The organism is Bradyrhizobium sp. MOS003, from assembly GCF_003020125.1.
GTDB lineage: Bacteria > Pseudomonadota > Alphaproteobacteria > Rhizobiales > Xanthobacteraceae > Bradyrhizobium.
On sequence record NZ_PYFW01000002.1, the window covers coordinates 882757 to 940427 of the forward strand.

The 57671-nt window shown below is 56.1% G+C and carries 43 protein-coding genes and 3 pseudogenes (1 of these 46 running past the window's edge); 19 read left to right on the plus strand and 27 right to left on the minus strand.

All coding sequences use genetic code 11. From position 1 onward, the window contains the following. The 3 genes in view from hxsB to hxsA2 are tightly spaced (at most 17 nt apart) and all read right to left on the minus strand, a layout consistent with a single transcriptional unit that may run on beyond the window. Nucleotides 1-440, minus strand: the beginning of a protein-coding gene (hxsB, locus tag C7G42_RS14650) for a His-Xaa-Ser system radical SAM maturase HxsB (RefSeq protein ID WP_106949620.1). Its footprint begins 1009 nt before the window's first position; the window shows 440 of its 1449 coding nt (coding positions 1-440); its start codon is at nucleotides 438-440; its stop codon lies off the left edge, out of view. 17 nt (nucleotides 441-457) lie between these two features. Next, a complete protein-coding gene (locus C7G42_RS34790; RefSeq protein ID WP_158537593.1) occupies nucleotides 458-817 on the minus strand; it encodes an HxsD-related protein in 360 nt (119 codons plus the stop codon). After that, on the minus strand, nucleotides 792-1073 hold the full coding sequence (gene hxsA2, locus C7G42_RS14655; RefSeq protein WP_106949621.1) for a His-Xaa-Ser repeat protein HxsA2: 282 nt from the start codon (nucleotides 1071-1073) through the stop codon (nucleotides 792-794). Before hxsA2 ends, C7G42_RS34790 begins: the two co-directional genes overlap by 26 nt. A 489-nt stretch (nucleotides 1074-1562) precedes the next feature. On the opposite strand from hxsA2, the gene C7G42_RS14660 reads away from it, so the two are divergent. Beyond that, nucleotides 1563-2759 carry an HNH endonuclease gene (locus C7G42_RS14660; protein WP_106949622.1) on the plus strand — a complete coding sequence of 399 codons (1197 nt, stop codon included), beginning with the start codon at nucleotides 1563-1565 and terminating at the stop codon, nucleotides 2757-2759. A 1546-nt stretch (nucleotides 2760-4305) separates the two neighbouring features. On the opposite strand, the gene C7G42_RS14665 is transcribed toward C7G42_RS14660, so the two are convergent. The 3 genes from C7G42_RS14665 to C7G42_RS14675 all read right to left on the minus strand — a co-directional run bounded on the left by C7G42_RS14665 (nucleotide 4306) and on the right by C7G42_RS14675 (nucleotide 6427). Next, nucleotides 4306-4968, minus strand: coding sequence for a hypothetical protein (locus C7G42_RS14665; protein ID WP_106949623.1), 663 nt, complete (start codon nucleotides 4966-4968; stop codon nucleotides 4306-4308). Between the two features lie 380 nt (nucleotides 4969-5348). Further along, nucleotides 5349-5564: a helix-turn-helix transcriptional regulator gene (locus C7G42_RS14670; protein WP_106949749.1), complete on the minus strand. Its 216-nt coding sequence runs from the start codon at nucleotides 5562-5564 to the stop codon at nucleotides 5349-5351. A 98-nt stretch (nucleotides 5565-5662) separates the two neighbouring features. After that, nucleotides 5663-6427: a hypothetical protein gene (locus tag C7G42_RS14675; protein ID WP_106949624.1), complete on the minus strand. Its 765-nt coding sequence runs from the start codon at nucleotides 6425-6427 to the stop codon at nucleotides 5663-5665. Between the two features lie 363 nt (nucleotides 6428-6790). Between C7G42_RS14675 and C7G42_RS14680 the strand changes: the two genes are divergently transcribed. From C7G42_RS14680 to C7G42_RS14690, 3 genes are read left to right on the plus strand one after another with little or no spacing between them, the layout of a single operon-like run. Next, nucleotides 6791-7234: a DUF2924 domain-containing protein gene (locus C7G42_RS14680; protein ID WP_106949625.1), complete on the plus strand. Its 444-nt coding sequence runs from the start codon at nucleotides 6791-6793 to the stop codon at nucleotides 7232-7234. After that, nucleotides 7231-8613 (plus strand): recombinase family protein, encoded by a 1383-nt coding sequence (locus C7G42_RS14685; RefSeq protein WP_245427711.1) that lies wholly within the window; start codon nucleotides 7231-7233, stop codon nucleotides 8611-8613. Before C7G42_RS14680 ends, C7G42_RS14685 begins: the two co-directional genes overlap by 4 nt. Then, the gene (locus C7G42_RS14690; protein ID WP_106949626.1) at nucleotides 8610-9062 is read left to right on the plus strand and encodes a hypothetical protein; all 453 of its coding nucleotides are present in this window, start codon (nucleotides 8610-8612) and stop codon (nucleotides 9060-9062) included. The genes C7G42_RS14685 and C7G42_RS14690 overlap by 4 nt, the downstream gene beginning before the upstream one ends. 242 nt (nucleotides 9063-9304) lie before the next feature. Here the strand turns inward: C7G42_RS14690 and C7G42_RS14695 are convergent, their stop codons facing one another. From C7G42_RS14695 to C7G42_RS34805, 6 genes are all read right to left on the minus strand, one after another. Then, on the minus strand, nucleotides 9305-9925 hold the full coding sequence (locus C7G42_RS14695; protein WP_106949627.1) for a hypothetical protein: 621 nt from the start codon (nucleotides 9923-9925) through the stop codon (nucleotides 9305-9307). Nucleotides 9926-10221: 296 nt separating this feature from the next. Next, nucleotides 10222-11688, minus strand: a complete 1467-nt coding sequence (locus C7G42_RS34795; RefSeq protein WP_147250253.1) for a DUF5677 domain-containing protein — start codon at nucleotides 11686-11688, stop codon at nucleotides 10222-10224. A gap of 132 nt (nucleotides 11689-11820) precedes the next feature. Beyond that, nucleotides 11821-13596, minus strand: coding sequence for a hypothetical protein (locus tag C7G42_RS14710; RefSeq protein WP_147250254.1), 1776 nt, complete (start codon nucleotides 13594-13596; stop codon nucleotides 11821-11823). Between the two features lie 924 nt (nucleotides 13597-14520). Beyond that, on the minus strand, nucleotides 14521-14958 hold the full coding sequence (locus tag C7G42_RS34800; protein ID WP_147250255.1) for a hypothetical protein: 438 nt from the start codon (nucleotides 14956-14958) through the stop codon (nucleotides 14521-14523). Further along, nucleotides 14948-16225 carry an AAA family ATPase gene (locus C7G42_RS14720; protein ID WP_106949632.1) on the minus strand — a complete coding sequence of 426 codons (1278 nt, stop codon included), beginning with the start codon at nucleotides 16223-16225 and terminating at the stop codon, nucleotides 14948-14950. The genes C7G42_RS34800 and C7G42_RS14720 overlap by 11 nt, the downstream gene beginning before the upstream one ends. Before the next feature lie 986 nt (nucleotides 16226-17211). Then, nucleotides 17212-17526 (minus strand): type 2 periplasmic-binding domain-containing protein, encoded by a 315-nt coding sequence (locus C7G42_RS34805; protein WP_147250256.1) that lies wholly within the window; start codon nucleotides 17524-17526, stop codon nucleotides 17212-17214. Between the two features lie 164 nt (nucleotides 17527-17690). Here C7G42_RS34805 and C7G42_RS14730 point away from each other — a divergent pair, with 164 nt between their 5' ends. Together C7G42_RS14730 and C7G42_RS14735 are read left to right on the plus strand one after the other, a co-directional pair. Beyond that, nucleotides 17691-18194, plus strand: a complete 504-nt coding sequence (locus C7G42_RS14730) for an FAD-dependent monooxygenase (protein ID WP_245427729.1) — start codon at nucleotides 17691-17693, stop codon at nucleotides 18192-18194. 159 nt (nucleotides 18195-18353) lie between these two features. Next, nucleotides 18354-19817 (plus strand): DNA sulfur modification protein DndB, encoded by a 1464-nt coding sequence (locus C7G42_RS14735; protein ID WP_106949634.1) that lies wholly within the window; start codon nucleotides 18354-18356, stop codon nucleotides 19815-19817. A gap of 108 nt (nucleotides 19818-19925) precedes the next feature. Here C7G42_RS14735 and tnpC read toward each other — a convergent pair. Beyond that, nucleotides 19926-21446: pseudogene (gene tnpC / locus C7G42_RS14740) on the minus strand (IS66 family transposase). A 762-nt stretch (nucleotides 21447-22208) separates the two neighbouring features. On the opposite strand from tnpC, the gene C7G42_RS14745 reads away from it, so the two are divergent. The 5 genes from C7G42_RS14745 to C7G42_RS14765 all read left to right on the plus strand — a co-directional run bounded on the left by C7G42_RS14745 (nucleotide 22209) and on the right by C7G42_RS14765 (nucleotide 30942). After that, nucleotides 22209-23396: a hypothetical protein gene (locus C7G42_RS14745; protein WP_106949635.1), complete on the plus strand. Its 1188-nt coding sequence runs from the start codon at nucleotides 22209-22211 to the stop codon at nucleotides 23394-23396. Nucleotides 23397-23744: 348 nt separating this feature from the next. Next, a complete protein-coding gene (locus C7G42_RS14750) occupies nucleotides 23745-26090 on the plus strand; it encodes a DEAD/DEAH box helicase (RefSeq protein ID WP_106949636.1) in 2346 nt (781 codons plus the stop codon). Then, a complete protein-coding gene (locus C7G42_RS34810; RefSeq protein WP_143842371.1) occupies nucleotides 26091-26981 on the plus strand; it encodes a hypothetical protein in 891 nt (296 codons plus the stop codon). Continuing rightward, complete coding sequence (locus C7G42_RS14760) at nucleotides 26978-30241, plus strand: hypothetical protein (protein ID WP_143842372.1); 3264 nt, start codon at nucleotides 26978-26980, stop codon at nucleotides 30239-30241. The genes C7G42_RS34810 and C7G42_RS14760 overlap by 4 nt, the downstream gene beginning before the upstream one ends. A 2-nt stretch (nucleotides 30242-30243) precedes the next feature. After that, on the plus strand, nucleotides 30244-30942 hold the full coding sequence (locus C7G42_RS14765) for a hypothetical protein (RefSeq protein ID WP_106949639.1): 699 nt from the start codon (nucleotides 30244-30246) through the stop codon (nucleotides 30940-30942). Here the strand turns inward: C7G42_RS14765 and C7G42_RS14770 are convergent. The 8 genes from C7G42_RS14770 to dbpB (C7G42_RS14805) form a co-directional block, all read right to left on the minus strand. After that, the gene (locus C7G42_RS14770) at nucleotides 30929-37273 is read right to left on the minus strand and encodes an AAA domain-containing protein (RefSeq protein ID WP_106949640.1); all 6345 of its coding nucleotides are present in this window, start codon (nucleotides 37271-37273) and stop codon (nucleotides 30929-30931) included. The genes C7G42_RS14765 and C7G42_RS14770 overlap by 14 nt on opposite strands. Continuing rightward, entirely contained in the window at nucleotides 37270-39468 is a 2199-nt protein-coding gene (locus C7G42_RS14775; protein ID WP_143842373.1) for a PD-(D/E)XK nuclease family protein, read from the minus strand. The genes C7G42_RS14770 and C7G42_RS14775 overlap by 4 nt, the downstream gene beginning before the upstream one ends. A 301-nt stretch (nucleotides 39469-39769) precedes the next feature. Continuing rightward, the gene (gene queD / locus C7G42_RS14780; protein ID WP_186355507.1) at nucleotides 39770-40201 is read right to left on the minus strand and encodes a 6-carboxytetrahydropterin synthase QueD; all 432 of its coding nucleotides are present in this window, start codon (nucleotides 40199-40201) and stop codon (nucleotides 39770-39772) included. Further along, nucleotides 40198-40848 carry a 7-carboxy-7-deazaguanine synthase gene (gene queE, locus C7G42_RS14785; protein ID WP_106949642.1) on the minus strand — a complete coding sequence of 217 codons (651 nt, stop codon included), beginning with the start codon at nucleotides 40846-40848 and terminating at the stop codon, nucleotides 40198-40200. Before queE ends, queD begins: the two co-directional genes overlap by 4 nt. After that, complete coding sequence (queC, locus tag C7G42_RS14790) at nucleotides 40848-41576, minus strand: 7-cyano-7-deazaguanine synthase QueC (protein WP_106949752.1); 729 nt, start codon at nucleotides 41574-41576, stop codon at nucleotides 40848-40850. Before queC ends, queE begins: the two co-directional genes overlap by 1 nt. A gap of 8 nt (nucleotides 41577-41584) precedes the next feature. Further along, nucleotides 41585-42703: a DGQHR domain-containing protein DpdB gene (dbpB, locus tag C7G42_RS14795; protein ID WP_106949643.1), complete on the minus strand. Its 1119-nt coding sequence runs from the start codon at nucleotides 42701-42703 to the stop codon at nucleotides 41585-41587. After that, nucleotides 42672-43976: a tRNA-guanine transglycosylase DpdA gene (gene dpdA / locus C7G42_RS14800; RefSeq protein ID WP_106949644.1), complete on the minus strand. Its 1305-nt coding sequence runs from the start codon at nucleotides 43974-43976 to the stop codon at nucleotides 42672-42674. The genes dbpB (C7G42_RS14795) and dpdA overlap by 32 nt, the downstream gene beginning before the upstream one ends. Beyond that, nucleotides 43973-45109 carry a DGQHR domain-containing protein DpdB gene (dbpB, locus tag C7G42_RS14805; protein WP_106949645.1) on the minus strand — a complete coding sequence of 379 codons (1137 nt, stop codon included), beginning with the start codon at nucleotides 45107-45109 and terminating at the stop codon, nucleotides 43973-43975. The genes dpdA and dbpB (C7G42_RS14805) overlap by 4 nt, the downstream gene beginning before the upstream one ends. Here dbpB (C7G42_RS14805) and C7G42_RS34815 point away from each other — a divergent pair. Next, the gene (locus C7G42_RS34815) at nucleotides 45109-45312 is read left to right on the plus strand and encodes a hypothetical protein (RefSeq protein ID WP_143842374.1); all 204 of its coding nucleotides are present in this window, start codon (nucleotides 45109-45111) and stop codon (nucleotides 45310-45312) included. The genes dbpB (C7G42_RS14805) and C7G42_RS34815 overlap by 1 nt on opposite strands. A 435-nt stretch (nucleotides 45313-45747) precedes the next feature. Here C7G42_RS34815 and C7G42_RS36330 read toward each other — a convergent pair. The 5 genes and pseudogenes from C7G42_RS36330 to C7G42_RS36335 form a co-directional block, all read right to left on the minus strand. Beyond that, a pseudogene (locus C7G42_RS36330) lies at nucleotides 45748-46029 on the minus strand (hypothetical protein); the annotation flags it as partial. A 335-nt stretch (nucleotides 46030-46364) separates the two neighbouring features. Continuing rightward, on the minus strand, nucleotides 46365-46751 hold the full coding sequence (locus tag C7G42_RS14815) for a phage terminase small subunit P27 family (protein ID WP_244623777.1): 387 nt from the start codon (nucleotides 46749-46751) through the stop codon (nucleotides 46365-46367). Nucleotides 46752-46849: 98 nt separating this feature from the next. Next, nucleotides 46850-48121 carry a site-specific DNA-methyltransferase gene (locus C7G42_RS14820; protein WP_168213385.1) on the minus strand — a complete coding sequence of 424 codons (1272 nt, stop codon included), beginning with the start codon at nucleotides 48119-48121 and terminating at the stop codon, nucleotides 46850-46852. Between the two features lie 408 nt (nucleotides 48122-48529). Beyond that, complete coding sequence (locus tag C7G42_RS35800) at nucleotides 48530-48817, minus strand: hypothetical protein (RefSeq protein WP_244623778.1); 288 nt, start codon at nucleotides 48815-48817, stop codon at nucleotides 48530-48532. Between the two features lie 300 nt (nucleotides 48818-49117). After that, a pseudogene (locus tag C7G42_RS36335) lies at nucleotides 49118-49321 on the minus strand (helix-turn-helix domain-containing protein); the annotation flags it as partial. 404 nt (nucleotides 49322-49725) lie between these two features. On the opposite strand from C7G42_RS36335, the gene C7G42_RS14830 reads away from it, so the two are divergent. The 6 genes from C7G42_RS14830 to C7G42_RS14860 all read left to right on the plus strand — a co-directional run bounded on the left by C7G42_RS14830 (nucleotide 49726) and on the right by C7G42_RS14860 (nucleotide 54861). Then, on the plus strand, nucleotides 49726-50103 hold the full coding sequence (locus tag C7G42_RS14830; protein WP_106949650.1) for a hypothetical protein: 378 nt from the start codon (nucleotides 49726-49728) through the stop codon (nucleotides 50101-50103). Between the two features lie 52 nt (nucleotides 50104-50155). After that, nucleotides 50156-50368, plus strand: a complete 213-nt coding sequence (locus tag C7G42_RS36340; protein ID WP_106949651.1) for a helix-turn-helix transcriptional regulator — start codon at nucleotides 50156-50158, stop codon at nucleotides 50366-50368. A gap of 202 nt (nucleotides 50369-50570) precedes the next feature. Continuing rightward, nucleotides 50571-51014 carry a DUF2924 domain-containing protein gene (locus C7G42_RS14840; RefSeq protein WP_106949652.1) on the plus strand — a complete coding sequence of 148 codons (444 nt, stop codon included), beginning with the start codon at nucleotides 50571-50573 and terminating at the stop codon, nucleotides 51012-51014. Continuing rightward, entirely contained in the window at nucleotides 51011-52390 is a 1380-nt protein-coding gene (locus C7G42_RS14845; RefSeq protein ID WP_106949653.1) for a recombinase family protein, read from the plus strand. Before C7G42_RS14840 ends, C7G42_RS14845 begins: the two co-directional genes overlap by 4 nt. A gap of 65 nt (nucleotides 52391-52455) precedes the next feature. After that, a complete protein-coding gene (locus C7G42_RS14850; protein ID WP_244623780.1) occupies nucleotides 52456-52848 on the plus strand; it encodes a hypothetical protein in 393 nt (130 codons plus the stop codon). Between the two features lie 1827 nt (nucleotides 52849-54675). Further along, a complete protein-coding gene (locus C7G42_RS14860) occupies nucleotides 54676-54861 on the plus strand; it encodes a hypothetical protein (protein ID WP_106949656.1) in 186 nt (61 codons plus the stop codon). A gap of 107 nt (nucleotides 54862-54968) precedes the next feature. Here the strand turns inward: C7G42_RS14860 and C7G42_RS14865 are convergent, their stop codons facing one another. After that, nucleotides 54969-56663: an alpha/beta fold hydrolase gene (locus C7G42_RS14865; protein WP_106949657.1), complete on the minus strand. Its 1695-nt coding sequence runs from the start codon at nucleotides 56661-56663 to the stop codon at nucleotides 54969-54971. A 173-nt stretch (nucleotides 56664-56836) separates the two neighbouring features. Between C7G42_RS14865 and C7G42_RS14870 the strand changes: the two genes are divergently transcribed. Continuing rightward, nucleotides 56837-57520: an HNH endonuclease gene (locus C7G42_RS14870; RefSeq protein ID WP_199580903.1), complete on the plus strand. Its 684-nt coding sequence runs from the start codon at nucleotides 56837-56839 to the stop codon at nucleotides 57518-57520. Nucleotides 57521-57671: the final 151 nt, after the last annotated feature.

The window sequence follows — 57671 nt, forward strand, 5'->3', positions numbered from 1 at the left end:
CTGGCGAACGCGATGTCGAGCGCGCGCATCGCGGTCTCTTCGCTCATGTCGAAGCGTGATCGGTCGGTGCTTTGACGCGAGACTTGGCAATATGGGCAGGAGTGTTCGCACCGCAGCGTCACGACGAAAATATGAAGCGGGGTCGACTGCTGCAGGAACGACATCCGGCTTCTCAGCCGGGCCGCCAAAAGCTGCCGTTGCGCCTTCTGGTTCGCTCCGCTGACCAGATGAGCGGCATAGGCCTTTTCGTAGAGACCGTCGCCGGGGCGGACACGAAGGTCGACCAGCCTGCTCAATTCATCCTCCGTCAGTCGGATGAAATCGCCGACCATGTTGGCGACAAGATATTGATTGGCGCCGGTGCGCTCAAAATTGAACGGCAACAACGATAGATCTTCGGTTGCCGTTCTGAAGGTCTCAGGAGATAAAAACCGCGCCATGGTCCTCCGGTAGGACTCTATCCGGCATTATTTTGGTTGGTGGCCAGGGCCCCGAAGGCGAGTGCGAGGATGACGTTCCGAACGCCGTCGGTTTTTTCAGCAACGCGAATCCGCAAGTTTTCGTCGGCAACAAGGTACAGAAACCGCTCCCTCAGTTCGTCTGAACTGAGCGCGGCTCCTTTTTGCGGATAGCCAGAAGAAATTAAGTGGCAAATATAGCGGTCTCCTGCCCGTTCAACCTGGCAGGTCGCCGACCCGATCAGACGATAGGCTGCCGCATCCAAAGCACTCAGGCTTTGGGTGCTTGAATCGAAATCGACAGCTACCTCGACCTGAGACGCCGCAGGAAGCTTAGCGGCTGGAGGCATGAGAGGCATGTGAAGCATGCGACGCGTGGGAGCTATGTCCCGCGACGATGGTGCCGTCGGCCTGCTTCGTCATGACGAACCCGAGAAGGTCTTCCCCCGCCTGATAGTAGGCATTTGCCTGAGGCTTAGTGCCGGTGTTTTCAGCCGCGACTGCGGTTTTATCGTTGGCAACTGCGGTCTTTGCCTCAGCGCTCTGAACCGACATTCCGGTTAGCGAAGCGAGCGCCGCGCCAAGCGAAAGCACAACTTTTGATTTCTCTGTCATATCCGCCAGCCCCCCGTCTGATTAGTCTCAGCTTGCGTTACTACAACTTCCGAGGGCACTCAGTCTACAGTTCCATTGTCTATGGCCACCCGATTTTAGTCTACCCCAGGTCTAGATCAGCCCGGGCCAGGGGTCCGGGGGAGGCGCGCAGTGGGCGCTTTCCATAGGTAGCGCGCAAGCCAGCATTGGCCATGCGAAGCGGGAGTTGGGCCAAGACAATCTCCTGGCCATCGCTTATGAGTTGCTATGGAAGAAGTTGGCCAGCGGGCCACTGCGAACCGATCCGGCACCCCACTTGCCGAGAAGTTCGGGGCGACTCTAGCCACGATCCACACTAGAACTTGCACGAGGCCGCCGATCAGCTTCCCGCACGTTACGCCAGTTGGAGTTCGGGCCGACCGAACGATAGGTCAAGCGCAACTACGGCTTAGCGGCTCCGCGCCCCCTCAATAGAAATTGGCCTATGAGAGCCATTACGGGGTGTAATTGATGGAATTCGAAGTGGGAGCGCAATACACGCGTGCGCAAATTCAGCAGCTAGTGAATGTACCTGAGGATCGCCGCGGCGGTGACTGGGCGACTGGCTACACTCGATTCGGCGATGAACTTTTTGTTTTCTGTAACGTCGGGTCAGCTGGACGAACTGGCCACGACTATCCGAACCGTTGGGACGGCGATGAGCTCATTTGGTCGGCGAAAAACCGCTCAAACACATCTCAGCCCATCATGCGTGCCTTGGCGAACGGTTCGCTGCCCGCGCATATCTTTCACCGATCTGCAGATCGGATGCCGTTTACATATGCAGGTCGAGCAAAGGCGGTGGAAGTTCAAGACACCACACCGGTCGTCCTCCGATGGTCCTTCGACCACGCTGCCGCGAAAGGTGCGGTCAACGATCTTAGCAGGGAGGACCTATGCCAAGAACTTGAACGCCTAGGCTTTAGTATCGCTCCCACGGGCGTAAAGACCCGCAGCGCCACACGCGGCCCGCTTACGCTGTACATCAAGTTCGACAGCAATCGGTCGATACTGGTAGTTGACCCGTCATACGAAGAAGGTGTCACGGCCCTTCTGCAAATCCCTGGCGTGAAACGGGGAAATCAAGGATTTTTCTATCACAATTCGACGATGAGAGTCTTCCCAAAGCGGATATGGTCTGGCCGAGATCCAATTCCCTATGGCGTTGATTTTGGCTTCACTTCAAGGCAATCGCTGCGAACATTTATAGACACCCTTGAAGATGTTCCCGCCGTAAAATTCTCCGGCGCCGCGGATCAAATGAATGTTGATCCCCGTACGGAAACCGAAGCCATGCGCGCGGTGCGACTGGGCCAACAAAATTTTCGTCGAGATCTATTGGAATTCTGGAGCGCGCGATGCGCGCTAACGGGACTTGCTATCCCCGCACTACTACGAGCCTCTCATATTAAGCCTTGGCGGGCTTCTAATTCGATGGAACGGCTCGATCCGAATAATGGGCTGTTGCTAGCCGTCCATATTGACGGTCTGTTTGATCGCGGCTTTATTTCGTTCGACAACAATGGCTCGATCTTGATTTCCGACAGATTGGACAAGGAAAGCTTGAGGTGTTTCGGCATTACGCCCGAGCAAACGGTCCAGAATCTAAATTCGAAGCACTATGAGTATCTGTCGCATCACCGTCAGCTTTACGGATTTATCGCCTAGGCGGCTTCGCGACCGGTCGGGGATCCCATTTCTTGTAAGCTAGAAGCTGAGGGTGAAGCGATCGGCCGGTCCGCCACCGATAGTCAAAGTGGGTCTCTTGTATTTGTTTCCGAACTTTTACGTGCGAAGCATGGAGACCGGTCCTGTAATCTCCCCTCTAGACTTTTGACCACCCCTCCCCCCTGTCAACTTGACTGTCAACCACGTCAACCTTGTCAACCTAACTTTCCAGCATCTTCAGCTACCGCTCAGGCGCGGTGCGAATTACCCGCGGCGGTCAGCCATGCCGGAGGGACCCAACGTCCGAAGCGTGACGGTGAGCGGGTGACCTCAAGCAGGTGAGCCACAGGTGGGTGCCTTCATTGTCCGTCGGTTCTGCATGCACTGCGTTACTCCCCGTGGGGAGCAACGGCCTCCACCACGCCAGCGAGCGCCGCCGCAGCCGCAGCCCAAGTCCATGCATAGGGCATGGCTTCCCCAATCCGTCCGAGACGGAAGCGTTGGCCACTGCAATCCCAGACCTATTCCGAACAATGAGGCGCCCACCAGTGGGCATCTCCATGCGGTTCTGCGTTTGCAGTATTGCTCTCCGGAGAAACTCTCCCGATGAGGAAGAGTTTAGAGGCGCCCCTTCGATACCAAGTGGTTTGAGTCGTTAGGCCTGAGAGTGAACGCCCTCTAATTGTTCCGATTGAGTTCATTAAGATTTGGCCGCCGGCAGGGCTTCCTAATGCGCATGTTCATCGTAGGAGGCGGATATGGACGCGGCTCGAGACCCTCGAGAAACTTCTCGACGCCGGGTTCGTGTGAACACGCGGCGGGGCTTCTTGCGACCGCACCCCTTAAAACGTGACGGCAAACGGCCGGCATCGATATGACGCTTGATGGTCTTACGATCCATGGGAATAGCGCGGCGAGCTGCGGCACGTCGATCATGACAAACGTGGCGAAGGGAGCTTCTAAGACTGATGGTAGCGTCCCCATTGGCGTCCTCCGCGCTGGCTTTCTGGCTGTACCTGCTGTGCACGGCCAGAACGATACCTCATCCGTTGCCAAGAACGAGATCACTCGCTTTTCGAATGTTCGGTGGTGAAGGTTTGTTGCGGAGGACATAGGCGAGCTATCCCGATGCTTTCGCAATCGGGACGCTTCCCATGTCCTCGGCGATCATGCTCGGCGGAGCCAGGCCCGTCGCTATCGGACCCCGCACTGCCGATGGCAGGCGTACGGGTTGCGTCTACTTACGACGATGTCCACTCGCCGGCAGCCACCCTCACGCGCTAGGCCGGGTGTACCCTTTGGCTGCTATCCCACGGTAGAGCGTTGTCGCAGGCGCCGCCGCCGTTAACCGACCGGCGCCTACGTACTCACACAAAAACGCCTCGTCCTGGGGCCGACGGCTCCGCCGCCGATCGCAAAAAACCTATTCCTTGTCGGAATGGGTTTTCTAAGACGTACGCATGCGCGATAAATGCTGATCAACCACGCAAACGAACCCCGGGGAAAATCCCGCAGATTGCGGCATTTCCCCTCAATCTTGATTGACCTAACCGAGCTTTCTCAGCTCCGCCGCAAGCTCAGAGAATCTGCGCTGCATGGTTGCGCGGTGCGCTTCGTCGAACTCAATGAGCGGCTCAGCTGCGAGCAGCCGCTCAATCGGCTGTAACCAGGGCTCGCGCAGCCTCCATGACGCCTCCATTGCAACAGCCCGCAGCACCGCCGAATCCGGGCGCCATTGGTATTCATACCGGCCGCCGTTTGAGGACGTTCCGCACCGCCCCCCGCACCACCGAAATGCCGCTGCCTTGACCGCCCACCAAGGCACGTCGGCCAGCGCAACCAAGTAGGCCTCGCCGGTGGCTTCTACGCCCAGCTCGTTTTGATGCTGAGAGGCTCGATTCAGCATGAGCCAGGTGACGACCGACAGCGTTTCGTCGCGCCACTGAGCCGCCCTGTTAGGCGTTTGAGCGAATAAAGTCCCCACGGCGAGAGTATATCTTTCACACTCAGCGCGCTCTGGGGGGCTCAAGAGCAAGTTGTGGGGAAGTGTCTGGATATTCCCGTATCGGCCGTGCTTCACTGACTTCTGATCGACTACTTTGATCGAGGCGAGCCGCGAGCTTACCCATGCCGGCCAAGATGGCATCCGATCCAGATCGTGAAGATCCGGTAGCTGAACTGGATCTATACGAGAGGCGTGCACGACCATTCCCGCTTTCCGCTGCTGCGATAATCCAATTTCGCCAAGTGGCCGGCCAATCGAGCTTGACAGCGGCCTGACCACTTTTAGCAAGCCAGTAGTTCTTAAATTTCTCTGCCTCAGCGGCTATCCGCGCTTCAGTTAGTCCCCGGGAGACCGCGAACTGGACATCTCTTTGCGATGGCTTCCAATCCACCGGCAGTCGTGAACCTCGACCGGAAGATGATGCATGCTTTTGCCGAGGATATGCACTGTTCAAAGCGCGCTCAATGCTCGCAGCAAGTACCACGGCCTCTTCTGGTGACCCTCCGCGCTCGAAAAATGCTTTCAATTCACGCGCGATGGGTGTCGCCTCGTCAAGGTCATCATACGGTACGTGTCGAGCTGATCTATCCATCACATTTTGGCTCAAGAGCACATCGCTTCGATTCGAGCCATTCAACAATATCGACTTTTCGATATCGAACAGAGCGACCGATTTTAATAAAAGGTGGGCCCGATTGGGACGTTCTCCAAGCTTGGAGTGTTCGGTGCGAGAGTGACAGACACCTAGCGGCATCTTTTTCAGTCACAAGCAGCCGATAGTCCGCATCTAGCCTCGCCATACATTCCTCCAACGCGGAGTTCTTCACTCCGAAGCACGCCGGATTACTAGGCCAGCTGTCGGTTCTAGTCAGTAGTCCCGGATTCTAGACTCGCCAATTCAAGCTCCGAATTCGCCAGACTGGAAAACCCCGGATTTAATCCCGGCCCGAATATCATCTCCGATCGTTTTCGCGGCACGGTCTCTCTCGCCGATCAGAGCAACGCCTCTCAGTTCGCTATTGACCTGCTCGCAGATATTTACTGCAGTATTGCTCGCGTCGTTTTCGCAAGACCGCCGCGACGTCCAGTACATTGCCGCATGACGCCAAACGATTTGCCGAATCCGCAAAGCTTTTGCCTTCTTAGCTTGGGGACCTATCGCGCGCCCCTTGCTGGTGCTTGCCCCAGCCTGCGCTAAGCCATTCACTTTCCCAACACGATAAGCGGCGAGCGCCTCCATGGCCCTATAGATAAGGAACATGTGCGGCTCCAAAGCTGGCGTATCCATTAATTCGTTGAGAAGTCCGAGCAAGTCGGTATTAAGGTCGGCCTCAGAATAGCTGTCTCCCGACCGATTCCTCCATTTCCACAGCTGGGCATTGGGATACATCTTGAGAAGGCGTTTCTCGCTTTTTGTCGGTCGCAACTTGCATTGATCGGTTGGAAGACCAAGGTGGCGTAGATTCGCTCTTGCCTCCTCACGCATTCGATCCAGCGCGCCGAACGGATCGATGTAGAGGCCTTGCCTGTCAATTATAACCTCAAAACCCTGCACAAAGCCCTTTGAGGTTTGAAGTATGTATTTTTCACCCTCGCCATCTCCGATGCGCTCGAATCGATAGCTTGAGTCCTGTCTGAGGTCGAACGAGCGTTGGCCAGTCATCGAAACCGCTCCGGATCGGGTGATTCGTGCACGATTTCACCACATGAGCAGCGGGCTTTCATTAGCGAAGCACATTCTTCACAGGCGCCCAGAGGAGCTTGAGCCCCTCTGAGTACGATTATGTTCTATCAACGCCGATAGGATGCCCGCTCCTCTAGAAAGCTACGATGGGTTGCGCTCTTTGTAGCGAATGCACGATCAAGCGGAATCGCTGACCGAAATTGCCGCCATTTTGGCCGCCGGCCTCCTGCGTGTTCTCGACCGGAAGTCCAGTCGAAATTTGGCCTGTGACGCAAAATCTCCGCTCGACTGTTCGGCCCCGTCCGAGGGTGATGTCGCTCGTAAGGCCATGGAAACCACCCCGTGAAAGATACCGTTTTGACCCAGCTGGCGGCCCTTAAGGGCGCGCCCGCCCCCGTTCTAAAAGCCCGTTGGCGCGAGCTTTTCGACACCGAACCGCCCGCTTACAACCGCCGCTTCCTGGAGAGCCGGCTGGCCTACCGCATTCAGGAGTTGGCCTATGGCGGCCTGAGCCGGGAAACCACCGAACGGCTCAAGGCCATGGCCAAGCAGTATGCGGACCAGAAGCCGGCGGATCGCAAGGCGCGACCGCTTCTGCGGCCCGTCGCCGGGACCAAGCTGATCCGCGAATGGGATGGCGTGGAGCACTGCGTCACCGTTCGCCACGACGACTTCGAGTATCTCGGCCGACCCTACAAGTCCCTATCCTCGGTTGCCCGCCAAATCACCGGCACGAATTGGAATGGCTGGGTTTTCTTCGGCTTGAAAAATTCGACGGGCAAATGAACTCCCGCAAGCCGCAAAAGGGCCGAACCTCCCTATTCGCCAACTCCCTCGAGAGCGTCGCAGCCCCAGGGCGCCCGGGCGTGCGTAAAGTCCGCTGTGCGGTGTATACCCGCAAGTCGAGCGAAGAAGGCCTCGACATGGACTTCAACTCCCTCGACGCCCAGCGAGAGTCATGCGAGGCTTACATCGTGAGCCAACGGGCCGAGGGTTGGACCGTTGTTTCCGATCGCTACGATGATGGCGGGTTCTCGGGTGGCACCCTCGAACGGCCTGCCCTGAAGCGGCTCATTGCTGCTGTCCAGGCCCGCAAGATAGATGTCATCGTCGTCTACAAAATTGACCGACTTTCGCGGTCGATGCTCGACTTCCTCAACCTTGTGGAGCTCTTTGAACGCCATGGGGTGACGTTTGTCTCAGTCACCCAATCGTTCAACACAAAGGATGCCATGGGCCGCATGGCGCTGAACATCCTCGTGACCTTTGCCCAGTTCGAGCGCGAGCTGATCGGCGAACGCATTCGCGACAAGGTTGCGGCCTCTCGCAAGCGCGGCAAATGGATGGGCGGGTGGACGCCGCTCGGTTATGAAGTCCGCGACCGCAAATTGCTCATTCATGAGGTCGATGCCGAGCGGGTTCGGTCCATTTTTCGGCGCTTTGTACAACTCAAGTCCGCGACCCTGCTGGCCCGCGAGCTCGTTGCGGCCAGCGAACGAACGCGGTACGGGCAGCTCCTGGACAAGGGCGTGCTGTACAAGATCCTTCACAACCGGGTTTATCTTGGCGAGGCCGTTCATAAGGGCACCTCATATCCAGGCGAACACGAAGCGATCATCGATCGGAAGCTCTGGGACCAGGTCCACGCCATCCTCAAAGAGAGCCCGCGCAAGCGCGCCAACAACAGCCGGGCGCAATCCCCTGCCCTGCTGAAGGGTTTGTTGTTCGGGCCGGATGGCGCGGCGATGTCGCCAACCCACACCCGGAAGTCGGGTAGGCTTTATCGCTATTACATCAGCCAGACCGCGATGAAGCAGGGCAGATCGGACTGTCCCGTCAAATTAGTCCCGGCAGCTGAGTTGGAGCGTATCATCATCGATCAGGTCCGGCAGCTGCTGCAGACCCCTGAAGTCATCGTTCAGACATGGCGCGCTCTCCGGAAGCAATCTGAGGATGTTAGCGAGGCGGAGGTGCGTAGCGCCCTGCTCGGCTTTGACGAACTCTGGGACGAGCTGTTTCCGGCAGAACAGGCACGCATCGTCGCGCTGCTCGTCGAGCGCATCGAGATGCATGCCGAGCGAATGGACATTACCTTGAAGATCCAGGGCCTGACATCGCTCTCCTCGGAATTGCAGCCTCAAGCTTTCCAGCAGGCCGCCGAATGAACCGACCGACCACCCTCACCCTCGGCCCTATCGGACGACCGAAGCTCGGCCGCGATGGCAGGACAATGGTTGTGAGCATCCCGATTTCATTCCGACGATCGGGTGGACGCAAGCGCGTGGTCACGCCTGCTAATGTCGAAGTTTGGGCGCCCGCAAAGCCTCAGGTCGACAACACGCTGATCAAAGCCGTGGTTCGCGCCCATCGCTGGCGCAACATGCTCGAGTCCAACATGTTTAGCTCGGTACGGGACCTCGCCAAGTCGGAAAAGATCAACGAGTCCTATCTTTCCCGCGTGCTTCGGCTGACCTTGCTCTCGCCGGCCATCACCGAAGCCATCCTGAACGGCCTGCAGCCTGACGGCCTCGAGCTGGCGCAGCTGTTTAAATCCATCCCCGCTGAGTGGGATGAGCAGCAGGTTCTGATCAGCTCATCTGCCCGGAAAGCTTAAGCGCGTTAAAACCTCTCACGATATGTGAGTGGTTTCCGCGGGTGCGGCTACGCTGATCGACTGTTATGGAACTCGATGTGCATTGTCGCTCCCTAGGGGAGACGAAGGGCGACTGATGAAGGCACTGAAAATCAAGAACAAATCGGCCTTGCTGCCCGTCGATTGCTACCACTCCCTGCTACCACGCTCAAGTCAGAAGCCTGCGATACAGGAGGATAGTCGAACGGCTAAGCTTGTCACAATTAACAAGCATCATAGTGGGCGATTATCGATTGGCAGTACGACCTTGGAACACGCCGATTCCATTCGCTCGCAAAGAGCGAACTGAGAGCCGGAGCCGCAGCTTTCTTCCCAAGCCTCCCCTTGCTCAGGTCACTCCGCCTGTCGTGATAAAGTAAGAAGTACTCGAAGGCGCCTATATGATTCGCGACTAAGTACGCATCAATTGCCGTTGCGGTAAGATCAATAATCGAAAGCCACTTCTTCAAACGCTCTTCGCTCAACCGCTGCGCCGGGATTTCAAGACCGCGCAATAGCGCGAGCTGGCCACGCAAGTCACGCCCAAACGCATGACCAACTGCATTGCGAAGCTTACGTAGCTCCTCCAGATCGGAGACTAGGGATTCCCATGCACTCGGAACAGCACCAAAGAGCCGCTTGAACTTTGCAATCCTAGAAGGCCATTGCCCTCGACAACAGGCGGTCACCTCCGCTTCAAAGCTCAGAACCTTTCCGGCCTTTAGTAGGACGACTCCGTCTAACTGGTGCGGAAGCCCGTAAACGACAAACGGATCAGAGGTAAGAGCGAGTAATATGACTTCGCGCATGTAGATTTCAAGGTACGACGCTGCTGACAACGCCATTCCCAATCGCGTCCAGTTTGCAAACTCACCAACAGAATGGCGCCATTCTCCGACGAATGTTGGCGGCCGTCGGGCATCCGGCCCCGACAAGAACAACGCCGCGGCGGTTTGTGTCGTTGGAGGATTACTCTTCGTTGAATACCGCACAAAATGGTAGGCAGGAACGAAGGACCAATAGAGGTCATTTTAACTCGGTATGATGCCTTGAAAATCTCGCATAAGCCACACTAGCAGCCGGCGACAAGTCAAACCTAGAGTACTTTGGATGTTCGGGCATGCAAGGTTCGCGCTCCGTCTTACGGCTCGTTCCGCCTTAGGCGAGGTTTAAAAGGCGGGTACATGTGGGCTAATTTATCGACGGAAAGGTTGCCAATTTTTATCAGGTCCGGCACGGCATCGTCGATTAGCAGGCGCGGAGGAAGCGGGATGCGATGGAATCTGTGCAACGGGTTCAAGCAGAGCCCAAATCCGGAATGACTGATGGCCGACCAATTTCCATGAACGTACCCGGACAATGCGTCATAATATCTATCATAGAAGGCCTTCTCGCCTGCTTCTTGGGCCATGCTTCGCAGGTTCTTGTCAGCCCAAGCACCTAGCTTAATGTCTTGAAATTCCATCCAAGCATCTTGATTGGCGAGCTCTTCGAGCAATTCGGTGCTGATGAATGAGGGCACCTCGTCTTGGTCAATTCGCTTCAAAAATGCGAGCTTGGATTGACCCGCTCCATAGTTTCGATATTGCAACCAAACCGTCTCGCTATCGTGGTGCACGAGGTACGCTAAAGTAATATAGCACTCGACCGCCGATCGGAGCGCAATTCGTCCCGGCAACGCTTGCCCAACGGTCGATTTCAGACAAAAGAAAAGGAGCTGCAAGATATAGCAAACCAGCCCAAAGCAAGCGTCATGCTTCGCGTCGATGCCAGTTTGCTCAATCGTCATTAGGAAGTGATCAACCACGGCCTCGTACAGGCTTTTGACCTGTTCAAAGAATGCGCGATGGTCCGCTCGCGTGGCCTCATCATCTGGGTTGGCCATCAAACAGTCCGTACTATCCCAGCACTCTGACCAAAATTCGTCCATCCATGACGTTCGCTTTTCATCTCCGACGCCGGGGCGAAGGCTCATCTCGAGCGCGCGTATCGACGGCCGAACAGATTTCATATCTCCCCGATTGGGATACTCATCGTATTCTCTCGCCCTTTCAGACATCGCAACTGGCATATGGAGCTTTCCCAATGCCGCAACCGTGGTGATCTTCAGCCATCTACAATCTGTTGCTTCCTGCGACTGATGATCGAACGTTCGGGCTACGGTTTCGGCCAAGCGGCTCCACGAAGCGACGTCGGGTGCTGGCAACAGCGTCTCCCAGTGCTTTCTGTCGGGCAGACTTGGAAGCAACAGAAGTGGCGATAAGGCCGTCGCGAAATCTGAGTTCGCGCATTCATCTGCAAAGAGCGCATTAAAAACAGGTTGTTCTAACTCGGCCAGCCGAGAGTGTTCTAGACGTCGAGTGTCTAAGGCGCTCTTATTCTGCCGAACGTTTACTAGTATCCTACGAAAGCTACTCAGGGCGTTCTCTCGCGATAGCCCGGTAATTGCCAACAACGACCAAAGCACTTCTGGAATGGCATCATTGATCCAGGAGGAAAACTGCATGTTCAAGCCACTCATCGGGCTCGCGATGACCTTCCCTTTTCGTTTCAAGCTGCTCAAAGGGGTGGTACGAACATTTACAGCGTTCACTTTAGACTTGGACATTGCCCTCTTTCTCGTCGTTCTTCATTCTTCGTACTTTAGCCGTAAGATCAGCCTACGGATTCTCAGGGCTTGTGCCGGTTGGGATGGCACGGGTTGCTCAAATGGATCGATTGTGGGCTGACGGGTCCACATTCAGCGAATGGTCGCAGAGCGGAGCGCCATCCGAATATCCTCGAGGGCTACCGCAGCGTTGCTGATCATCGCCTTTCCCTGTTCAATCAAGCCCAGAGCCCTATCGACACCCGCCATTGAATAGGCTGTAGCGATTTCAGTAGGTGGTAGATGAGCGTCGCCGAGACGAAGCTCGTAGACGCCAACTAGGGTGGTCAGGAGCTTCCGGGCTTGCTCTTTGGAGACGATTTTCCCAAGCCCCCATTCAAGCGTCTTCAGAGACCCCAGTCTTTCGCCCGGTTTGCCAAAAGCCTGATGAAGCGCGCTTAGGTCGAGCCGATCCGCTGTCAAACGGGCTATGTCTTTGGCCAACGCTAAGAGGCCCTGCTCATCAACAGCCCGGAATCTGTGAACTCTATCTGCAATAGCCTCGGCAGAATCATGATGATGGAAGATGGGATTGCCAAACTGCTGACTAAAATCTTCGTCAAGATCAGCCATCGTCGCAATCAATCGAGATTCGGGAGCAATGGTGTTTGCCGGCCGAGCGCGCATTTGTGACGCCAACAACTCGGCCGAAACGCCACCGTCCGGCGAAGCATTTTGTCCTGCCCAAATCCGTTGTTGCCATTGCGGAAGTCGGGCAACATCGTAGGCATATACGTTGACCGACCCGAGTTGATTGACACCAAAATGTACGCGGTAGTCCGGTGAGCACCACACTGAGCCCGTGTCCTCAGTATACCATTCCAAGCCCGAGGCGCGCAGGCTGGTCAGTTCGGCGACGACGCGAGGATTGAACCATAGGTACCGACCAACGTCTTCATAGTTCAGCTTCTTAGAGGGCAAGCGTCCTCCACCGCCGTCTACGATAAAGTCTAGGTCGGTCTCGGGATCGTCTCCACGAACCCGAATGCTGCGAGGGGCGGGCTCTATCCACTCCTCTCGCCATAGCTCGCCCATGACCCGTACCGCCGCCTCACCCTTCCTCTCGAACGAATATGAGCGGCTGCCTGTATTGTCGTCGGTCTCCCGAGGAAAGATAGGCACCTCCTCTCCCTCGTCGACGTCCGTGCGCCACACCTCAAACACGCCGACGGTGCCGAGACGATCACCATCCAGTCCCGTCTCGAAGGCGCGGGCCTCAAACCGGTCATGCGGATGGCTTTCAGTGAGCCCTGACTTTAGCCAAGTGAGATAAGAAGCGTCCTGCAATACGGCGCTCCGCTGCCTATACACGGCGAGACGCAGGGAGAGCCTCCGCGCCGCCAAATAGTCGCGGAGAAAATCGCTTCTAATCAAATATCCAACCATCCGGCCATCGGGATCGTGTTGCTCTCGCACAACCTCAACGTATCCCTCTTCAGGTCTGATCCAGGTTGTATCCTCCCGTATCAGCCCGAGTGCCATGACTAGATCTTGGCTAAGATGTAAAATCGGATCGTGACCGCCGCCCACGTGCTGCGCGAAGACAAAGCTTACGCCGAGGTCTTGCTGATCGTTATACTGATAGACTTCGCAGGGCTTGTAACTTTCCTTGAAGGCGTAGGGCCCACCACTGAAGCTTATCCCAATGTCCATCCAACCGAGTTCTTCGGCATTTGCTCTGGCCGCATCTGGAAACGCTACCGAGTTTGCAAAATACAAGTCTTCACCGGAGATGATTCCCGCCTCCGGCCCAGCTGGAAAGGGAAGTGGCGCTGTGTAAGCCAATCGAAGCGGTATCCACACCGCATTCGAGACGCGGCGGCGCCGGATATCTCGCATCTCAAACCATTCTTGTGGCGGAATGTTCATAGCGGCTCGATGAAGGTTGGCCTCGCGTCGAGGCTCTTAAGCGGTCAGTACTGCACAGGGGCCATCGAAGGAGTTGGTCGAGCGACTACATGCTGCTGTACGGCTGTCGCCTGATTCTCGCTTAAGGATATCTGGGGACACAAATGCACGCGAGCCATGCAAAATGGGAATCCCCGTGTTTCTCAAACCGCTCTGTATAAAATCTAAATGGTCGAAAAGCCTGGTTACGGGCGACGACGCGAACTGGAGGCGGCGAGCGGTGCAGTGGGGTGGGAACTGCACGGCGCTTCAAACTACTGCTAAACTGAGGTTTTTCCGCTCGACTTTGTGCCCCTTTGTATCATGCCTTTGTACTCTTTGAACACCGACTGGCGCTTCCAAGCACTAACGCTCAATATGATCCTTGCTCCCTGACGCTCTTCCTCACCTGCGAGGAGAGCAACTAATACTCGAATGGCGATGCCGCTTTGCCGGCAGAAGTATAGCGGCGCCCTTTTCGGGCCCGCCGCCTTCGTGAGTCCGCTCTCAGGACAGGCTCTCCATTAACCTGACGCCGCATGTTCGACCGTCATGTGGAGAAGACTGAAATTCCTCGCGCGACATCGAAATAGCGTCGAGATGGCGGTGCTCACGTTGAAAAACCGCTACCCGCGCCCAAACCATAGTAGCCGCCCCCTCGCTTGGAACTTTCGTTCAAAGCTAATCAGCGCCCGCCCTCAGGAGCATAGCAGCGTCTGGAGTACTCCGCTCACTCCCGCTTTGCAGGCGCACATGGGACTAGATTATCCCTTCGGATTGCTAGTTTCCCGACGTCTCTGCAAGGCGAAAAGCCTGTCTTGAACGGCACATCGAAGATTGGTGAGCAAAGGCAATTCTGGGCGTAGCACGCACACGGCAGGCCACCAGTACCTTCCCCCACAACGATCACGGCCCATCAAAGCTTTGAACGTTCTCGAACACGAATTCTCTCTTGCTCGAAACAACATGGAGCGGCCCGCGAAAGGTGCGCGCGAACTCCCTGACGTGCCGCTGAATAGAAGTCGAATGCCTCGGGTGTTGGCGCGCAACTACAAGTCCGGCGATCCGCTTAGTCTCAGGATTTTTGTCTTTCCAGAACTTGGCGGTCGCACGCACCTGCTCGACGCCGTGCGGCACATCCTTTCCCTTCAGTTCGACCACAACAACGCCTTGGTCTTGCTTTTCGATGACGAAATCAGCGGCAGTTTCATTATGACAAAGACAGCCGTCTACCTTGGTGACCCAAAACCACCTTCGTTCATCGTTCCGGAATGAAGCCTTGGCCCTGTTTTCTCCCACTACAATTTTTGAGACACGCATCTTTTCAGTGCATTCACTTGTCATCGGAAAGTTCAATCTCCACTAGCTGCGAAAATTCGCGCGCAAGATGTCCCGAAACTTCATCCAAATAGTCGCCATCGAGCAGCCCTTCTTCGTCGGTTATCCGACGTAAGCGCCTCCCTACGATGGCATACGCGACCGTTGATGACCGTCTCAGCCAACTTCTCGGATTTACCACGGCGGCAATACGTGCCAGCTGCTCTGGCTTGTCCTGCGCCAATGCGGTCGCCTTTAGTAGTATGTTTATTTGGCTCAACACATACGGACTGTGCGTTGTGACCACCATCTTAGTCTCCGACTCTGAAATGACGCTGGCCAAGAACTCAACGATTTGGCTTTGCGCCGTCGGGAAGAGATGCGCCTCAGGCTCTTCAATATAAACGATGTTCTTCTCGCCCGCTTCCTGGGAGTACTCAAGAGAGAGCCAAAGGGGCAAGAGCTCTTGCTGGCCCGAGGAGAGTGAAGCGAAAGGTATCTTTCGTCCATCGTCCGACTCGACGTATTCTTGCTCGCTCTTGAAAGTGATGTTGCCACCGAACAACTTCTTCATCATCTCGTTTCGGTTGCGCTGCGTAGCCTCATCTGGAGGCCGCGCTCGCGCAAATCTCCCGCGCCGATGGTCACGTATCGCCGCGAAAAACCGCCCGAACTTGACAGTCAAAGGGTCCAGCATGCCGCTATACTCGAATGCGGCGATTGCCTTACCCACGCTTGTGAAGAAAGAACGTCCTGCTGGCACGAACAATTGCCAGCCAACGTATTCTTTTCCAAGCTCTTGTTCTAACGCCTTGGTTGCTGCCTCACGCACTCTCCAAAAATCATCGAGGATCGCTGGAGATCTATTTCGATTTGACCGTGCGCTGCGGCGCTCCTGGTAGGATTTTAGCGTAGCAGCGTATTGGCGCTCGAACCACGGTGAAAAGACGACACGGACGCTTTCCGTATCCATGCTTTTCTTGCGCCCGCCAACTCTCGTCACCTTTACAAAGAAGGCCCCCGCTGTGAATGAGATTTCGAACTTCTTCCCTCCCCAAGCACTCGGCGGAAACCACTTCTTGAAATCGGCAGACAGCGTCATTCGAAAACTTTCGAGGTCCTCCTCATCTTCCAGGGCCCGAAACTGCCTGTCTAAGATGTCGTAGAAGAAATAGACCAGCTTCGTGATAACACTCTTGCCGGTTGCTTGCGGCCCAATCAGGATAGTCAATTGCGAGAGATGCAGCTCTGCCTCATCAACGCAGGAGAAGTCTTTTATTCTCAGTGTTGTCATTTGGCTTCCGAAAACCCGCGAGTTCAAATTCAGCTCGAATCAACACAGACCCTACTGCAACAATAGATCTGGACACCATGCTGTTGCGCCACGAAGCGAGCGGGCGTCGTTGGCCGTTTGCGGAGTCGCTTCCTACTCAATCAACACCAATCAACCCCCCGCTCGCTGGTATGTCTGTGGCTGATAGCTGCGCTTTCGAACGTGCACCATATCAACTTTAGGGTTAGCGGAGATCATGCTGTGCAGAGTGCACGCGCGACGCCCTCGTCATCCTGCCTGCCTCCAAAGACGCGCAGTTATACAAACGTGAAATCGCAGGGGATCCTCATATGCCGGCTTACGCCGCTGATCTGCTTGGCTTGATCCTGCAGCTTAGCATCGTGCTTCCCCGGTCGCTTCGTGCAGAAATGTGCGTTTTTCTGGCGGGGCAGTATCTAATTCTGAAGGAATGGCCTCTCGGAGTGTGCGGAAGCAAGCACAAATGTGGGCGCCCAGTTGCGCTGAGACCATCATTGGACAGAAGCAGGGCTGTCTTGCGCTTCGACCACAGGCTGTAGAGCTAGATTCAGCGCTTCATGCTTGAGCGAGACGGATTCAAACCGCCCCACAGCCAAGCCGTTGATTTTCTGAGAAATGCCGTACTAGACCGATTTTGCGGGTTCAAAGATTCGGAGAAAATTCGGTTCTCCGGCTTCATTCAGGCCGTTGTTCTACAACCGCTGGGAGTTCTCCGCCCGCGAAAAAGCAGGAAAACGGCCGAGTCTCTGGCCTGTCTGCAGCTCCAAGTACGAGATCGTTTTTGCCGGGTGGCGGAGGGAGAGAATCTCGAAAGAAACTTGCTCGACTGCTGGGCCAGGATCTCTCGCAGACCGAGCCGAAAACCCCGAAAACCTACTCGCGCAGCTTTTGGGGCAGCTCGATAGCCCTCGGGTGGAATTGGGCCTAGCTCGAACTAACCCTTTCGGCGAAGCGCATTCTGCAGGAAATCAATGAACACACCGACACGTGGAGGCAGGGTTCGCCCAACCGGATAAACGATCGATATCGACCTCGTCCACAACCCATTCAGGCAGAACCTCGACCAGCGACCCGTTGGCCAATTCATCCTGGGCCAGGATACGGGGGACCTGCCCGATCCCTGCACCCGCATCGGCCGAAAGCTTGATAACTGCAGGGTCGATCGACAGCAGTCGTGGCGCTGCCGTGACCATGCGCAGCGTCTTTCCGCGGGGCAGTGTGACGGCGGAGGCGGAACGCGGGTTTCCTATGAAAAGCCTCGCATTCAGTGGCGGCTTGGCCATGTTCGGCCAGATAGCCCGGGCTAGCGCACAGCGCGAGCGGATTGCCCATCAGGCTACGTGCGACATCCTATCTGGCGAAGGCCCGATCCGCATGGCCAGATCATAGCCCTGCTCAACCAGATCGACATCCTGCGAGGGTGCCCAGGAAGCATCCAGTCAACTCGGTGCCGCCAAGTCGACGACCGAGCAGCCAACCTTGGAGGAGATCGCTACCCACAGACCTGACGGGCTCCGCCTACGAACTCACGGATCCGATCTTCCTTGCTCGCTACCAGACCTCGCACCTCTATGCGAACCGGTTTTCACAAGGACGCGCCTTCATCGCGGGCGACGCGGCACATGTTCACGTGCCCATAGGCGGCCAGAGCATGAGCACGGGCATACAGGGCGCCTTCAATAGTGGCCGGAAGCTTGCTGGGCGTGGCCAAGGCGAGAATGGCTGCCGCCATGCTGCAAACCTACCACGACGAGCGGCGCCGATGGCAGAAGGCCTGATCCGCGGCACCGACTTCGCTTATCCTGGCGCCCAGCGAGGTACGCCAGCATGCCGATCGGTTGTTTGGGCCCCACAATGCGCGTCAAGACCGGACGTCCGAAATGTGCCGGAGAAGTTTGCTCGCGGGGAACCGAGCACGCGAGCAGAAGCACAGCAAGAAACGTACAATTAGACGAAAATACCAGATTGACAACGCGTGATCGCACGTTTTATACCAAGATCACACGTCGGATGAGCCGATGTTGAGGGGCCCGCAAGGGCCCCTCGCTTCTTACCTGCAGTTGGTACGACCTAGGAAATCAGCCGACTGCGAAATTTGAGGATAACTCCAATGGGAACCCTTATCAAGACCGTGCTCCTCGGCAAGCAAGCCGGGAAGGTGGTATTTACTGGCTCCATGCCGGCCAGCGAGCACGTGAATCTGCTTCGCGCTAAGGAGATGATTGTTAACCCCAACGCGCAGCGCTCGCTGGGGAAGGCCGGTCCGGGCAAGGAAACGACCTCGGACCTGATCGACAACGACAAGATCCTCAAGACGGATCGCGCGGTGAACTTCATCAAGTTCGTCAACCGCGTGATGGACAACGTTGATAGGGCGGTCGTGAACGAAGGCTTCTTCGGTTCGGTGTCGTTCGTCCTACCGGCGTCCTTCACCAAGGCCAAGTTCGACATGAAATTGGCGGAAGACACCGTCGTCGGGACGCTCACGGCCAAGGCTGACATGGGCGAAAGCTTCATCAACATCGCTGACGGCCAAGGGCGCATCGTCGGCTTCCACGCGATGGAACGCGAACTTGTGCTCAAGATCAATCGCCTGAAGGAAGCGATCAAGCGTATCGAGAAGAAGGCGCAATCGGCTGCGGAGGAGAAGAATGAGTTGGCTGAAGCTGAGGCTGCGCTCGCACGGGTGCGTCACTTCCTGTCCCACAATGATCTGCCGTTCGTCCTCTATGCCCACAAGGTTGAGACCAACGGCACGGTGGTGGGATTGAACGAGGACGCCGAGAAGCGTTGTTACATTGAGGGCAATGCGCTCAACTCGCAGGCTAGCAAAGAAGACGTGATCAAGTACGAGCAGTTCTCGCCCATCATTGTCGACCTTCACGCATTCCGCGACGATCTGGACTGGATGTCCGCCGACATGATCGAGGAAGACAGCAAGTCCATCGGGTCCACCAGCCCCAAGATCTTCACGCTCTCGGCCCTCGTTCAGGCCTATAGCTGGGGTATCGTCAACGACAACAAGCCACTGAAGAATCTTGATCTTCAGTTGCGCGAGACGGTGGAAAAGCGCAAGGGCTTCTGCCATGCCTTCTGGCGCAAGGTCACCGACCTCTTCGAACCAATCTGGACGGATTCGGTCGACGGCGAACTCAGTGACCGCATCGATTACCTCAAGAAGTCGCGCCAGAACGAGAAGAACGTCCTCTTTCAGGCGATCTTCCTCCAGGCCCTGGGGCGCCTCTGTTACGTCATGGGCAAACAGGCGGGATGGGATGAGGAATCCCCCCTCCTCATGAAGCTCAATCAGTTGAGCCCGTCGTTGGTCGACTATCGTGCTGCGAAGAAGCACCATTTCGACGCCGACGGCGAATTGGTGGTCGACGAGTGGAACGAGGAATGGCGCAACGCCATGATGAAGCAGTCGGTCGATAAGACCACCGGCGAGGTGAAGGGGTATTCCTTCAACAACGCCACGGAGAACATCAGCGCGACGCGGCATCTGCTGTCCAAGAAGATCGGCCTTTCGGACGTCGAGGTCCCTGACCAAGCAGATCTGGCCGAGGCTGCTTAAGCGCGCACATACACACCATGCTGCACCCCCGCCCCAGTGGCGGGGGTTTTTGTATCCGCACAAAATAGTTTATTCGTAAGCATTCGGTGAGAACCGCGGCAGGACCACTCAGGCGGCCTGATCGACGCGCCGCCAATTCCACGGAAGGAGTTCGTCGAGCCGGTGGGCGGGATGCTCTGCGATGCGGTCCAGAACGTCAGTCAGCCAGGCTTGCAGGTCGATGTCATTCATCTTGGCGGTGACGATCAGGCTGTACATCAGCGCGGCGCGGTCGCCGCCGCGGTCGGAGCCGCAGAACAGCGAGGACTTCCTACCGAGCGCGCGATGCCGCGCAGCGCCCTCTGCCGGTTGTTGGATAGACAGATACGGCCGTCGTCGAGGAAGCGGGTGAACGCGCTCAACGCTTGAGCATGTAATCCATCGCCTTGGCGACGTCGTTGCCGGTGGACCCAGCAAGCGGCTTCCAGGATTGGACCCACATTGCGGCCGGCCTCGTAAAGTCTGCCATAGCCGCCATAGGCGTCGGCTTGGAAGATCCCGCTGTAGCTCGCCAGATGCGGCTGCGGATGCTCTCCAGCGCGATCGCGCGAGTAGTAGAACACAGCCCCGGGCGGCGCCTGTCCGCCGAACGGCTTGTCGTCCCGGACATAGCCCCAGATCCGGCCAGTCGAGGTCTTGCCCTTGGCTAGAACCGGCACCGTGGTGTCGACGCCGTGCAAGCGGTCGGCGGCGAGCACATGGACTTCGAGGCGATTGAACAGCGGCATCAGCGCGAGCGTGCAACCGCCGACCTGGCCGGCAAGCGTCGACAGGCTGACCGGCACACCTTCCCGGGCTTAGCGCTCGGCATGCCGGTTCAGCGGCCGGTGCTGGCCGAACTTCTCGAACAGCACCATCGCCCGGAAGCTCGGGCCGGCCAGCCGCGGGCGATGACGTGGAACGGCGGCGGCGCCTGGCTAATCTTCTCGCAGTCACGGCAGGTGAACCTCTCCCGGACGTGCTGGACCACCTTCCAGGATTTCGGGATCACCTCCAGTGTCTCGGTGATGTCCTTGCCGAGCTTGGCAGCCGCGAACCGCTGCACCAGGCGCATCAGGTCGGCCCGGATACGATCACGCGCTCGCGGGGCAGATGATCCGGCAATGGTTTGCGGGATGGGCGCTGGCGGGTGAACGACGCCACGGTCGTGGTGTTCGTGATCCTGGCCGCGGCCATCTCGGCAGCCAATACGTCCTCAGTCGCTGAGGCCTCGAGTTCCTCTAGCGTCAGTTCGAGTTGATCCAGCGGCCTTGCGGTACGTTCCGAGCGAGGGCCATGACGATCACGGTTTAGCTTTTTGATCTGCTGCTTCAGGTGGGCGATCAACGCATGGTCGTCAGACTGTTGGGCGCGAACGATTGCGAATTCGGCGCGCGTTGCCAGCAACGCCGCCTGCAGCGCCTCAACATCTTCCGGCAGCGTCTCGGGACCGTCACTACCCGCAGCGAACAACCGCCGCCACGTCAGCAGCAACGACCGCGATATCCCGTGCCGCCGCGCCGTCGACGAAATCGCCCGCGGCGCGTGCACGCCTTCCAGCACGATCTTCAGTTTCTCGTCGCGAATGATCTCATCAATCAACTGCAGCATGGCCTGTCTACAGAGGCGCTCAAATCCGCTGTCCAACTTACCGAACAACTTAAACCTTCTGCCGGCTGAGTCGACCAGTAGAATAGGATGTATAGACTCATTCTACGATACCGGAGGCCACTCGATAGAGAACGATCGCCGTCAGATGTCGCTAGGCTTCATCGATCAGCTCAATACGGAATCTATTGAAACGAACACCCAGGCGTCGCACCATCACACCTTCGTCGTATGGTTTAAAAAATTCTGGACAGACCCACTCGCTTTCAATCATACGTTGGCAACACGAATTGGAGGCAACTCGCTTCTCCAGCTATGAGTAGGCAATGCCGGAACCAAGTTCCTTAGGTCGTCAAATTGAAACCGCGTTGAGTTCCGTCTACGCAACCGACAAAGCAGGACACAGCCAGTATGTTCTGCGATACCGAACGCCAACGAGAATCCCCTTCGCAATTAATAGAACACCACAAAGCGCGACGAGGTTTTGGTTTCCGGCGATTGATCGCCTAAGGGTGGCGTTGGAGCAAAAGGGTTTTGCATGCCATCAAAGCGAGCCTCGATCTGACTCGCAGCATGGTACGGGCCGAAATAGCAATCTCGATGTAATTCCCGAGTTCAAAGGAAAGTCGGTCCTGTGGACGAGTGTCAAGACGGCAAGTCAAGCAATCGAGGCAGCGTCCTGCCTTCGATAATTGCGCCGCATCTCGATTAACTGATGCGTTGTTATGACATAAATCGGCCATTGACCGACCAACGCCACTCGGAATGACCAAAACCAGGGAATTCACCCGCCAAGAACTTTACGACCTCGTCTGGACAACCCCTCTCGTGAAACTCGCCAAGGAGTTTGGGCTGTCCGACGTCGGCTTGCGAAAAACCTGTGTCCGCCATCAGGTACCCACTCCGCCGCTCGGCTATTGGGCCAAGCTCAGTTTTGGCAAGCCGGCTAAAAAGACGCCTCTGTTGCCGCCCAGTCCGGGCGTGTCCGACCGCGTCCTCGTCTCTGTATTTGTGCGTCCGGTTCCCCCTAAGGAAGTCATAGAGGCTGCCGCAAGGGCTCACGAGCGGATATCGACCCCCATTGTTGTGCCGGACGAGAGCCCCACCCGCCTGCACCCGACTGCCAAAGCGCTCAGGCAGGCACTCCGTTCGGCAAGGCCAGATGATGAGGGTTTTCTGCGGGTTGGTGGCCCGGGCCTTCTGGTCGCCTCCCTAGGGGCGGTCAACCGCGAACGGGCCTGGCTAATTGTCGATACGCTGCTAAAGGCCGTGGAAGCTGCTGGCCAGCAGATTAAGGCGACCGACACCGGGCTTGTTGCGATCGTTGATGGCGAAACCCTGTCACTGCGGCTTGGCGAGACAAAGGAGAAGACAGCACATCAGCCGACCCTGGCCGAACTCAAGGCTAAGGCAAACTGGGAAGAACAACACCGCAAATGGCCGTCACTGTATAATCTCGACCGACGGCATTGGCGCAACTGGGACTATCAACCCTCCGGTCGGTTGTCGCTGACCCTGACGGACCCGCTTAGAACGCAATGGCAGGACGACTACGTGCTGGCTCGGTGGAGCGACAGAAAGGCGAGCAAACTCGAGGCCCACCTGGAGGACGTTCTGGTCGCGATGCTGACGGGCGCTGCAACGGCGCGACATAACCGGCTTGCCGCGGAAGCCGAAAAGCGCCGGAGAGAGGAAACTCACCAGGCTTACCTCAAAGAACAAGAACGACGGAGATACGAAGCTCAGCTTGATGCCTTCATTGAAGCCAAGGCGGATGAGTTGATCAGGCTGCAGAAGATTGTTGCGTTCAGAGACCATCTTTCGTGGGAGCCAGGCACCCCATGTTCGCCTGCGGAAGAGGGAATCCTTCGCGCCACAAACGACCTCATCAGCCGCCTACAACATGGCTTATCCGCTGAGGCGCTCAAACGAGCAGTCAAGCTGTATAACTAGCTCGGCTGGTCTGCGACCGTCGCCCGCGTATTGCGACGCAGCAAGCGTTGCGGGTGCTTTGCCTTGTGAGTAGGGCGCAAGAACGTTCGAATGGACATTTAGTCGGTCTTGTTTGCGATCGCAGGTTGTGACAGCCTGCAGGCGTCATCGGGAACAAATTGCCATTTCTGACTTCGGTGTGACGTTTCAATAATGCACTCACCTTTTCTGCTGGAGCGCGCTCCCGTCTACTGCCTTCGTAAATTAGGCTGAGTGCGCTTGAATAGTTTAAGCTGGCATATACGAGCGATTGACCGCTGCTACAGAGCCCTCAAAGCAGCAACCTCTTCGGCTGACCGGCTTGCGCTGATGCGCTCACTAGTGCGACTGCAACACGGCAGGCTCAGCCTCCGCGAGTCCGGAATAGAACTCACGTCTGACGAGGTTGGTCTTCTCGCCCGCTTCGGACTTGCGCTCACAGGCAACCATGATGCGCTTCGTCTAATACCAGACCAAGAGATTGTTGCAGGTCTGGAGCAGGCACTTGAACTGGACACCAGCAACAGAAGGGTCTTCGAGCCCGCCGTCGCCGACGCCGTTTTGTTGAGGCTGACGCCGCATATCAGGTACCAAAGCGAAGCCCAAAAGGCGGCGGTGCGAGCGCTCTTGACACAGCCGTCCGGCAGCGGACTCCTGGTCAGCATGCCGACCGGATCAGGTAAGAGCCTACTATTCCAATTGGCTGCCCTGTTCGAACGGCGTCGGGCCGCGGGGGCGTGTGTGCTCGTCATCACACCGACCATTGCGCTCGCACTCGACCACGCCCGCACACTTCGGAACTTTCCCGGACTTGAAGCAAGCCGGGCTCTCACGGGTGATACGCCGGTTCAGGAGAAGAATTTAATCATCGACGCGTTTAGACGCGGCGAGATTCCCATCCTTCTGCTCTCGCCTGAGAAGGCTCTCAGCTCAGAGTTATTGCCGCACCTCTGCGAGGCTGCTCGTCCAGACTCTGTGTTGTTCGGCCTCGATGCCAGGCTGACGCACTTATTCGTGGACGAGGCGCATATCATAGAAAGTTGGGGCCGAAGTTTCCGGCCAGACTTTCAGCGTCTTCCTGCATTGCTCGTTGAGCTCCGTAATGCCAATCCCAACATACGGACTGTCCTGCTTTCCGCAACAATTCCGCCAACGGCACGCGACGTGATCTGCAAGACCTGGAGGCTCAACGGCGAATGGCTCGAAGTGGACGCTAGGACGCCTCGCTATGAGCATGATGTCGTGGTAGCATCGTTTGATTGGCCCTCAGACCGAGACAAGGCTTTCGAGTACGTCCTGGACCGGATTCCGCGGCCAGCGATCGTTTATACGACACAGGTCGCACACGCGAACATGCTTTTCGCACGCCTGACCCAAGATCTTAGATATGCCCGCGTCGCAGTTTTTACCGGCGACACCCCACCCGCCGAACGTCAATCCATTATAGATGGCTGGGCTGCGGACAACTATGACGTAGTCGTAGCCACCTCGGCCTTCGGTCTAGGAATCGACAAGCAGGACGTTCGATCGGTCGTTCATGTCTGCTTGCCCGAAAGCGCGGCACGTTGGTACCAAGAGATCGGTCGCGCCGCACGGGATGGCGGGCAAGGCACCGCAATATGCTTATTCACAAAGGGAGTTCGCGACCGAGATAGCGATGTCTCCCAAGCATTCGGACTTGCGACAAGTGGCTGGCTCACGCGTGAACTCGCCGAAAGCCGCTGGTCTGCACTGGTCTTCGGGGCTACAGGCAAGCATTGGGAAGCAGGACACGAAATCATGTCCGTGAATCTCAATTCCTTGCGCGAAGGTCTCCCGCGTCAGCTCACAGACTATAACCGCGGCTGGAATATGGCTCTTCTCACCTTGATGCAACGCGCCGGCGTCATTCGAGTCCGAACCGTTTCGATCATTCGCGATCAACCCGGATCGACCTGGGATCTGGAGGTATTGGATCGAAGAATTGTCAGTACGACAGACCCCGTCGCCTGGGACCACGTCTTCGAAGTTCGCGAGGAGGAGAAAGCTGCAGCGAGAGAAACGCTGAAGCCATTTGTAGGCGCGATGCTAAATCCGCAGCGAGAATGCATTGCCCGTTCCGCCTTCGAACTTATAGAGCCCGAAGCAGCAGTCCCACCCTGCGGTCGCTGTCAAGCCTGCCGGACCATTGGGCATAGACCGCCGGGTATCCTGCCGTGCACTGGACTCGAGACCGCATGGCCTATTTCTCCTGATTGCGTCTCACCACTTCCCAAAGAGATCCTCATCATCGCACCGGACGACCCCGCATTAGGCCGGCATTTCCCGAAGCTCCTGACGCGACTATCACATGCCGGAGCTGAGCAATTCATCTTGTCGTCCGAATTGGCTCTGCAAGCCGCACGCACGCTCTGTGCTTGCTCGGAGTTCGGGTTGGTCCTAGAGGCTGAAAACATTGGGTCACAAACGAAATTCGCAGCTGTTCCCACAGCTGTCGTGCTTCCAGACGACCCGGCATTGGCAAGCTTTCTGATTGGCCGGCTCAATGAATTCCGCTCCATTTCGCCCAACATTCCGATTGTTGTTGTTGCGGAACCTCACCGGATGCTGGGCGGACGACGTCTGGATCAAACGCTATCAACGTCCGCGCCGATACACGAACAGATGCTCGACACTTTGACCAAAAGGCTGAATTGAATGAGTGTACTTGCCCGACCACAAGGCTCGCCCGAGAGAGTCTGGTCACTGGTCGCAGGTCTCGCTGCGCTGGGTGGACGCACAGACCGCACCACATTCGAATCTTTAATCAACCCCGGCTACAATAAGGCCGGCGTTATGACGAAGACCAAGGCAGAGTTGGCACGAGACACCCTCGGGGCAGCATCAAGTCTAGGATTGGTCGAATACAACAACGTTGAAGCTTTTCTTCGAGTAGACGTTGGGTCCGTCGATCAACTGGCTGATCATCTACATCATCACCTCACGCATTTGTCAGACGAGGACACCAACTCGGTTCTATTGGAAGCCTATTCTTGGGTGGCCGTGGAGAGTGATAGGCACGGAAACCTGAGCTGGATCTATGAACTGGACCGAAAAACATTTGCCGATCAAGCGAACTCTGCTCTCGTTGGCGAGGACGAGGATGGTCGCCCAATGAATGAAACAAAGCTTGCCCCATGGCGACGATGGCTCACCTTTATAGGACTGGAGATGCCACTCCCGCTTCCGGGAAATCCAAGCTTTCCGTCCCCCGTACGCCGCCTTTTGAAGGAAATTCGGCTTGCCGGATTGCCAATTGGCGAAGAGGTCGCAGGACAGGAATTTCTATCGATCATAGCAAATTGCGCTCCCTATCTCGATGGGGGCCGCCTCTTTCTTCAGGCTTGCGATAGAATGAGTCATTCGCTTAAGCCGAGCACTTTGTCTCCCGTACTAAGCGCTGCGCTGTGGGATCTGCACGACGATGGCGCGATCACATTGCGTCCGCGAGGCGACTCAACAAACGCAGTGAAACTGACTGGAGACGCCTCGCACAAGATACAGAACTTCAGCCTCGTCGTATTGAACGCGGAGGAGAAGGCCGCGTGAATAGCCCTGTTTCAGCCTGTTGGACTAGAGATCAAGCCAAGTCTGTTTTCGTCACTGAGGCACTCGAAGGGGGGGATGCAATCTTCCTCGCAACCCATACGCCCATTCAAGGTTTCGACAGGGGTGGTCGAGATGCAGGTGAGATCGATGGGGACAACGAGCATGCCATTCTTAAGGCTCTCGCGGACCCCAATCGCCGACACGCATTTTGTGTAGTCCAGGGCGAGCCTGGATCCGGCAAGTCGCATTTGGTGCGCTGGCTCTCCGTCAACTGGTCGGTCGACACTGATATTAAGCTTCTACTTCGGCGCGCCGACGGGAGCCTTGAAGGCGCTCTCCGTCAACTGAAGGACCGCTTGCCGGCCGAGTTCGGAAAGCTATTTGACAATATCGGTCAACGACAAAGGGCCAACTTGGGAGGACGAGCAAACGTGTTTGCGGCCACGCTCGCAGCAACTCTGGAGCCAACCCATTTTGAGAAACCAATAGGGGACGAGAAGTGGTGCGCGGATTTTGCGCCCGGCGATATCTTGGCCAATCCAGTCATTCGACGCACTTGGAAGGGCCCGTCCCGAATTCTTAATCTCCTGGAGGGCGCCGGAGGGGAGAGAAATAGCGCCACCGCATCATTTGACCTTTACGACATTGAGGACCTAGCCAATGCATGCGATCGACTCACGGCCGGCGCACTTAGCTATCGCTCTCAGCAACTGGTAAGCCGCCTGCAACGAGAAGCCGAAACAATCCAACGGTACCGGGAGCAGCAGTGGCGCGCCGATGAACTGGCCATTGAAGTGGCAACGTTTGTGCCAAATAGCGTTGCCCTGATCAAGGCTTTGAATGACCGCCGCAATGAGGCGATTCGAAATGTACTGGGCGTCTCGGCAGACAGCCTCAAGACACTCTTCCGCAGCGTCCGGGAGGCGTTGGGAGGTCGCGGTCAACGACTGGTCCTCCTATTGGAGGACATCACTAGTTGGGAGGGCCTTGATGACAGCCTACTCGATGTCCTTGTCGACAACGCCGAGGCGCATGGAGGAGACAGTCAAAAGGCGATCTGCCCGATCATCTCGATCGTTGGCGTCACTCCCGATTTCTATGACAAACTGCCAGGAAATATCCGGCAGCGCATCACCCACGAAATCAAGTTGGGAACAGCAAATGGCGGGCTTCAAGATGTGGCGACGCTCCGCGATCCTCGAAATCGACGAGTGTTTATGGCGCGCTACTTGGCTTCAGTCCGCGTTAGCCTGTCAGCTTTGGAACAGTGGCGCGACGAGTTTCGACGCAAACCTAGTTTGCCACCGCCCAACGCTTGTACGGGATGCGAGAGAAAGGAGCAGTGCTTTCAAGTGTTCGGAGACGAAGACGGCATCGGGCTATTCCCCTTTACCGCTCATGCCCTCGATCGCTTTTTCGATGGCTTGAAGGAAAATGATAACGGACAGACCTGGCGTACACCGCGAGGCATTCTCCAAGGAATCCTGAACGTCAATCTCAATCAACCGGAAGCGTTGAGTGAATCCCGCTTTCCTGATCCCCTGATCGAGCGAAGCGCAATACGGGAAGATCGGCGCTCGGACAGAGTAATTTCAAACCGATTGGACCGACTTATTGTAAACAGGATCGAGGATGCCGGCGAACAAGCTCGAATGCGTCGGTTTCTAGCGTATTGGGGAAACCCGGCTCGCGCCGATACAATTGAAGTGGACGGAGAGTTGGCTTTGGCCGGCGCAAAGCGTCGTCTCTTCGAAGCCTTTGCCTTACCCTGGATTGGCGATGAGACGGCAGACAATGGGAAAGCCGCCTACAAACCGCTCGACCCACCCAACGAGCAGCCCGCACCTGTTGTACCTGATGAACAAGAGGATGAAACGATCGAACCCAACATCGACTCCGGCCTCACTCGTAGTCCACAATTACCCGCGAGACCTCGTCCCTCCGTCGCCCCTCCGAAGCCGAGGCGCTTAACGAGTACTCGAACGGAACTCGAAAGACATCAGCACGAATTACGAAACTGGTCGAGCGGCGAAGGAATTGAGAATCCAAGTGCGTGGAACAAGATTTTGTTCGAACTACTCCAACATGTAGACTCGCGAAGGTTTGGCATTCAACCGTATCTGTTCGAACGACTCGTGACGCAGGATATGGTTAAGCTACAGGGTAGTACGGCGGGATCCCGGCAGTATCTCGTCGTCGACGCGGAGCCTTGGGTGAGGGACGGCCTCGAAGGCTATCTTTCGCTCAAACTTGATCGAGGTCTCTCGGCGCAAGAGGCAGATTTCCATCGTCGCAATCTATTAAGAATGATGCGGCGCTTCGAAAAGCTGATCGTCTCTTACATCGAGTCGCGTATTCCAACGTTCTCCCCTGGCGAGCGCTGGTCACCCATCGTCAGTATTGCACAGGTACTTGTGGTACGCGCCTGGCTACGGGGAACACTCGCACCTGAAGCATCAACTCTTGAACATCTAAGGGCAATCCTTAGCGATGAGCCGGACCCAACGAGTGACCCGAAGTCGAGGTCTGCACCGTGGCAAGACTGGCTTAGCACTACGGACAAATGGCATGATCGCCTCAGAAGTGAGCTCAGAGGCCTAGTCACTTTGTCAATTGGAGAGGGAAGTAGCGGGCTTATCGATGCGAGCGAAGTCATCGCCGCGATCGAACGCATTAGAGCGACAGGCAAGGTAGACGCAGTGCCTCAGGAAGAGGGCAACATGCCTGATATTTTGGAGCAGGCATACGAATTAACGTCCGCCTGGAAAGACAAGTGGGTCAACGTTTACAGGATTGAAGCATCAACACTAGAGGGACGGGTCAAGTCCTTGTTGTCGCGCTTGCGCGGCAACGGAATTGCTCAGCACATGACCCGACTTGATGCGGCGATTACGGCCGTTGCAGACCTATTGCCAGGGGCGGCGTCCGAAGCCGTGGGCAAGTGGAAGGAGACCTACTCCAGATTGAAGAATAGGCTAGAGACGGATGGACGGGCACTCGAAGAATTCATTGTAAGCTTTGAGGACGCCGAACTCGGCCTACCAGAGGGGGCGGCCAAGCGATTCGGTTGGATGGCGCGAGCTCCAGCCAAAGTTCTGTCCGATTTTCTTGAACTGGCCAATATCGGCGAGAAACTGATCGAAGATCTTTATGAGCACGTCAATGACTGTATTCGAGAGGCCAGCGGCACCGCATCTTTGTCAGATGTAAAACGCGCAGGCCTTGCTCTGAAGGCCGCGACGGGGGACGGAGACACCTAGGCATGTCTGATAAGCTATTGGAGCTAGAGATCCTCCTTAAGCAACTTCCAGGGGCCGTGGAGCGTCGGCGTCTTGGCGACCGGTTGAGACAAGCCGTAGACGTGCTCAGGGATTCCGACTACCGGGTCAATCGAACAAGGGCCGTGCTTGAATTGGCCCATCTAACTGAGTTTCAGCAGAGTAGCCCGCAAGGCGATGTGATCGATAAGCTCAAGGAGGAGGCGTGGGAAGTCGGTGATGCGCTACAAAACGCAACAACAGAAGATGAACTAAAGAATGCGGTTTATGACTACGACCGCGTATTAAAACCAGCCCTCGCCTCGGCTGATAAAGCTGTGAGGATTCATTGGAGCAGGGTTGTGGATGAGAGATTCCGTCCCATCGAGCTCTTAGGTGAATTGCTTGAACGTATTGGGATCGCGGGAAACCTCGGACAACAGTTGCGGGACTGCGCAAGGCGTGGATTGGCCTCGACCAACAACTCTCAACTGACAGATATCGTCGCCAACGCCAAAAATCTGCTTGCAGAACTGTCTGTGCTACAAAAGCGGAGAGCTGAGGCGATAGGGAACGGAAATGTGGGGACGTTTGTGAATGCCCTAGCGGAAGGCAGGGCCACCCTTGAATTGATCACCCCTGACGTCCGCGAATGGCTTGAAATGAACAACGCGCTCGATCGCTTGGGTGTCACACCGCGGTAGCGAAAAAGCGCTGGAGCACGTTACGACTTACGCTTGCGGTGGAGAGGGAATCGCTCATCAAATCGTTTGGCTGATGGACGCATCCTCGGCATCCATCGAGGCAAAGAGGCGAGACGAGACGATAAGCTTGCTCCGCGAGCCGGGCATCAGGCGACAGCGATTCGTCGTTATTTGCGTCGATCGTCTCGTAGGCTCGATAGAGCTTGTGTAATACGCCCGATGTGTATGCTTTGGCCGAGGTCACAGCAGCGGTTGCCAACTCCCAGTCGAGAACTCGCCTTCCAGCGGCCCGTTCAGAACTACGTTTGACGTTCTCGAGACTTTGAGCAATCTCGTACAGTGAAAATGACTCTGCCTCGACCGATTCGGAGTCAAACAGTATTCGCAAGATTTGTGCCGGAATGGGTCTATCTGGATCATTCGGCGTTAGCCTTTGTGCGATCCGGCCGAGCCACCGAGGATCGCGTGGATCCCCGTTGCGCCAAGCGTCGTGTTCCGCATCCAAAGCCCAGAACCGGCTTATTATGGCGTCTTCCTCGGCATTAGCGCAGGTCGTAAGAAACCCTTCAGCGCCCAGCTTTTTCACTTCGTCCCAGCGCTCGATCACGGCTCTGATTGTGCCATCGCCAAGAGACCCGACTTCACAAACTGTGATTGTATCTGAGCTATCGTCACCGAATTGGATGGGCAACTTTGCGTGAGCAAGCAGACGACGTTCGTCCCCTTGACCTACATGGGAAACCAACTCCTTAAGGCGAATAGCCATGCTATTAAGGACCAGACTACGTACGTAGCCGGCCAGAGCTGATTTATCCGCCACTCGTCGCAACATGTTTTGCAATAGTACTTGGAAAGGCCGTCCGACCAATGCCGCTGCAGTCTTCTGAACCCTTGCTCTGGTCATTAATGGGTGTTGCTGCAGTAATTGAGCCCGGGTATCCTCCAGAAGGGCCGCAAACTCACTGTCTGACCAAAAACGAAGCAGATGGTTCAGACGCTTGCGAAGCGCGGGCTCCCCAGCAGCCGCGACAAGTAGATCGGCTCCGCGCTTTGCTTCATAAGCATTCAGACCAAGACCACGAGCACTACTCTCGACAACATAGCGCGTGAACTGCGAAGTACGCCATCGACGCTCTGCTTCGTCATCATTTAGCTGCATCAATTCGCTTGCGACAAACCTGTCGAGTTCACCGCTGTCGACCTGAAACTGTAATCCTTCGGTTTCAACCTTATAGCCATGAAGCAAGGGGCGCTTAGTGCGAGGGCTTACGAATGTTTGGGTGAATGGAATAGGGTCCGCGCCTACCTCGTCCAAACGCACTTCAGCATCAGCCCCCCAGAATACTCGCGCCATTTCTAGTCCTGTGGCACTGGCACTTGCGCCAAAGCCAGCATAGGCGGTAACCGATCGCAGGCCTGACGGCAGGACATCGCGTTCCAAGTCACGTCCCAACTCTTGTGTCAGCTTGATCACAACAAAGCCGCGAAGCTCGCCACGGCTGTCATGCCTTACCGCAACGTCGGTGTCTGGGTTTGCAATTTGCGTTATGCGTCCCTCCTTAAGAGTGATTTCGCCGGTCCAATGTGCTCCGGCCATCCAACCCATCTTCGAGAGCGTGATGCGCGTGGGCCTGCAAAGTTCCGTGTGTAGGCCCGCGAGGAGATCACGAGCATCGGTCGGAAGCTGCTCAAGTAACTCATCCGAATCGGCGGTCAGAGGAATCGGCTCAGCGACCCCATAATCCTCGTCTATGAACCATGGCGCGTTGCCTTGGACAGGAGTTCGCCAGTGCACCGCGGTGGCGCTATATCGTCGCGTTGCATTGCCTGGTGCGACCGTTGGAAACGCCAGGCTGATGTCCTCGCGCTTCCCCCCCGTGACGTCGGGGCCGGATATTTCAAGCGAGGGCAGATTAATGGTGTCGAACAACAAGGTGGGAGCCCATGCGAGCGTCTCGCGCAGTTGACTCAGATACTGTGGAGATGGACCACTTAACCTCACCTTGTTTGCTTCTATCCAGAATTCATAGGCACCTTCGAAGCCCAATTCGCGCCACACGTTGGGTCCAAGAGCCTCTTCAGCGATCTTGCCAGCTTCTGCCAACACAGATCGGGCAGGTTGGGCCAAGTTCTCTTGCTGCCCGCTCTTCGCAGCAATCCAAGCAAGACCATCAAACAATGCCGAAAGGGCCTGCCCCCGGCGTACGAAGGCATTTTCGGGGTTCAAGGGAGCCTGAAAGCCAAGCGGTGAAACCAACTCGTTCGGCCGACGGAAGTACCAGGTGTCCCGAGGCGAATAGATCGATAACGTGACAGCAGTTAACGCGCGATCGTCAATGCTGCGACCGGCGCGCCCCTTCCGCTGGATAAAGCTCGCTAGGTTCTGAGGCGAATAGTGCTGATAAACGAGGGTTATATCGGGATCGTCATAACCGACTTCGAGAGATGACGTCGCAAAAACGACGTCCGAGCCCTTCACCAAGGCCTCCGCGTCTCCGCTTGTACCGGAATATATTGGCGCGCGCGCTACTCTTAGGGGGGTCCCCGGTGGGCGGTAACCGCTAGCGCCGTATTGACGATCGTCGTTGGCTGCAAACCACCAGCATTCGCCATCTCGAAAACGATCGCACCCAACGGGGTCTCGGCAGCATTCGGTCTGAGGCGCACCCTGAGCATCATCTCCGAAGGCTGTGATCCTATATGCCGCGAGGTCTCTGCCCTCCTCCGCATCAATGTATGCGCCATGCAGGCGACGCATCTTGTCAATTGAGTCGAAAAATACGAGCGCTCGATATCCGCCTTCGTCTCCCGTACGCCTGCGCATTCCATGGCCAAGGCACATAAGGCTCTGAATCGTAGTCGACGCACCGGCAATATCCGCTCCGCGTGATTCAACACTCGGCTGAACAAAGAAAAAGTACTCTCTTCCTCTCGGTGAGGGGCGAAGCTCCCCGCCTTCTGGTCGTATAACCGTTACTTCGTCACGCCCAATGAGACGACCCCAGGCTCGCGATGGATTTCCCATTGTCGCGCTCATCCCGATGGCTATGACGTCCCTCTTTAGGGGATCGTTGACCTTTGATCTGGCTGCAACGCGTCGCAAAGCCACACCTACTTGGGCGCCATGAATATGAGTGTAGAGATGTATCTCATCGGCCAATATCGCGCGCGGCGAGGCGAAGTGCGGGTCATCGCCAAAGATTTTGCCGGCGCGAACGTCGTGCATCCATTGGTGCAAGCTATCCGTCGTTGGCAAGAAAAATGCCGGGGGCTGCGAGCGGAGCTTCTCTTTGGATCCTATCCATCCATCAAACCGCCAATCCCCTCGCACGCAAACTAGTTGATCAGCCCCGTCTAAGCCTTCGTCAACTAGCAGATTGAGCGCTTGCCCGCAGTTTGGGCAAGCAAAGAATGGAAATCTAAACGCATCTGTTCCAACCGTAGGCCAAAGTTCTTGATAGCGCGGATGCATGCCCTTGAACGTATCAGGGACATCCTTCACCTGAAGTCCCAAGGTGAGCAAAGGTAGATCAGCTGCATTGGAACAGGCTGCAAGATAGGTCGCTAGGCGTTGTGACTGATTGGCTACCAAGCGGATTCTTGGATAGGCGAGAATAGCACGGGTTCCTCTCACGCCTTTTATGCGATCCGCTAAAGCCCCGGCAATCAGCGGCAAACAAGCCGCCTCGGTTTTTCCTGACCCGGTATCGGCGGCAATTGCAATGGTTGGATTTGCTTCACCTCGCCAAGCAGCAAGACCCAACCTAAGGCCCCGCTCTTGGAATTGCGCAAGGGCGGCCTGCGGACCCCAAATCCTAGTCAATGCGCGTTCCAGGCCATTCAGAGCTGAGCGCTGCTCCGAGTCAGCTTCGTTCGAAGCTCTCTCAAACACCTCGCTAATTGCGAGATCGCGTGCGGGCTTTGTACGGTCCTTGAACTCTACCTTCAGGCCTCGTACGAGGTACGGCCGCCGGCCTGCGTCGTCTGATCGAAACCTCTGCTTAACATGACGAACCTCGCGCGCAATCTCAGCAACTCGGCTGCGGACACGTCCCTCGGAAGCTAACATGAGGTATCCGTTGGCTTCCAAGCGGGCCAGAGCTTCAGTCAGTGGGTCGATCGCACAATTCAAACTTCGTGCGAGTTCGACAACGGAAATCCAGGTTTCGACCACGCCAAAGTTGATCCGGGCCGCTTCAATATCCTCGATCCGGTTAAGTATTTCAAAGTCAGCGTCACCCGGGGGGTCAATCGCTGGGGGAGCGGGCAGGTGGGCCGCTGCGTCTGGCTGCTGAGCCAACGCGATTGTCCGAGATCCTTTGAAGTCACCAAAGATGATGACTTGCTCAGCTTGTAATTGCTTCAAGACCGGCAGGAGCGCGTCCTCTCCCTCTGCCGTCATCCAAGAAAATCTGTCTCGCACGCGGTCGTAGAAGCAGTAGCGGCCCGATTTCGACTCTCGGACAATCACGGCGATCCGACTTCGGACCGAGTCGAGATCGATCGAATAGACCCGCCTGGGCTTATCGAAGGGGGCAGCCGACCAAAAGTATCCATATTGGCTTTTTGGCTGCTGGAGCGAGACCCAGCCAATTTGATGAAGTGAGCGGGCATCGCCAAACACGTCATCTTGCCGCGCAAGTCTCCTTTTGACTGCAGATAAGGGTGCGGAGGCCCTGTTCCTTTGAGCAACAACCTGACGAATTGCTGCAAGCACACCCTCTAGCTGTGGTGTTAGGATAGGGGTTACATCCGGCTTTGGCGAGGCTTGACTGACATCGTCACTGACATCGTCAACCGAGGTTATCTCGCCTGGGAAACCTCGCAAACGAATCTGTACATTAACAAGACGCCCCCCCGGGCCGTCGACTTGTACATCCGCAGCAGCAATACAAGAGAATACAAATTCTCGTAAAGTCTCGGCATTGTCCATCAACTCTTGCTCTGTTGGTACGGCATCCAACAACCTCTTGCTGACGAGCATGATCAGCTTATGTCGGGCGCGGGTAATCGAGACGTTTAGACGCTCTGGCGAGAAGATGAACTCGGCCTCAGCTAAGGCAAACTCTGGATCACCCACGCAATACGAAAGGATGACAACATCTCGCTCCTTACCCTGGATTCGGTCTACCGTCTCAACGAACGCGTCAGGCCTCAAGTCTTCTGGGAGTAAATTTCTGATTAGTGCGTTTTGTGCGCGGTGAGGACTTACGATGGCAGTCAACCTAGACCAAAACTGATCAGGCGATATCTGTTGGCCATTCTTGTCTACTGAACGGGACGCGAGCGCGGTTGCGAATCGAGAGGACAGGGCCGCCTCAAATGCATTGGAGGTCGATGCCGTCGGCCCGTCATGAAGTAGAACGACTACTGGGTACGCAGGATCGAGCGCCAATCGGGTTACGTGATCCAAACCGTCCATCCACCCGTCTCGCAGCACGAGCCTGGACGTGGGGTTAGCTGACACATACCGACCGGGATAGAACTTCTGTTCTGGAAAATCCGCCAGCGGTTGATTGAGCCGGAAGGTCTCTTCGAGAGCGAACTCTCTAGCGGTCGCAGACTTCATGAACGCGTACAGGGAACCTCCCATCTGGCGTCCCCCAACTGCAAGCTCGCGAGCCGCACGTACCGGCGGGAGCTGCTGATCGTCTCCGGAGACGATGACGCGTCCACCGGGGGCTAATCCTCCAAGCGCCATCAACCCCTGCCCAAGAACCATTTGCGATGCTTCATCGATGCAGATCAGGTCGAACAAGGGAGCAGTCGGACCTTCCGCGTCTGGCGCGCGACCAGAATCAAGCAAGCGGTATAGGGACCAAATTGTTGCCCCAATAACAGCGCGACCACTTGCGAGTGCTGCGAACAGATCTGCCTCGTCACCGCGGCCCATGACGTCAACACCCGCGGATAAACCAGCTGCGGGTTCCGAGCCAAAATATATAGGACGGGGAGCATTGGGTTCATGCATTTCCTGCCGGCTTACGACGGCATCAAGCACGTTTCCGATCGCGTTCTTTGTAAAGGCGGTTACAAACGTCCTGGCCGGCAAACCGACGGCGCGTCGGGCTGGCGCGTAGCCAGCCACGAGCCACGAGAGCAAATGGGTCTTACCAGTCCCTGGCGGTCCAAGCACCAATCCAGATCGACATGTTGCAAGACCCCGCCAAGCGGCTTCCTGGGCCGGACGTAATGGCCGGTCTGCCTTTGCAGCAATCCAAGGCAACGCGTAAGATTCCAGACCAGCGAGCCAGACATCAGGATCCTGCACGGATGCCGAAAATCCCAACGGATCGCGCAGAAACTTGACGACATCATCGCGTACCGTCATGCCGCACCCGACTGAGCCAGAAAGCTGATAAAGTTGTCGGCCTTCGCCGTGTTAAGGTCTACGAAGCTCCGGTCAAGAAACCATCCCTCCTCCCCAATCCGCCGCATCATTTCCTGGAATACGGCACTTTCGAAATTGGGCCGAAACACTCGCACCCGCCGCAGGTTTGTGGTGTCGTTCGGCTTGGGATCCAGCAATTCACAGGAGATCTGAGGCCACATTCGCGGCTCGAGCACGTACTCAGGTTCGCCGTTACTAAGAATAAGACCGAATGCACCGGCGGCGATTTCATCATCTAGGGCATCTGGCGGTGCGGATAAGAATATCACTACGCTTCGTGCGTACTTGTATACGTTCAACAGGCGCATGGGCCCGATGGCGCGCCCAGCCTCCCGTCGAACTCGCGTCGGCTGAGCTAGCTTGATCATCGTCTCAAGCAGGCCTGAGCGATTCTCGAGGAGCTCGAAAGCACGAAGCATATCGAGATCCGCTACAGCAAGTGGATCGAATGTGGCCTGCATTCGAAATGGCTGCTTGTTAAGCCGCAACATCGCTCGCTCACCAGCCTGAATCCGCCGGCGGTGCTCTGAGCGAAGCCATTCCGCGGCAGCATGAGTAGCTTGAAGACGCGCAGCCACGTCGGATTCGATTTGATCGATAGTGGGACATCCAGGTCGCCCCTCCCGAAGTGCTCGCGAAACATCGATTGACAAAAGGGAAGAGAACGGACGATGGAAGAGATCGTTGGGGCTGTACGCGTTGCCGATAAACCCATTTCTCTGCAGGGCATCCGACACTTGGCGTAGGTCGTACGAAACCGTTACTGGCAGCGCGAAAAGCTGCTCAATTACAGACCTCAGTGCAGTAGCCGGGAGATGCTGCATCCCGCGAAACTCGGGCTCAGGTACAATCTCGTCAGGCGGAAACAACCGCACCATGTCGAGCAGTCCATGTCGCACTCTCGGATCGTCGAGATGGCGCTTCACTGCATTTTGCAAGCCAACACCTTCTGCAGCCTCGTATACAAATATATGAGAGAAGATTGAAGCTGGGTTGCTCGGTCCGCCAGGCAGGGAGGCATTGTGAGCATCGATCTCACGCAGATCAGAAATCAGCTGGCTGAAGATTTCAACAAGAGCGTTCGCTTCGGCTTTGCGATCGGCGGTTGGTAGCACTTTTATCAATTGGCGCGTGATGTCGCCTCGCACATATAAATAACCCAAGGTAACAAGGCCGTCGTCTACTGGATCCTGATCGGCCGCTAGATACAGCGCTGCGTCCGTTCGAGGCGGCATTAAGAATGTGTGCGATTCCGAACCTGGAGCGACTTTGTCATCGCGCATTGCCTGTGCGCGAGCGATAAGGGTCTCCGCGCGGCGAGATAAGGACCAACCGGCACCGTCCATACGTCCGATGCCTGCACCCATCTCGGCTAATTGGGCAACGGTCTTACCACCCATCGAAATCAGGGTACGCTTGGCCTCGTGGCTCAAGCCTGGAACGGCTGAAACATCACGCAAGTAAGCAGGACGATCGCGGTCCACTGCCTGAATGCAATGGGGCAAGTATGCACACTGCTCGCATTTGAAATAGACGTGAAAGAACGTTTCGTCTTGTCCCGGCCTAACCGGTTTAGACGCGATCTCAGACAGAGTGTTGGCACAAAACTCGCGTACTAACCTCTTGTATGGCTCAATCGCAAAGCTCTCAACCTGCCAACGATCTCCTTCAGCGTCACCATCGTCAGGTATTCGCCAGATTTCGCCCTCGGGATCGATTTCGCCGACGATTGCATTTTCGTTGATCACCGCGTCAAGCAAGAGCGCATAAAAAGCCACTTGCATCTTGTGGAACGCTCTTGCGCTCCGAGTTGCCTTAACATCGATTATTCGAAAGTTTGCCTTACCCCTCACCGTGGTGCGACAGACGAGATCGGCAAAGCTTCGGCGCAGTTCCAGGTTGTTTCCGAGCCAAGCTGGCCGCAGTCGAGGCTTTAACTTTAGTTGGGCCGCGTAGTCCGCGTTGCCTCTCCCGCGCAAGAATTCAGCGGCCAAGCCTTCACGTAGACCTTCCTTATCCCCCTTAGGCGGCCGAAGAACGACCTTCTCTTGAGAGAGGCGCTGAACCACCCGTTCCTCGAAATCGACCCCGAGGATAGCCCATCGGTTCTCTCGGTTGTCCTTCGCTACCGGCACCGCGGCTAGCTCCGCGGGATCCATCGTCTCGTAGCGAGTCTTCCTTTCGCACCTATACTGAAACCAAGACTTAATCGTAGATCCGCTTAACCCACTAGCCATATCCAGGCGTTCCCGCTCACCACTCCAAAACCCGAGAATGCACTGATCGGCGGTACCACGCTAGAGTATTTGCGGATGTACAACTGGAGGGGGCGCTAGGAGATACGATCCAATGCAGTTCTGGCCCGCTCAGTTCGAGAGCGCGCCCGTACTGCACTGCACACAAGAAAGCCTAAAAACAGTCGAACCAATAGCATGCTCATCGAGCGGGCGAAGAAATTTCTGCCCAACAATCATCGTTCTCGTAGACTCTGACGCTTTCACAATTGGCAATTCGCGCCAAAAACCATGCAGCGATGACTTCTGCGGTGGGATTTTCGAGACCAGGCACATCATTCAAAACTCGATGGTCCACCTGCCTGATCAGAGGAAATACGTCCGCATCCATCTCTGCAAAGTCAGCAACAAAGCCGCGCTCATCCAGCTTTCCGGATAAGACCACCTCAATTCGATAATTGTGACCGTGCATGTTCTTGCACTTGTGGCCATCGGGCACCTTCGGCAGATGGTGGGCTGCTTCGAAACGATAGGTACGACCAATCCGCGTCATGACCCGGGTCTCCGACAAAGTGGCTGGTTCAGCCGAGGCCTGATCTGAACTGAACTTGTCGACCTCGATATGTCTATTCATGGGATCCCCATAAGCTTGTGTGTTTGCAGGCTCACGCGCCAACTCGGATTTTCGAGGCAATACTCTACCGCGAGCTTCGTGTTCAAAGCTCTGTCCGGGCCATCCATTGGTTGTAAAAAGAAATGCTCAAAATGTAGATGCTCAAAGGCGCTTGGCTTTGCGTTTTGTTGTGGGAAAACCAGCTTGAGCTCATTGCCCTTCTGCTGCACCAACCGGCTGCCCGCCTTCGGGCTTACGCAAATCCAGTCGATGCCCGGGAGAGCCGGAAGCGTTCCATTGCTTTCGATCGCAACCTCAAATCCCAGCGCCTTTACCTCCCGCAGCAGGTCGGCATCTAGCTGCAGAAGCGGCTCGCCCCCCGTCATCACAACATACTTGCGATCCGATGCATTAGTCCAAGCCCGATCTCCCTTCCAGACGAGGTCAATGGTACGCGCCAGCGCAGCAGGCGTTTCGAACTTTCCACCACCCTCCCCGTCTGTTCCCACGAAGTCGGTGTCGCAAAATTTGCATATGGCGGAGGCTCGATCTGACTCTCGACCGGACCACAGATTACAACCCGCAAAGCGACAGAAGACTGCCGCTCGCCCGGATTGGGCGCCCTCGCCCTGCAAGGTGTAGAAGAGTTCCTTGACTGAATAAGCCATCACAGATCTCGCCTAAGACCAAGGCTGCCTTCCGCAAATCGATCGAAGCCCTTGGCTCGAATCTCGCAAGCCGGGCAAGTTCCACAACCCCATCCCCACACATGTCGATGGGATCTGTCACCCAGGTAGCAGGTATGAGTATGCTCGATGATGAGATCAACTAAGGGCTTCCCTCCAATCGAAGCCGCCAGATCCCAAGTCTGGGCCTTATCGATCCACATCAACGGCGTATGAAGCACAAACCTAGTGTCCATTCCGAGATTAAGGGTCGCTTGCAACGACTTGATGGTGTCGTCTCTACAGTCTGGATATCCAGAGAAATCAGTTTCGCACATCCCCCCGACGATGTGCTTGATGCCACGTCGATATGCGATGCAGGCGGCAACGGTCATGAAAAGCAGGTTCCGGCCCGGCACAAAGGTACTTGGCAGATTGTTTGCCGCAATCTGGATTTCGACGTTTCGCGTCAGGGCGGTCTCACTCAGTAAGCCGAGCACGCCGAGATCCACGAGGTGATCCTCGCCGAGGGCAGCAGCCCACTTAGGAAATGCAGCGAGGATTGCTTCTCGAACAGTACCGCGGCATTGAAGTTCGATTGCATGACGTTGCCGGTAATCGAATCCCACGGTCTCGACACACGAAAACTTCTCAAGGGCCCAGGCCAAACAGGTGGCGGAGTCCTGCCCGCCTGAAAAAAGGACAAGGGCACTTTGCTGATTCAAATTCATTTGCATTCCTAACCGGTCGCTGTCTTACGGACGAGATCGACGGTGGGCTCTTGGAGGACACGGTCACGATTGGTCTGCCGAACCAGACGATCGAGATGATCGGAGAGCAATTGGATGTCCGGATGAACGCTCTGAAGCTCGTTCCACGCTCGTTTACGTACATTGTCAGAGTTTCCGAACGACCAGACGCCCTGCGTCCAATGAGTTTGCCCGCTGATATTTTTCAGAACTTCGCGGAAGTCTGCAAACGTACGAGCCCCACAGACATGGAAGGCCACCTCCATGACCCGCCCCATTGAAATAATGCCAACGCTATGGACCAGTCTCGATGTTTTCGGAGAAAGTCCGACCCAATCCTTCTTGAAAACTTCCTGTATTGCTCCGTAGAAGTCGCTAACTAGTCCAAAGCATCGCTCGTCACCATCGGGGCTTTGTGCGAGGACACGAAGAGCACCGTGCGATCGCGAAGCCATTATGACACGCTGAATTGCATTACTCGCAATGACGCCTTCGGGGTTCGTATGTAGCCTGATCTGCCGATATAAAGTTGAATTCCGATCAAAATTAAGCCGCTGCGTCAAAGCCGAAGCCATAGACCGAGAAGACATTCGTTCTGGCAGGCTCGCGATACCGGGAAGAAGCTCATAGATAAGTTCTTTCGGGAGAGGGCGGGTATTGTTGATCAGGATGAATTGACGACGGAGTTCTTCTTCGTTCTGGCAGATGATTCCAGAGACGAAGACCTGAAATGACTTATCCGTTAGCGGAGCCAGAGCACTTAGTCGCTGCTGTCCATCGACAATTAGCCCCGGAGGGCCATCAGAGACGTCAACTTCCACTTCGACGATACTATCTTTGACTTGCGTCACTGTAACTCGGTCGGTGAAAGCAAGAACCACAGAATTCGGGAGGACCGCGTCCTCACGCTCTAGGTAGTCCCGGATTTCCAAAATGTGAGACGCGATCTGAGGCCTTTGAAATCCTCTTAGGGTTCCACCATCGCCGCGGCCTGCGCGCTCAATCCTGCCCATGGCGAAAACCTCTGCAGCGGTTGCAGCGAAAGAAAACACGACATGCTGTGGGCTCTGCGCAGCTCTAACTGCAGAAAAGACTAGCTTGTTCGTCATAGGTGTCTGCCTTCTCTAGCCCTTTTACGTGGTTGTAGAAAACGTGCAGGTTGTGGATGCCCCGACGCTTGTTGCGATTGCTCGATCGGAAGATAATAACCTCGATCGATATCTCTCGGCAGATCGCGCACCTGCAATCCTTCCAAGGCTTCGATTCCAGAGTTTGGCGATAACGCGAGCGAATATCGAAGAGCTTCTTCTCGGATGCTGACGCGTCATCTGCATGAGGGCTCATCAGCAGCACTTCAGAATAGCGTGTCACGGCATCGAGCGTCCCCTCGATGTCGGCTTGCCCCCGATCGAACCGACGCAAGGTATCTAGAGCTTCACGCTCTAAGGCCAACAGTTCTTCTTGTGTAATCCGCCCAGACTTGACGAGTCGCCCCAAGGTAAGATTTTCCAACGCCTGCGGAATCCGGATTGCTGTAAAGTACTTGAGCTTTTCGTCGCCAGCAGGAAGATAATAGTTGGATTTCTGGTCCTTGAATGCCCTCAATAGCGGTGAAGTCGTATCAAAGCTCGTGATGTTGTGCCGCTGAAATTCGAAGATGTTGTCTGCTTTTGCAAATCCGAGAACATGAATCCGGGTACTTGGTTTGATTTGCCCCCTGATCGCGTCGAGACACCTGTGGATCGCGTCGCTTTTCAACGGCGCCATGCCTCCAAGGGCAAGATATGTGTAGCCCATAGCCTCCAACTTCTGCGCTGCGCAGCCCATCGAATCTGGTGACCACCCCTGCACGACGCCCATCGGCGTAAAGCCTGGCCCCAAACTCTTAGTCGACGCAAGAAATCGTCGCGCATTTTCAATTGTAATTTCGAAGCGTCGACGAGACTCTTCGGTTCCACCCGCCATGCCCACAACGCTCTCGTCGAATTCGAAGATCACGTGGTCGACTGAGCAGCCATGAGTAAAACCAGCCTCACCGTAGAACTCGGTCATGTCCTCCACGGAAATTGGGGGCTCAGTATCCCGGTGGTACGAAAAGGCACCGGAGTCGCCGATTACCCATGTCCCTGGAAACTTTTTCTCAGTGAAGCGAAGAAACTCGCGCGCACCTACAAGGCGAAACCGCATTGCTTGCGGCAGCGTATACTTTCCCCGCATGACGATGGCATGGGATACCAGAAGTCCGCTGTACGGCGCATAGCCGAGTATCTCATGAGGATACTCGTCGTCCCACTGAGGCTCACGATCAGTGGGCGACCTGTCAGCGAGAAAATCGTATCGCGGGTCCACGAAATCGAGGCTATCGGCGTATATAAACTTCATGCGACCTCATGAGACAAATTGAAGTCTAGCCGAACCAAGAGGTCCGCAAGTCCCCGAACATGCTTTGGTACGTTCTGGACTTCATCCCATTTGAGGCCCAGACCTTCCCAAGTTCCCGATGTCCAGTGGCAGTGTGGGCGCAGCCGACGTAGGGATTGCCTGATCTCATTCTTAGGATCATCTCGCCCGTGGAGTCGGGTCATGATTCGGTCCATCAGCACTCCGACCGCCTGAATTCCAGCAGAATGCATCAACCTGCTCCGAGTGGGCGGCTTACCCCATGCATCTGGAAATTCTTCACGGACTGTCTGCCAGAAGAGAAACATCGTCCGATACATTCCGTCGATGTCCTGGCTGCCATCATCTGACTGCCGATAAAGCGCGAGCGCTCCCAAGGGATTATTGATGCTGTTTGTCATGACCTTGATCAGAGCGGTGTCAATGATCACCGCCTTCTCACTATTCTCTTGCGACATCCGCCGGATGAGACCAAAGAAAGGCGAACTCTGATCCCGGTTCAACAGCGTGCAAAGCTCGCTTGGAATTTTTCGGATACTGAGCTCGCGCGGCAACTGCACACCAATCTCTGGGAGTAGTTCGTTTATAAGTCGCACCGGGAGTGGTCGCGCCTTGTTCACAAGAATGAATTGCTCGCGCTGAACATCAATGTCGCCCGAGATAAATGCGACCACAGGAACAAGGATCTGCGTGTTCTTGGTTCGGGATAGCGCCAGCGAACGTTGCTGACCGTCTACGATCCACGCAACCCGTCTTCCTTCTTCGCGGATTGGAATAGATAGAGTACCGATTTGCGCTAGATCGGAGATGCCATCGGGCGTGGGCCCACGCGACTGCTTGAAGCTGATTTCCGGAGACAGGGCAAGAATGATCGCATTGGGAAAGAGGATATCTCCGCGATCAAGGTACTGAACGATGCCTTTGACGTGATTCTGGATCTCTTTCCGTTGAAACCCCTTAAGACTATCACTCGCGTCCCGAGATACCCGAGAAATCTCGGCGATCCTCGTGATATCAGCCCCCTTAATGAAGAAGGAGAACACATGGACACGCTTGCCCTGCGTGGTCCGGAGCGCTCGAACGCAAATGTTTTTTAATTTGCTAGGATTTTTCATTGGGACATTCCCTCGGCGACGCGGCGAAAAAGACCCGCAAATCGCCCCTGCTCGCACGCGATATTCTCGACATCACGCAAATAGCGAAGGCCTCGGCCGGACTTTCCTTCAATGCGGCTCCAATGTCTTTCGATTACGCGCATGATCTCGTCGTCAGTCTTCGTCTGACGGGCATGTACCACCGGATCTCGCCAACTCGATAACGCCGCGAGAACAGCATTCGAATGCTCGCGGATAGATCCTCTCTTTGCCAAGCCGCTGTCGACAAAGTGCCTTAGGGCACGTGAGGCAAAGTCGCTCCTCGTCCCACGAATTGGACTGTCTGGTCCGTCGAGGCGACCATCGTAGGGAAGCATCAGGCCTCGAAGTCGGTCATCCGCCAGCTTTGCTAGCCCGAGTCCAGCGATTCGCACTCGCGCCAAGTCGCGGTCTGGCAAACTATTCAAGTCACTCCGAACCATCGGGAGATACCTGCTGGACAGACCGAATAATATCAATGCGGCAGGAGTTGCCCTGACCAGGTCGGCCAGCGGGGTAGGGCTTCCTGTCGACTGAATGCCCGACCACCAATCGTTGTGGGAGAACCCGGAACTGATCGAGCGGCCAACGAAGTCTTCGCTGGCAGGCACGAGGGTGGCGCTGTAGCTAGCGATCTGATCGCTAGCACTCACCAGCCCGTACCCCGCAGATATAATGTAGAAGTCAGCATGGCCCGCCTGCGACGCTTTATCGGCCTCCTGAAAGCTTCGTCCCCCATAAACACGGCGGGCTTCAGCTACCGGCTGAGCTTTTGCACGCCGAGACCTCCACTGCTCCAGTAGCTCCCTCAGGTTCCCAGCACGCAGTTCGCGCGCCCTCATCTCAGCCGCGACCGGGAAGCGCTTTGTATCTGAGCAAGTGGTGACGACAATAACCGACATGTAAGTTCTTTTAGCGTTTTGCTAGTTATTTGGCCTAGATAGGTCAGCTGGATTGTAAGTTATTTAGCTCCGGGGTCCCCTAGCTTTCCAGTTGAAAGTCGCCCCCAGCAGTTATTCGCGACATCGGCAGTGGATAACTGCCAACAGGCTCTAGGAAAGGGGTATCGGGATCGAGGCCCAGCGTCGCGGTCCTCGGACTTTCTCAGCCTGTGGCTGACTTACGGACAAAGGGGCTTTAGGGATGGTCGCCAGTTGAAAGTGGGTTCACCAGAGAGCCGAATCTCGGCACGAACTCGGAGCAAATCTTTGGGGTCTTAGTGGAGCCGCTTATATGCTTAGCTCCCATTTCCTGCTTTCTCCTCATCGTATTCATCCATTGCAAGATCCAGAAGCGGCAACTGGTCTGGCGGTAACGCCGAGAGGCGACTTCGGCTGGCTGGCGTGAAACCGAACTCCGATGACACCCTCATCATGATTTCAGCTTGCCGGTTTACGATGGCGAGATACGGGGACTGGATCGGGTAGCCTGTCGGCGACTTCACCATCATCCCGTACTTCTGGATCTGCTCCATTGCCTCAGCCCAGAGCGCATAGGCTCCGCAGTAAGTGGCAAGCGCGCCGCGATCGAGGTGCGTGACCAGGTTCAGTTTCGAAAGTTCTGCGGTGATGCGGATCCATTCCTGTCGGGCGATCGGACTGAGTTGCGGGGGACATTCCGGCATTGCCGGCTCTGGCCGCGGCTCATGGGAATTGAGAGGCCGTTTGCCGGGATTACCAGTCAGTGCCTTCAGTCGCGTAGGCTTTGGGGGACGGCCTCGCGTCATTGCGCTTCCTCAACAGCCGGAATTTCCTTCACTAGAGTATCGAAATTCAAGCCATCGCTGTCGCGCCTAGCTTTCTCCCCGGTGAAGGACTGCCACCGGCGGATCGCAAGGTCCACAAAGAGCGGGTCTAGCTCAATAGCCAGACAGACTCGCCCACACGATTGCGCCGCGATCAGCGTCGTTCCGCTGCCGAGGAAGGGCTCATAGACTGCCTGGCCGGGGCCGGAGTTGTTGAGCATAGGCCTGCGCATGCATTCGACCGGCTTTTGGGTGGCGTGCCTGGTTTCGGCGTCCTGGCCGCCGCTAGCGATCGTCCACAGCGTGGTTTGCTTGCGGTCGCCGGTCCAGTTACCCTTCCTTCGGACCGCATACCAACAGGGCTCATGCTGCCAGTGATAGTCTCCCTGGCTCATGACCAAGCGCTCCTTGGCCCAGATGATCTGCGCGCGAATCGAAAAGCCGCTCTTGAGAAGGCTTTCGGCAACGATGGTCGACCGTAAAGCACCATGCCAAACATAAGCGATTTCGCCTGGATATAAGCCCCAGGTAGGCGCCCAGTCGGCGATCTCGTCGTTGCGGATTTTGCCTGTACGCTTCGAATTGTTGACGCCGCGGCGATGACGCCATTCCGGGTCGTACTCGACGCCATAGGGCGGATCGGTGACCATCAATTGAGGCAAAGCACCAGCCAGCAGCGAGTGGACGAGAACTGCATCTCGACTATCGCCGCACGCAACGCGATGAGGGCCGAGTTGCCAGATGTCACCGGATCGGGAGACCGCGGCCTCGACGATAGAGGGGGTATCGTTCTCGTCCGTTAAGCCGCTCTCGACCCTTGATAGCGCGGCCGCCAACTCTTTTTTGCTGAAGCCAATAGATGCGAGATCGGCACCCAGCGCAGACAGGTCAGCCAGTTCGAGGTTGAGCATCTTGCTGTCCCAACCTGAATTTAGCGCAATCCTATTGTCGGCAAGCACCAACTGGCGGCGTTGCACCTCCGTCAATCCTCGGAGGACCACGACCGGCGCCTCCGTCAGACCAAGCTTGCGAGCAGCGGCCAGCCGGCCATGTCCCGCGATGATATCTGCGTCTTCGCTGACGAGGATTGGATTCGAAAAGCCAAAGGCGCGAATGCTGCCGGCGATCTCGGCGACCTGGGCCGGACTATGGGTGCGCGCATTGCGCGCGTAGGGGATCAGCCGATCAAGCGGCCAGTATTCGACTTGAAGGCGTGCGTTCGCTTCTTCTGGGCACGTCGCGTGTGTCATGTCTCGGCCTTTTGCACATCGCCCGTCATCGGGCACCCCTCCCCCCCTAGGGAATTTCGCGACATTCTTTGCAAGCCACGGCCGTTGCTTTGATTCGTCTTTTTTGCGCTGGCCCGCTGGTGATCATCCTCGCCGCGAAGGAAATTAAATGGTGGATTTTGCCGGGTGCTTAAGTCGTTGGAGCGGTCAGCCGCGGAGGCAGACTGATGTGCGCAGAAAATATGACGCGACCTCAAGGGCTTATGGGCCGTGACGGCCCACCCTGATGCCTCATCTCGCGAAAGACTCGAAATGCATCCCTCTACAGGCCCGAAAATTCGCCTGCACTGAAAAAAAATCCCTGAATGAGAGTGGCGCCGGTCCGTGCTTGCACACGCGCCTGACTTTTTACCCGCCCCCCCGGTCTGTCTATTCACCACGATCACCCATCTTCGCGGCACTATCGCGGTAGCGCTGCAGGACAAGTCTCAGCCCAGCACCGCGACAGTTGAGTTCAGCTTCCGTGGCAGCAATACGCAGTGGCTCGTCAATGAAATCGACGATTGCTCCGTACACCGCAACCTTCGTCGACAGCTCACATCGGAGATTATCGCTCCATCGCCGTTCGGCAGCGATACGCGCCACGTTTGCGGAAGACGTCGTCGGCACTCGCGGATTGGATGCTTCGAACTCCTTCCTCGGCAACTTCGTCGCCAAGCCTCTACTCCAGGACATAACTGGCGCTGCTCGCGCAGCAGAACCCTCATGGCGTTTGGCTGCTAAGGTTCTATATAGTGGATTGCTAGAATAGGTTTGGTGGCCATGCCCGTCACCCTCAGGGTGTCGCGTTGGTCCCGCCGAAGGTGACACATTGAGCGACCCAAACTTCTGTTGCCGAAACTTGCGTCGAGAATTCCATCGATCTTCGGCCTCCCTAAACGAGGACCAGATCGGCTCGTAACTGTTGCGGTGGAACTTCCCACCGTGCCGCACCTTCCGAAAAAAGCTCAACCGTTCCAGACGAGCGACCGCACGCATAACCGTGCGACGGCTCATGCCAATAAGATCAGCGAGCGTATTGAGACTCGGGTCGCACTGTCCTGTGCGGCGGTTGAAATGATCAATTAGCGCCCCGGCCACTCGCTTTTCTGCTCCCGAAAGCTCGGCAGCCAGATTTATGACCTTATGAGCGAGGAGCGTCTCTAGTGGAGTGACTGACATGCGAATCCCGTCTGCGATACGGACGCAATCAGAGGCCCCTTTGTACCGAATGGAAATTGTGAAGATCGACTACTACTATGTAAAAGGATTATTCTTGCTCGCAGGCGCTCGAATATTATCGTGATGACGAATCATTACGAGGGTTTCGAGCCATGGAAATGCATCGAACGCACTCAGCAACTGACGACCCTAGACAGCGTCAGCTCCATCGATTGCAGATGGCGACCGATGCTGGCATCGAACTCGCACCAGCCGCCGCGCTTTTCTTTTGCGATCGTCACAAGGTACCCGTTCCCGACTGGCTAGTGAGTCGTGCTGCTCGGGGATACTGCCAACAATTGGGTCCCAGTCGACCCAGGAACCGAGGCCGCTCGTCTGGCATCCTGGACCGTTGCCGGCAGGATATGATCGATCTGATGCGTTGGGATTCAGTCCGAGAAGCGCGCTTTCAGCAAAAGACCTTTAGCGAAACGCTCAAAACGGATGCAGACGCACCTCCCAGCGTGCTCGAGCATCCAAGGAAGATGTCAATCTGGTACGGACACGACTGGCTAAGGGCCTACGAATGCGCATCGATGATCCTCAAAGACACGCCTGCGTTCGGCGGACCAGATGCGATGAAGGCAAGCTACTGCCGCGTCGAGCGCAATATGGCGCACCCGAAAGAGTCTTGGAGATACTTCCTGTTCGAGCCCGAATTTCTTGAGACCATTGGACTTGAGCATCCCAGCCGCTGGGGTCAGTCTAGCAAATGGACGCCGTTGTATCACCTGACGCTATAAGCACCTTCTGACAGTTTCCTTGGCACAAGGCGAATCGTAGTGACCAAGGAGCATGAAGGTGCATCAAGAACAAAGCGAACGGCTGCGGGCCATTGAAGCAGCCAAGTACCTTCGCGTAAGCCGATCCACGCTCGCCAAGTGGCGCATGGCCAAGATCGGACCGCCCCACCATCGCTGTGGGTCTCGCCTAGTTTACTATTTCATTCATGAAATCGATGCCTGGTTGGCCGCGTGCGACGCCGCAGCAAATGGTAATTCGCGATGATCCAGCGGGTTCATTCAGCTTCGGGGGTCAACCTCGCAGGTGATAACTCCTTGCCCGAAATTGCTGAGATTTTGGCATGCGGTCTTGAACGCTTGCTGAATCGAAAGTCCAGTCAAGTTTCGGAAGTGAGCGAGGAGATCTCGCTTTACTTTTCGGCTTTCCAGAGCGGTGGTCGACCCGTTCCGCTAAACGGAGAACGGCCATGAAATCGTCTATGCTGGCCCAATTGGCCGCCCTTAAAGGCGCTGCTGCCCCCGTACTGAAGGCCCGCTGGCGCGAACTATTTGATACCGAGCCGCCGGCCTATAACCGCCGCTTCCTTGAGAGCCGATTGGCCTACCGTATCCAAGAATTGGCCCATGGCGGCCTTTCCCGCGAAACCACCGAACGCCTCAAAGCCATGGCTAAGCAATATGCCGACCAGAAGCCGGCGGACCGCAAGGCTCGACCGCTTTTGCGGCCCGTCGCGGGGACGAAGCTGATCCGCGAATGGGAGGGCGTGGAGCACTGCGTCACGGTTCGCCACGACGATTTCGAATATCTAGGCCGCCCCTACAAATCCCTGTCCTCGGTCGCCCGCCAGATCACGGGCACCAAATGGAATGGCTGGGTCTTCTTCGGCTTGAAGAACTCGGTGGGAAAATGACTTCCCGCAAACCGGCAAAGGGACGAGCCAGCCCATTCGCGAATGCCTTCGAGCGATCAGGCTCTAGCCTCGCCTCCGTCCGAAAGGTCCGCTGTGCGGTATATACCCGCAAGTCGAGCGAGGAAGGGCTCGACATGGACTTCAATTCGCTCGACGCCCAGAGAGAGTCTTGTGAAGCTTATATCGTGAGCCAACGAGCAGAGGGGTGGACCGCAGTTTCAGATCACTATGATGATGGTGGCTTCTCGGGAGGCACGCTGGAAAGACCGGCGTTGAAGCGGCTTTTGACAGACGTCAAAACAGGCAAGATCGACGTCATCGTGGTCTATAAGATTGACCGGCTCTCCCGGTCGATGCTCGACTTTCTCAATTTGGTCGAGCTGTTCGAAAGCCACGGGGTGACGTTCGTTTCCGTCACCCAATCGTTTAACACCAAGGATGCCATGGGGCGCATGGCGCTGAACATCCTGGTGACATTCGCCCAGTTCGAGCGCGAGCTGATTGGCGAGCGGATTCGCGACAAGGTCGCAGCCTCTCGCAAGCGCGGTAAGTGGATGGGCGGATGGACGCCGCTTGGCTATGAAGTCCGTGACCGCAAACTGCTGGTTCACGAAGTGGATGCCGAACGGGTCAGAGCTATTTTTCGGCGGTTCGTGCAACTCAAATCTGCCACTCGGCTCGCCCGCGAGCTGGTCGCAGCCAACGAGCGCAACCGATACGGTCATCTTCTAGACAAGGGGGTGCTGTACAAGATCCTCCACAACCGGGTCTATCTTGGCGAGGCGGTCCATAAAGGCACCTCATACCCCGGCGAGCACGAGGCGATCATCGATCGCAAGCTCTGGGATCAGGTCCATACTATTTTGAAGGTGAGCCCCCGCAAACGCGCCGGCAATGCTCGCGCGCAGACCCCTGCAATTCTGAAAGGTCTGCTCTTCGGCCCCGACGGCGCCGCGATGTCACCAACCCACACCCGAAAGTCTGGTCGCCTCTATCGCTACTACATCAGCCAAACCGCCATGAAGCAGGCAAGGTCGGACTGCCCCGTCAAGTCGGTGCCCGCCGCCGAGTTAGAGCGGATCGTCGTCGATCAGGTTCGGCAGCTCCTGCAAACCCCAGAAGTCATCGTTCACACCTGGCGCGCTCTGCGAAAGCAATCCTCCGAGATCAGCGAGGCCGAAGTACGGGGCGCGCTCCTCGGCTTTGACGAGCTCTGGGACGAGCTGTTTCCGGCAGAACAGGCGCGCATTGTCGAACTGCTTGTCGAGCGCATCGACATGCAAGCAGAGAGGATGGATATCACCTTGAACGTCCAGGGACTGACCTCGCTCTCCTCGGAATTGCAGCCCCACCCCTTCCAGCAGGCTACTGAATGAACAGGCCGACCACCCTCACCCTCGGGCCCATCGGACGACCGAGACTCAGCCGTGACGGGCGAACAATGATCGTGAGCATCCCGATTGCGTTGCGACGATCGGGTGGGCGCAAGCGCGTGGTTACTCCGGCAAATGCGGAAGTCTGGTCGCCCCCGAAGCCTCAGGTCGACAACACATTAGTCAAGGCAATGGTGCGGGCGCATCGCTGGCGCAACATGCTCGAATCCAACCTGTTTAGCTCAGTGCGAGACCTCGCTAGGGCCGAGAAGATCAACGAGTCCTATCTCTGCCGGGTACTTCGGCTGACCCTGCTCTCGCCGGCCATCACCGAAGCCATCCTGAATGGGCTGCAGTCGGAGGGGCTGGAGCTAGCACAGTTGTTGAAATCCATCCCTGCCGAGTGGGACGAGCAGCAGGCGGTGTTCAGCTCGTCTGCCAAGAAAGCTGAAGCGCGTTAAAACCCCTTACAAGATGGAAGTGGTTTCAGCCGGCACGGATTCGCCCATCGAATGTTATGGAACCTCGACCGCTCGCTTGACGGCATTCCGTCACTTCCGTGCAGGACTTATGCCCAAACTAAATAGTTGATTTCGCTCCAATCCCGTGCGCGGGAAAAATTCTAACTTTAGTTCAAGCGGAGCGCACGACGCGACGCAGAGCCAACGTGCAAGCCTAGCGACAATGACCAGCCGCGCGCTGCGATGTGGGATCGCTCACCCGGGCTTAGGACACCGCCCCGGGGTAGGCTCAAAAGTCGGGCGCTCGGCCCATGCATAGGCCCTTCTGGCACGACGCAGGCAATTCCGAAATTCGGCAATTTCCCAGCATCGCTTGCTTGGATCCCTACTCTGCGCAAATGCGGGGTTACGGGCAGGCCGCCAAATCTCTCGCAAAATAGTAGTGTGGGCTTGCCGAGCGGAGTTGCTGGTTGACGAGACCAACGGCTATTCGGTCAAGCGTCTGATTCATAGCAGGGTGGGCCAATGCGAGCGTTGGTTCAATCGGTATGAACGGGTACGCGGGCCGATCCGGCACAACGAATTCGCCGCCTGAAGCGCGCACAACACCCCAACTCGCTGACGGGTTTATCTCACGAAGAAGCCGCCCCACTCTTATCCGTAACCCGATGCCGTTCGCCTGCCGGGCTGGGATCGTTATACCTCTTTGGAAGCCAAGCCCCGCCTTCTCCAGGCGCTCCTCCTGGTCCCTAGACCATGCACGACCAGGCAGGACCCCTTGTAGAACGGCGTCCTCTACCGGTTGTTCGCGCATCTCCGTCCTCACCACCCAAAGAGCGAAGAAGGAGCTAATGACGTGCGTTAGCTCTCGATCAAACGTCGAAACGTGACCGTCGACTATCGATTGGGCTAGAGGCTGGAAACGGTCTTCAATTTCTTTCATGAAGCCGACTTCAGTACCATGATCCCACGCTCGCCGTGCGCAAAAGACCCTGTCCGTCGGCTTCGCGCGTCGAACCACGGCGCCCTGCATGTGGAACATCTCGACTCTTCGATCGGACCCGCAGAATCTTGCAATACTCTTCGACGGAAACGTGTGCTGGGCGACCGCCAGCCGGTGGGGGTTTCCTTTTTGAGGCTTCTCGAATCTGGACATTGCAAGTCCTAAGAAAGGATCACTTCTAGGTGGACCCCGAGCAAAGCGCCCACTCGCCCACGTGGCTATCTTTCGGCCCGGCCCACCCAGAAGACTATTGGGCCTAGCAATAGACCAAATACGGCAACGGCAATGCCGGTCCAGAATGACGCGGGCGCCTCGACGGGCCAGCGCTCGATGTCGGTCCCGTAAGTTGTTTCTTCAAGCACGCGCTTAATTGGCGCAATCTCCAAACACTTTGTCCTAATCGTGGTAGCCAAGTCACTTGGGAAAGCTGTCAAACCTAGCAAATAGTTTGCGGCCGCAGCGACTTTATCGTCCACTCGAAATGATCGTCAGAATAAAGCAGCCCCCGCGATGAAGTCGTTTTGCTCCAGTGAAAGAGCGACGCCCCGAGAATCGCTAGTCCCAATAGAGCAACTACGATACCTATACGAGCAATGCGGGTCGTTACCACAAGCGCTATCCCGAGTGTCCCTTTGCGACAACATTAGGTAGAGTTTGTAGTTTCTATCAGTGTATTGCCCTTTCGTCAGCCCTTGCGAAAAGGATATATCGAGCGTGCGTCGCGCCTGGCTTTCCTTAAGGCGGACGCCGGGCGCTCGAACACATCGGAGGTGCGACTATGCCAAAGGAGACACCCTCGCCAGAAGCCGAAGTCATCGCCGCCCATGGCCGCCATGGTTGCGGCATTCCAAGTGCTGATAAACTGCTTAGAGGAAAGCGATGCGCTCTTGCCGGGGCAATTCCCCGATGCGCTTGGCGTTTACATGGAAATGGTGAAGAGCCGAACGGGTGGCGTGAACGATATGACGCTTGCGGTGCTCCATGACATTCGAGCGGCTACGCTGGATTAGGGCTCCAGGAGGGGGGCCGAATTCGCAGCGGTTCTGACACGGGCCTTTTGCTAAGCGATTACGCCCGTTAGTAGTCGGATTGCACGTGTATGCTTTGCCCAGTCTTCCTACGGCAAGGAATACTCGGTGCGCGAGGGTGACGCGCAATACGTGTCTTTCACCTTTAATTCCGGCGGAACAGGCACGCCTGATTCTCGAATGGAAACCGACTTGAGGTTCGGCAACCCAAGTAAGACTTCTGCATTTTTAAGCAGGGGCAATCTTAGGAGTTGAACACATTCCAGTTTGGACAGTCCCTTGAGCGGCTTTAAGTCAGTTACCCGAGGCAGATCAGACAAAAATAATTGTCTTAGTTCGCTGAGTGCAGCTATCGGTTCTAGATCGGGTATGTCTGCATCAGTGATGTAAAGGAATTTTAGATTTGGCATTCTCGTCAAGAAATGGAGACTAGAGGCGAACTTTGGTTTTCCGATAATAAATGCCTCCAAATGTGGCATGGTCCCAAGTGGATCGAGATCGTTCAAACCGTCGGCATTCGTAATTTCGATTCCGACGATATTTGATGGCGCACCAAGACCAGGAATTAGCTGATACGCGGGCTCCTCCTTTTGCAGGAGGAAGGGGCTGGAACGTGCCTTCTTTATGCTGATAGCGATCGGTCCCATATCTTTGAAGGCATTCGGTAACGACTCTAGCATCGAGCCAGTGCTGCTATACTCGATAACCTTTTCTGCGCTTGAAAAACTGAATATGCTGCTGGCTGCGCCCCTTATGGAAGGAGAACTGAATCTGCTGCTAAGAATTTCGGCTTCGGCGGCACGCTCTCGCGCCAGTTTTAGGTAGGACGACGCTCCCGCTAAGAGCAGTGGAAGCAAGCAAAGTGCCGCCGCACTCAACCGGTATTCGTAGACCGTCTCCCGCGAAAATAGCTTCCTTGAAACGTTCGACGGCTTTTGGGCTGAAAACGATGACCAATCTACAAGAACCGGATTATCACCCTCGATTAACGTTGAATTTTCCGTATCCGATGGGCCAATACGATATTTTTTAGCTATCGTGGTCGCGAACTCAACCAAGAGTCGATGCTGGATTGCCTGCAAGGAAGCTGGCTTCGCGATCGTGAAATGATCAGTCCGCTCAATCTTTACAGGCTCTCCAAAATATCGCGCTCCACTGAATCGTTGGACAATCTGCTTTCGTCTAAAAAAACGATCACTCCCTATGAAATTATCCTCAATCAGCTCCTTTCCGAAAATGGGTAGCCTGTCGCCCTCCTTGATATTGATGAAGTCTTTGTCCAGTGCAGATAGCCATTGGTTCTCCTCGCTGAAACGCAGAATATCAATCTGGGCATTATAGAATGGCGCGATTGCACTAACAAAATTTGCGTACTCGGATCCGAGAGAAGGCGAGGCGATGAGAAACAGACCGATCGGAAGCTTTCGATCAACAAGCGTCAGTTGTTGCGCCACGACAAATCGTCGGGCAAGTATACCGCCCATGCTATGACACACGAAGATCAAACCGGCGCCGACGCTGCCGTTATCGAACAAGCCGTCCAGCCGAAACCTTTCGCGCATCGCATCAACTGCGTTTTCCAGCGAGAAGGTGCCAGCGTGAATGTCTGCCCGGTACGAAAACAGATACACCCCGAAGTCACCAAGCTGCGGTTCGTCGCAGACCAGCTTTGGCCAGAACGAGCCGTCGGGATGGAGCCAAGCGGTCTCGTTGCTTGAAAATAATCCGTGCACAAATACGATGGTCGCGGCGTTTCGCGGTTTGCGCAGCCACATTGGCTCCATGGTTATCTAAGTCTCCTCTGTGCAACCGGAAATCAATCATAGGAGCATCTACGTGGCGTGACTAGACCCACTACACGCTACGGTTTATAGCGCGCACATGACGTTGGCGGGGGCTTATGGTGACTGAGGAATCAATTGGTCGGAATCCGAATTAAACACGGGACGAGCTTATTTTGGCATTAGAACTTTATCGGCGCCATCAGGGTAACCCGCCCGGCAAAGGTAGCATGGAGATAGTGGAGCTTTCGAAGCTCTTGAACAAAATGGGCGCCCAGCTCTCAACCGGGAGAGAAGACTTCCGCAATCCCAACGGCGTCTATATGAAGGCCATGAATTTCCGGCGCTTCGATCTTGCTTACAAAGCTGAGGGCAAGAAGGGACTGGAGCGAGACGGGAGGCTGGAGGGGGATATCTGGACCGCCTTCGCAGGCAACGAAGTCTTGCTGTCATTGACCGCTAGCTCCATTCGCGCAAACGTTGATGCGGGGTTGCCCATCGGGCCGGCACCTGAGGCAGAAGAAACGTTTGAGGCGGAGGAAGGGCGGGTACTGACGCGTGTGCATCTATCACGTGAGCGTAACCGTAAGCTCGTTGAGCAAAAGAAGCTCGCTGCGATCAAGGGGGCCGGCAAGCTAGCCTGCGAAGTATGCTCCTTCGATTTTGAGGCCGCTTACGGCGAGCATGGGGCAGGGTTTATCGAAGCTCATCATCTTAAGCCCGTCCACACGCTTCTGCCCGGGCACAAAACGAAGCTAGACGACCTGGCATTGCTCTGCTCGAATTGTCATCGGATGGTGCACGCTCGCAGACCCTGGCTCACCGTGCAGCAACTCAAGGAGCGGCTAGTAAAGCTCTGAGTCCCTATGAGGCGGGGAGCATTTTTCCGCGCCGCAGCGCAACAGTTGCGAACTCTAGCCTCAGCAACACATCCTCTGTGGGAGGCGCAAGTTGACGGCTTCGGCCTTGAACATATTGATCTCTTTCTACGATTGTCGCTAGTGTGTCCTC

Excerpts from the sequence above, each read along its gene's own strand:
- queE (WP_106949642.1), bottom strand. The coding sequence starts at position 40,848 with ATGGCTTATTCAGTCAAGGAACTCTTCTACACCTTGCAGGGCGAGGGC.
- C7G42_RS14745 (WP_106949635.1), top strand. The coding sequence starts at position 22,209 with ATGACCAAAACCAGGGAATTCACCCGCCAAGAACTTTACGACCTCGTC.
- C7G42_RS14840 (WP_106949652.1), top strand. The coding sequence starts at position 50,571 with ATGAAATCGTCTATGCTGGCCCAATTGGCCGCCCTTAAAGGCGCTGCT.
- C7G42_RS34790 (WP_158537593.1), bottom strand. The coding sequence starts at position 817 with ATGCCTCTCATGCCTCCAGCCGCTAAGCTTCCTGCGGCGTCTCAGGTC.
- C7G42_RS34800 (WP_147250255.1), bottom strand. The coding sequence starts at position 14,958 with ATGACAAGTGAATGCACTGAAAAGATGCGTGTCTCAAAAATTGTAGTG.
- C7G42_RS14865 (WP_106949657.1), bottom strand. The coding sequence starts at position 56,663 with ATGGAGCCAATGTGGCTGCGCAAACCGCGAAACGCCGCGACCATCGTA.
- C7G42_RS14735 (WP_106949634.1), top strand. The coding sequence starts at position 18,354 with ATGGGAACCCTTATCAAGACCGTGCTCCTCGGCAAGCAAGCCGGGAAG.
- dbpB (WP_106949645.1), bottom strand. The coding sequence starts at position 45,109 with ATGAAAAATCCTAGCAAATTAAAAAACATTTGCGTTCGAGCGCTCCGG.
- C7G42_RS14820 (WP_168213385.1), bottom strand. The coding sequence starts at position 48,121 with ATGACACACGCGACGTGCCCAGAAGAAGCGAACGCACGCCTTCAAGTC.
- queD (WP_186355507.1), bottom strand. The coding sequence starts at position 40,201 with ATGAATAGACATATCGAGGTCGACAAGTTCAGTTCAGATCAGGCCTCG.
- C7G42_RS36340 (WP_106949651.1), top strand. The coding sequence starts at position 50,156 with ATGAAGGTGCATCAAGAACAAAGCGAACGGCTGCGGGCCATTGAAGCA.
- C7G42_RS14770 (WP_106949640.1), bottom strand. The coding sequence starts at position 37,273 with ATGACGGTACGCGATGATGTCGTCAAGTTTCTGCGCGATCCGTTGGGA.
- dpdA (WP_106949644.1), bottom strand. The coding sequence starts at position 43,976 with ATGAAGTTTATATACGCCGATAGCCTCGATTTCGTGGACCCGCGATAC.
- C7G42_RS14815 (WP_244623777.1), bottom strand. The coding sequence starts at position 46,751 with ATGCCGGAATGTCCCCCGCAACTCAGTCCGATCGCCCGACAGGAATGG.
- dbpB (WP_106949643.1), bottom strand. The coding sequence starts at position 42,703 with ATGACGAACAAGCTAGTCTTTTCTGCAGTTAGAGCTGCGCAGAGCCCA.
- C7G42_RS34810 (WP_143842371.1), top strand. The coding sequence starts at position 26,091 with ATGAGTGTACTTGCCCGACCACAAGGCTCGCCCGAGAGAGTCTGGTCA.
- C7G42_RS14685 (WP_245427711.1), top strand. The coding sequence starts at position 7,231 with ATGAACTCCCGCAAGCCGCAAAAGGGCCGAACCTCCCTATTCGCCAAC.
- C7G42_RS34795 (WP_147250253.1), bottom strand. The coding sequence starts at position 11,688 with ATGTCCAAGTCTAAAGTGAACGCTGTAAATGTTCGTACCACCCCTTTG.
- C7G42_RS14675 (WP_106949624.1), bottom strand. The coding sequence starts at position 6,427 with ATGACTGGCCAACGCTCGTTCGACCTCAGACAGGACTCAAGCTATCGA.
- C7G42_RS14850 (WP_244623780.1), top strand. The coding sequence starts at position 52,456 with ATGATCGTGAGCATCCCGATTGCGTTGCGACGATCGGGTGGGCGCAAG.
- C7G42_RS14750 (WP_106949636.1), top strand. The coding sequence starts at position 23,745 with ATGCGCTCACTAGTGCGACTGCAACACGGCAGGCTCAGCCTCCGCGAG.
- C7G42_RS14695 (WP_106949627.1), bottom strand. The coding sequence starts at position 9,925 with ATGGCGTTGTCAGCAGCGTCGTACCTTGAAATCTACATGCGCGAAGTC.
- C7G42_RS14765 (WP_106949639.1), top strand. The coding sequence starts at position 30,244 with ATGTCTGATAAGCTATTGGAGCTAGAGATCCTCCTTAAGCAACTTCCA.
- C7G42_RS14720 (WP_106949632.1), bottom strand. The coding sequence starts at position 16,225 with ATGACAACACTGAGAATAAAAGACTTCTCCTGCGTTGATGAGGCAGAG.
- C7G42_RS14690 (WP_106949626.1), top strand. The coding sequence starts at position 8,610 with ATGAACCGACCGACCACCCTCACCCTCGGCCCTATCGGACGACCGAAG.
- C7G42_RS14665 (WP_106949623.1), bottom strand. The coding sequence starts at position 4,968 with ATGGTCGTGCACGCCTCTCGTATAGATCCAGTTCAGCTACCGGATCTT.
- C7G42_RS14660 (WP_106949622.1), top strand. The coding sequence starts at position 1,563 with ATGGAATTCGAAGTGGGAGCGCAATACACGCGTGCGCAAATTCAGCAG.
- C7G42_RS34805 (WP_147250256.1), bottom strand. The coding sequence starts at position 17,526 with ATGGCCAAGCCGCCACTGAATGCGAGGCTTTTCATAGGAAACCCGCGT.
- C7G42_RS14860 (WP_106949656.1), top strand. The coding sequence starts at position 54,676 with ATGGCCGCCATGGTTGCGGCATTCCAAGTGCTGATAAACTGCTTAGAG.
- queC (WP_106949752.1), bottom strand. The coding sequence starts at position 41,576 with ATGAATTTGAATCAGCAAAGTGCCCTTGTCCTTTTTTCAGGCGGGCAG.
- C7G42_RS14845 (WP_106949653.1), top strand. The coding sequence starts at position 51,011 with ATGACTTCCCGCAAACCGGCAAAGGGACGAGCCAGCCCATTCGCGAAT.
- C7G42_RS14670 (WP_106949749.1), bottom strand. The coding sequence starts at position 5,564 with ATGGCGAGGCTAGATGCGGACTATCGGCTGCTTGTGACTGAAAAAGAT.
- C7G42_RS14830 (WP_106949650.1), top strand. The coding sequence starts at position 49,726 with ATGATCGATCTGATGCGTTGGGATTCAGTCCGAGAAGCGCGCTTTCAG.
- C7G42_RS14710 (WP_147250254.1), bottom strand. The coding sequence starts at position 13,596 with ATGAACATTCCGCCACAAGAATGGTTTGAGATGCGAGATATCCGGCGC.
- hxsA2 (WP_106949621.1), bottom strand. The coding sequence starts at position 1,073 with ATGACAGAGAAATCAAAAGTTGTGCTTTCGCTTGGCGCGGCGCTCGCT.